Origin of the sequence: Rhizobium sp. AQ_MP (assembly GCF_014237835.1) — a bacterium.
GTDB lineage: Bacteria > Pseudomonadota > Alphaproteobacteria > Rhizobiales > Rhizobiaceae > Allorhizobium.
In genome coordinates this window covers 396,375-451,838 of record NZ_JACJVI010000003.1, presented here as the reverse complement: position 1 = coordinate 451,838, position 55,464 = coordinate 396,375, and the positions used below count along the sequence as shown (strand labels likewise).

Genomic DNA, 55,464 nt, shown 5'->3' with positions numbered 1-55,464 from the left:
GTCGACGATCTCGATCTTCTGCTCGGTCTTGGCCTTCTCGATGATCGCGAGATACTTGTCGCGCATCACGAGCTGGCGAACCTGCTGCTCGACGGCCTCGAATGCCGGCGGCGGGGCATCACGCTTGTCTTCGAGACGAATGACGTGGAAACCGAACTGGGTCTTGACCGGGGTCTTTGTGTAGGCGCCCTTTTCGAGCGCGAAGGCTGCTTCTTCGAACTCCGGAACCATGCGGCCCTTGGTGAAGTAGCCGAGATCGCCGCCTTCCGTCTTGTTCGGGTCGGTCGACTTTTCCTTGGCGATTTCGATGAAGTCCTTGCCCGCATCGAGATCGGCGATGATCTGCTTGGCCTCTTCCTCGGTCTTTACCAGGATGTGACGGGCACGCACTTCTTCCTGCTTCGGAAGCGCTGCGATTTCCTTGTCGTAGCGCGCCTTGACCTCTTCGGGGGTCACGGCGTCGACGACATTCTTCTTGAAGAAGGTGTTGTGCAGCTCGCGCTCGGCGATGAAGGCCATGCGACGCTTGTATTCCGGATCGTCCTGCAGGCCGGCAGCCGTCGCGTTGGCGGCCAGCAGCTTCACATCGATCGCGCCTGACAGGGCAGCAACCTTCTTCTGCTCGTCCGGCAGCTGCGCCAGCTGCGGGTCGAGATTGGCGATCGCGAGATCCAGTTCGGACTGAGTGATCTCAAGGTTACCAACCTTGGCGACCACTGTGGCATCCTGAGCAAAAGCTGCGCCGGTCAGGGCCGAGAGGGAGACACAGGCAGCAAGCACGATTTTATTGAGGCGAAGCATGAAAGACCTTTCGGATGGTGAACCGTTTGAAGACCGTTCGAATCGGGCAAAAAATTGTCAGATGCCCGGCGACCGAGGGGATTTGGCACCAGCCTGCGCCGTTGACATCATTCGACCCCCCTCTTATCTGTCACGCAACCTCGCGTCCAGAGTAGTTTCAGGACGCATTGTGCCTATTCGACTGCTCTAATGGTGGTCCGAAGGGTACGTCAACGATATGACGAAGGTCAGAAAGGACCATCGATATGGTCAGTCTTGGTGGACTTGCGCGCAAAATCTTCGGCTCGTCGAATGATCGCCGTGTGCGCTCCTATCAGCCGCGCGTAGCGGCCATCGGCGCGCTCGAAGAGAAGATGAAGGCGCTCTCGGATGCCGAGCTCGCCGCCAAGACGGATGAGTTCAAGGCACAGCTCGCCGCCGGCAAGACGCTCGATGACATCCTCGTTCCGGCCTTTGCCGTGGCACGGGAAGGTGCGCGCCGTGCGCTCGGCATGCGTCCTTTTGACGTACAGTTGATCGGCGGGATGATCCTCAACGACAATGCCATTGCCGAGATGAAGACCGGTGAAGGCAAGACGCTGGTCGCGACGCTCGCCGTTTATCTGAACGCGCTCGCCGGCAAGGGCGTGCATGTCGTCACCGTCAACGACTATCTCGCCCGCCGCGACGCTGCGACCATGTCGAAGATGTACGGTTTCCTCGGTCTGACCACCGGCGTCATCGTCCACGGCCTGTCCGACGACGAACGCCGCGCCGCCTATGCCTGCGACATCACCTACGCGACGAACAACGAACTTGGCTTCGACTACCTGCGCGACAACATGAAGTATGAGCGCGGCCAGATGGTCCAGCGCGGCCATAACTTCGCGATCGTCGACGAAGTGGACTCGATCCTGGTCGACGAAGCCCGCACGCCGCTGATCATCTCCGGCCCGCTGGACGATCGCTCCGATCTCTACAACACGATTGACGCCTTCATCCCGCTGCTGACGCCGGAAGACTACGAAATCGACGAGAAGCAGCGCTCGGCCAACTTCTCGGAAGTCGGCACCGAAAAGCTCGAGAACCTGCTGCGTGAGGCCGGCCTCCTGAAGGGCGAAAGTCTCTACGACGTCGAGAACGTCGCGATCGTTCACCACATCAACAACGCGCTCAAAGCCCACAAGCTCTTCACGCGCGACAAGGACTACATCGTCCGCAACGGCGAGATCGTCATCATCGACGAGTTCACCGGCCGCATGATGCCGGGCCGCCGTTATTCGGAAGGCCAGCACCAGGCGCTCGAAGCCAAGGAAAAGGTACAGATCCAGCCCGAGAACCAGACGCTCGCCTCGATCACCTTCCAGAACTATTTCCGCATGTACAAGAAGCTTGCCGGCATGACCGGTACGGCGGCGACCGAAGCGGAAGAATTCGCCAACATCTATGGCCTCGACGTGCTCGAAGTCCCCACCAATCTGCCGATCAAGCGTATCGATGAGGACGACGAGGTCTACCGGACGGTCGAGGAAAAATTCAAGGCGATCATCGAGGAAATCAAGGCGGCCAGCGAGCGTAGCCAGCCGGTTCTCGTGGGCACGACCTCGATCGAAAAGTCCGAACTGCTCGCCAATCTGCTGAGCCAGTCCGGCTTCAAGGATTTCAAGGTTCTGAATGCCCGCTACCACGAGCAGGAAGCCTATATCGTCTCCCAGGCAGGCGTCCCCGGCGCCGTCACGATCGCCACCAACATGGCCGGTCGCGGTACCGACATCCAGCTCGGCGGCAACCTCGAAATGCGGCTCGAGCACGAACTGGCCGAGATGGAGCCTGGTCCGGAGCGCGATGCCAAGGCCGAAGCCATCAAGGCCGAAGTCGCGGCCCTCAAGCAGAAGGCGCTGGAAGCCGGCGGCCTCTACGTCATCGCCACCGAACGCCACGAAAGCCGCCGCATCGACAACCAGCTGCGCGGACGTTCCGGCCGTCAGGGCGACCCTGGCCGCTCGAAATTCTACCTGTCGCTTCAGGACGATCTGATGCGCATCTTCGGCTCCGACCGCATGGACAGCATGCTGCAGAAGCTGGGTCTCAAGGAAGGCGAGGCCATTGTCCATCCCTGGATCAACAAGGCTCTCGAGCGCGCCCAGAAGAAGGTCGAAGCCCGCAATTTTGACATCCGCAAGAACCTTTTGAAGTATGACGACGTCATCAACGACCAGCGCAAGGTGATCTTCGAACAGCGCATCGAGCTAATGGATGCTAAGGACGTGTCATCGACCGTCACCGACATGCGCCACGAAGTCATCGAGACGATGGTCGGCATCCATATCCCGGAAACGGCTTACGTCGAGCAATGGGATGTCGCGGGTCTCAAGCAGAAGGTCGCCACGACCCTCAACCTCAACCTGCCGGTCGAAGCCTGGGCAGCCGAAGAGGGCATCGCCGAGGACGACATCTACAACCGGATCATGGAAGCGGCCGACAAGGCCTATGCCGACAAGGCAGAGCGTTTTGGCCCCGAGCTGATGGCCTATGTGGAGCGCTCCGTCGTCCTGCAGACGATCGACAACCTGTGGCGCGAGCACATCGTCAACCTCGACCACCTGCGTTCGGTCGTCGGCTTCCGCGGCTACGCCCAGCGCGACCCGCTGCAGGAATACAAGGCCGAAGCCTTCGAACTCTTCCAGGCGCTGCTGGCAAACCTGCGCGATGCAGTGACCACCCAGATGTCGCGCGTCGAACTCGTGCGCGAAGCCCCGCCGGCTCCGACGCCGCCACCGATGCAGGCCCACCATATCGACGCCACCACCGGCGAAGACGATGTCGGCGAAGGCTCGGTCATGCAGGCCAGCGATCGCGATCCTCAGGATCCGAAGTCCTGGGGAGCTGTCGGTCGCAACGAGCCCTGCCCCTGCGGCTCCGGCAAGAAGTACAAGCACTGCCACGGCGCACTGGAAGCGTAATCGTGAGCGCTTGAAGCTTTTTCAACCTTTCGCGACTAGCCTCCGACCCATGAGGGGGAACCGAGCCAACCGGCCCGGTTCCCCCTTTCCTTTGGAGGGCATCATGTCAGCTGGGCCGGCACGGGAACATCACTGGGATTCGCTGCGCGCGTTCCTGATGATCCTCGGCATCCCCTATCACGCCGCCATGGTCTACAATGCAAGGGTTCTCTGGGACATCCGATCACCGGACCAGAGCGAGGCTTTGACGTTTCTGAGCGGGCTACTGGTAACCTTCCGCATGCCGGCTTTCTTCATCGTCGCCGGCTATTTCGCCGCCCTGATGCTCGAACGGCGAACGCCGGGCGACTGGCTCAGGGGACGCTTCACACGCCTTGGCATCCCCTTCCTGACTGCCCTTGTGCTCGTCGCTCCGGTCCAGGTCGCCCTGATCGACCTCAATGCAGGCTTCTCCAGTGCGGTTGCGATGACGACAGCCTTGCATCATGCGGGCCAGGACGTCACCCACCCCAACTTCAGCTGGATCGCCCACCTCTGGTTTCTGCCGGCCCTGCTCGCCTACAGCCTCCTGCTCGTGCTCCTGTTGCGGCAGGCGCGGACGCTCCACTTTGCTGCGTTCCTGACGCGCGCGCATGCATTCTGCCTTGCGAATGCGCGCCTGGCACTTCTGCTCCTCGTTCTGCTGATCAGCGCCTGGGAAGTAGTCGTCTACCTCTCCCACAAGGGTCTGCTGGGGAGCGAAGGCTTCCTCCCCTATCTCATCGGCCATGGCGTCGATCCCTATCTGCGCTACCTGCCCTTCTTCTTCGTCGGCGTAGCCTTGAGGTCCGCTCCGGGCATCCGCGGCACCCTTGTCTGGCAAAGAGGCTGGGCGTTACCTGCGTTTGGCCTCGCAGCCGCCGTGCTGGCATCGCTGCTGCGCGGCCGGGAAACGGCGGCTCTCGCCATCGCCCACAATGCCGTGGACGCCGCAGCAGCCCTTGTTCTCAGCCTGGTGCTGATCGGCATCGCCGAGCGCTTCTGGAACCGTCCGGATCCGCGTGTCGAGCGTATCGTCGACGCCTCGTTCAGCATCTATCTGTTGCACCATCCGCTGATCATCGGACTGTCGGCCCCGTTCTTTCTGGTCGACTGGCCCCCGATACTCGAATTCCTTCTCGTCTGCCTCGCCACCTTCTTGCTCTCCTACGGGATCCACCGCCTGATCCGCCGCTCGCCGCTGGCACTCTTCCTTTTCAACGGCGTGTCCATGCACAGAAAACCCCGGGATATCGGCCAGCCGCAGAGCCCGGCCACCACACTTCGTTAACCCTGATCTGTCATCACTGATAACGACATCCGACCCAGCGAAAGTATTGCGTCCGTACCGATGACTGTTCTGGAAGCAGCGGAGAAATGGTTACCCGCGGGCCCGCGTCTGCTGCGTGCGCTCCGCGCGGAAGATGACACGGCCCGTGCCCAGCGCATGGCCGCGATCGCCTTTGCCATCCGCATCGTCAGCGCCGGCATCGCCTTCGTTTCCCAGATCATCCAGGCCCGCCTGATGGGCGAGTTCGAATACGGCATCTTCGTTTTCGTGTGGGTACTCGTGGTGCTCGCCGGCAATTTCTCCTGCCTCGGCTTCCACACCGCCGTCATCCGCTTCCTGCCGCAATACGATCTCGATCATGCCCAGGCCGAGATCCGCGGCCTCACGTCGACGGCTCGCCTCTTTGCCATGACCAGCGCCAGCATTCTCGCGCTGACGGGCATCTTGTTCCTGCATGTCCTCGGCGACAGCATCGAGCAATACTATCTCGTGCCGCTGTTTCTGGCGGTGTTCGCCCTGCCGATGATCGCGCTCGGCGACGTGCTCGATGGAACCGCCCGGGCCAATCGCTGGGCAATTCTCGGCCTCAGCCCGACCTATATCATCCGCCCGACCCTGATCCTGGTCTTCATGCTGCTGGCCACCGCCAGCGGCCGCCCGGCAACCGCCGTGACCGCCATGCAGGCAGCCCTCGCCGCGACCTATTTGACCACGCTCGGCCAGTTCCTGCTCGTCGATCGCCGTCTGCAGCGCCGTTACGACAGGGGCGCCCGCAAGATCGACTTCACCGCCTGGATAAAGGTTGCCCTTCCGATCTTCTTCATCGAAGGCTTCGGCTTCCTGCTCACCAATTCCGACGTCATCGTCGTCGGCCTTTATCTCCGGCCGGATCAGGTCGGCGTCTATTTCGCCGCCGCCAAGACCATGGCGCTGGTGCAGTTCGTCTTCTTCGCGGTGAAGGCCGGCGCGACACCCCGCTTTTCCGGCCTGATGGCCGAAGGTGACCGCCACGGTCTCGCAGCCTTTGCCGGAACTGCCGCCCGCTGGAGCTTCTGGCCGTCGCTCGCCGTCGGTGCCATCGTTCTGATGCTGGGCGAATTGCTGCTCGGCCTCTTCGGCCCGGCCTTCACAGCCGGCTATCTGCTGATGGTCATTCTCTTTGCCGGCAATATGGCGAAGGCCCTGGTCGGACCTGCAGAAATGCTTCTGACCATGGCAGGCCGCCAGCAGCTTTGCGTCGCCGTCTATGCTGTGGCGCTCGCCTTTAATATCGCACTGAACATCATCCTGATCCCGGCCTGGGGTCTTGCAGGCGCTGCAACCGCGACCGCGACCGCCATGGCAGTCGAGGCACTGCTCCTGCACATCGCCGTTCGCCGTGCGCTTGGCATCGTTGTCTTCGCCTTCGCTGATCCCCATGCCCTGACGCCCCGCACGGAGGCCGTCCGCCTATGACCGAACGCATCTACAACGAGAGCATGAACAGCGACGCCAACCGGCTGGTCGGCAGTCTTGCAGGTTCGCGCACGAAGCTCTTGGCAGAGACGGAAATTGCGGTCGGCCGTCCCGGGCGAAGACTGAGCGTCTATCCGAGCCAGATGGGCTACGAGCTGCAGGACGAGCTTGAATATCTGACCTACCGGGTCATGGAGGCGAATGTTTTCTTCGCCCCACGCTTCCTCGCCCCGGCAATGCCCCGGCTCGAAGAACGCCAGGTCCGTTTCGCCGTCATCCGCGACGAAGACGAGCGGCGCTCGCGCCTTCGCCTGCTTTTTCCCTATTCGATCGAAAAGCCGGGCTTCTCCATCGGACCATCGATTATCAGGGTCTGGGCCAATCCCTTCGGCCCCCTGGGCACGCCCCTGGTCGATGCAGAAGAAGCCGCCGAAACGATCGACAACCTGCTTGAGGCACTCGCTCGCCCCGATGCGCGGCTGCCAAGCCTGCTCGTCATACCGGACCTGCGGCTCGAAGGCCGCTTCGCCCAGCTCGCCCGTGCCGTGGCGCTCGCCCGCGACCTGCCGCTGACGGTGACCAACGAATATCAGCGTCCCATGCTGCAGAGCTATGAGGATGGCCCTTCCTATCTGCAATCGACGCTGAGCAAGGGCCATCTGCGCGAGATGCGCCGCCAATTCCGGCTGCTCTCGGAAATCGGCCAGGTCACCTATAACGTTGCCCGCCAGCCGGAAGAGATCCGGAGCCGCATGGAGGAATTCCTGGCGCTGGAGGCCAGCGGCTGGAAGGGCCGCAAGCGCTCCGCCATGGTCAACGACCGCCTGCGCGCCGCCTTCGCCCGAGAGGCGATCACCAATCTCGCGGAGGCCGACGCCGTGCGTATCCACACGCTGGATCTCGACGGCCGCGCCATCGCCTCGATGGTCGTCTTCATCATGGCCGGCGAGGCCTATACCTGGAAGACCGCCTATGACGAGACCTATGCCCGCTTCTCGCCGGGCAAGCTGTTGATGGCCGATCTCACCGAGTGGCATCTCGATGACGCCAACATCGAGCGAACCGACAGCTGCGCCGCTCCGGATCACCCGATCATGAGCCGTTTCTGGAGGGAACGCGAGGCCATGGGCACGCTGGTCGTGGGTTTGAAGCCCAATGCCGACCGCGACGTCCGCCAGGTCGGCGCACAGCTGCACATGTATCGCAACACCCGCAACATCGCCCGCATCCTGCGCGACAAGGTTCTGAGCCGCCGCTTCGGCATGTGACTTGAAATCGGGCGCGGCAGTCTGCCGAGACGTCTCAGCTCGCCCTGGCGATTTCCTGATCCCGCAACAGCCGGCGGATCACCTTGCCGCTCGTCGTCAGCGGCAGCTCCGTGACGAATTCCACCTCGCGCGGGTATTCGTGCATCGACAGCCGGTTCTTCACCCAGTCACGGATCTCGGCCGCCAGCGCCGGATTGCCCGCAAATCCATCCTGCAAAACGACAAAGGCCTTGACGATTTCGGTCCTGAGCGGATCCGGCTTGCCGATGACGGCCGCAAGCCGCACCGCCGGATGGCCGATCAGGCAATCCTCGATCTCGGCCGGACCGATCCGGTAGCCAGACGAGGTGATAACGTCATCGTCGCGGCCGAAGAACTGCACATAGCCCTCTTCGTCCTGCCGTCCGAGATCGCCCGACTTCATCCAGTCACCGACGAATTTGTCTGCCGTGGCCTTCTCGTTATTCCAGTAGCCGAGGAACATCACCGGGTCCGGCCTGCGGATTGCCACCTGCCCCGTCTCGCCGGACGGCACGATGTGACCCTCGGCATCGATGATCGCGACCTCGTGACCCGGCACAGCCTTGCCGATGAAGCCACCCTTGCTCACCCCGAGATGCGCCGCAGACGACAGCACGAAATTGCATTCCGTCTGGCCATAGAACTCGTTCGGCACGATGCCGAGCGCCGACTTCACCCATTCATAGGTTTCGCGTCCGAGCGATTCCCCCGCCGATCCGATGCTGCGCAGCACGAGATCATAGGTCTGGCGCGGGTTCTCGACGGCTTTCAGGAGCCGAAGTGCCGTTGGCGGAATGAAGGCATTGCGCACCTTCATCTCGGCCATGATCCGGAAGGCCATATGCGGATCGAATTTCTGCGCCGGCGACGACACGACCGGAACGCCGAGCATCAGCGCCGGCAGGAGCGCATTCAACAGCCCGCCCGCCCAGGCCCAGTCAGAGGGCGTCCAGACCTTGTCCTGTGGCTGCGGCAGATAGTCATGCGCCAGCTGGAAACCCGGAATATGTCCCGCAAGCACCCTGTGACCATGCAGCGCGCCCTTGGGCGGCCCCGTCGTGCCCGACGTGTAGATCATCAGCGCCGGCGTATCCGGCCCGCTCTCGGCAATCTCGAAGACCGATGGCCGCCCCTCGATCAGGCCAGCGAAACTGGTGACATCCGGTCCGGAACCATCGATCGAGATCACAGTCTCCAGCGCCGGCAGGCGTACCTTGATCGCCTTCAGCCGCTGCAGCCCGAAGGCATTGGTAACGATCACTTTGGTCCCGGCATCCCGCAGCCGGTATTCCAGTGCCTCTTCCCCGAAGAGCAGCGCGAGCGGCAACGCAATCGCACCCATCTTGTAGATGGCCACATGGGCAATGACCGTCTCGAAACATTGCGGCAGCAAAAGCGCCACCCGATCGCCCGCGACGACACCGAGATCTGTCAGCCCATGGGCGAAGGCGGAGGCCTGCGCCGAAAGTTCGCCATAGGTCATCGAAAGATGCCGGCTGTCGGGTGAGAAATGCTCCAGGCACACGCGCCCGGGCGCCTTCGCCGCCCAGTCGTCGGCCACAACGCGCCCGATGTTGAAATCGGCAGGTATGGTCCAGGTGAAGTCGCGGCGCAGCGCCTCGAAGGTCTCGCGCGGCTCAAGCAGCATGACTGAGTGTCCGGATTGTCATGCTGTCTGTGCTAACACTCATCTCGCAGGCGCACAATAACCGGCTTCCATGACCGTAAACGAGCAGCAAACGGGCGAGGGATCGACATCGGTACAGCAGATAAACCGGGAGGCAGCCAAAGACATCACCAGCCGCCACGTGAACTCCTCCAGCAACGCGACGCTGCCGGATCGCCTCAAAGGTCAGCCCTTGGCTGGGGCGCCCTCGGCGCGCATCAAGGCAACCAGTGCCTTCAGTTCCCCTGCGCGCACCATCTGCGCCGGGGTGCGTCCTGCGAAGGCGTCGAGCTTCTGGCTGCGATACCACTTCTCCGCCACATCCTTCGTCCCAAGCCGCTTGATCGCAAGCGTCAGGACCAGCGTCTTGGCATCGGCAGAGGAAACCGTCCCGGCCTCGATTGCCGCATCGATACGCTCGACCTGCGACCGGATCGACTGCTGCCGGAGCTTCTGGCGCATGGCCGCAACTTCAGGCGCAACGGGTGCCACGATGTTGATCTTCTGCTTGCCGTCAACAGCAGCCATGGGAGCGCCAGCGGGCTTTGGCTTGCCTTTGCCCTTGGCGGCAACGGGCTGCGCCGGCGCCTTCGGCAAAAGGTCGGCATCCACCACCACCTGCTGCACAGGTTGCGCGATACGTATCTTCTTGCCGCTATTGCTCATGCCTTTTGCCTTTTTGAGAGTGTGGTGCCCCATGCCGGAATCGAACCAGCACTCCTTTCGGAACTCGATTTTGAGTCGAGCGCGTCTACCAGTTCCGCCAATGGGGCACATGAGCGTCGGATGGACAGCGCCGGACTATACGAGCCGGGGTGCAGCGGTCAACGCCTTTTTCGAGCATCACTTCACGCAATCGTTCACAGCGGAGGTTCAAGGGAGCCTCCGCACCATTTACACACAGCCGAGGGGCCCCTAGAACGCCCTGAACCTTAGAAACGGAAGTCTCAATGCTGCGTCGTATGTATGATTGGACGATGTCTCTTGCCGGTACGCGGCACGCCGACCGCGCACTCGCCGGGGTCTCGTTCATCGAAAGCTCTTTCTTTCCGATCCCGCCGGATGTCCTGCTCATTCCGATGGTCATCAGGCGCCGGGACCACTGGTTCAGGCTGGCGCTCCTCTGCACGCTCGCATCCGTCCTTGGTGCATTCCTCGGTTATGCCATCGGCATGTTCCTGTTCGAGGCCATCGGACGCCCCATCCTTGCCTTCTACGGCAAGGAGGACGCCTTCGAACAGGTCGCGGGCTGGTACAACACCTGGGGCGGGTGGGGTGTCCTCTTCGCGGCGATCACACCTTTCCCTTACAAGGTCCTGACGATCTTCTCGGGGGCCACCGGGTTGAACTTCCTTGTCTTCACGGTTGTCAGCATCATTGGCCGCGCGTTCCGCTTCTTCCTGGTTGCCTTCCTGCTGAAGCTTTATGGCGAACCCGTTCGCCTCTTCATCGAGAAGTATCTCGGCCTTCTTTTCACCCTCTTCATGGTGCTGCTGATCGGCGGCTTCTACCTCGTCAAATTCGTGTTCTGAGAGTGCGCAGATGAATACAATTCTGTCTCCCCTGAAGTCCGATAGCGCACTTGCGGCCCTGCTCACCTTCGGCATGGCGCTTGTCGTCGGTTCCGCGCTCGGTTTCGAGCATATCGGCGGTTACATCCCCTGCGCGCTCTGCCTGATGCAGCGCAATCCCTATTACATCGGCATTGGCGTCGGCCTATTGGCCACACTGTCCGCCGTCTTCCGCCTGCCGCCCGTCGTTACCAGGGTCTTGCTGCTCGCGATCGCGCTCTTGATGATCACCGGCATGGGTCTCGGCATCTACCACTCCGGCGTCGAATGGGGCTTCTGGGAAGGCCCGGCAAGCTGCACCATCGGTGCCACCGGCGGTGATACGCCGGTCAACGTGCTGGAAGCCTTGAACGCCACGAAGGCGCCCTCCTGCACCGAAGCGACACTGCGCGTGCTGGGCCTGTCCTTTGCCGGCTGGAATGTGCTGACGAGTGCTGCGCTTGCCGCGCTCGCACTTTGGGGCTCGCTGCGCAAGCCAAGCATCTGAAGCAGAGGCGGAAGGCGGGGCGCAGGGTCCCGCCAAGAGGGTAAAGGCTGCTGCCTTAGGGCTGCAGTTCGGTATCCCAGTAAAGATAGTCCATCCAGCTTTCATGCAGGTAGTTCGGCGGGAAGAGCCTGCCGTTGTTGTGCAGGTCCTGCACCGTCGGCCGGTAGGGAGCCTGGTGCGGATGCATGCCCGCCTGCTTCGGGAGCTTCGATCCCTTGCGCAGGTTGCACGGCGAGCAGGCGGCCACGACATTTTCCCAGGTCGTCTCGCCGCCATGGGCGCGAGGAATGACGTGGTCGAAGGTCAGGTCTTCGGGCGAACCGCAATACTGGCATTCGAACTTGTCGCGCAGGAAGACATTGAAGCGGGTGAAGGCCGGGTTCCGGGTCGGCTGAACATAGGTCTTGAGGCTGACGACACTCGGCAGCCGCATCGTAAAACTCGGCGAGCAGACGGAGTGTTCGTACTCGGCGATGATGTTCACACGGTCGAGGAAAACTGCCTTGATCGCGTCCTGCCAGGACCAGAGCGACAAGGGATAATAACTCAGTGGCCGGTAGTCGGCATTCAGGACGAGCGCCGGCAGGGCCTGGGGAGAAACTGCAATCGTCAAGGGGTACTCCTGATCGATTCGGCATCTGCCCTTCTATATTAGGTCCGTTGTTACAGCATTGTGAAGCCTGAATCTTTGAGCCGCCTTGCGACGTCTCGGCGCGCCCTCAGCGGGGCAAGGCCGTGCGGCCTGTGATGCGGGCATAATGTGCCCAGAAAAGCCGGGCAGCGACCGATCGGGCCGGCGCCCAGGCTTCAGCCAACTCCGCCACAAGTTCGGGAGCGGGTCGTTCTCCGGCAAAGAAAACATCGCCCACGGAGATTCGGAGCGCCACGTCGCCGACCGGGAAGATGTCCGGATGCCCGCCGCAGAACATCAGGTACACCTCGGCGGTCCAGGGCCCGATACCCTTAAGGCCGGTGAGCGCCGCAATTGCCGCGCCGGTCGGCATCTCCGCGAGTTCGTCGAGTCGGAAGGGCCCGCCGAGATCGGCCTTGGCAGCCTCTTCAAGCGCCTGGGCCTTGCCGCGTGACAGGCCGAATGTGCCGATCAGTTCCGGGCCAAGCGCCAGATAATCCTCCGCCAGTGGCCGGTTGCCCAGCACCGCCGTCATGCGCCGCCAGATGGCCTCGGCACTGGCCCGCGACACCATCTGCGAGACGATGATCGAGGCAAGTCCGGCAAAACCGGGCGCCGACAGCCTGAGCGGCAACTGACCGCAGGCATCGGCGATGGGACAGAGCCGGGGATCTCGGTCGAGCAAAAGGGAAAGCCCCGCAGCGAGATCGGCCTCGCATCGGATCGTCGTCAAACCCATGCCCTTTTCCTCATTCCACTCTCATGCGAAGGAAAAGCATGACCGAGCGCGATCGTCAAACCACCACACGGGATGCCCCCGTCTTTCGTTTTGCACCGAGCCCCAACGGCCGGCTGCATCTCGGTCACGCGCTTTCGGCTCTGTTGAATGCCGAGATGGCCGAAAGCCTGGGAGGCCGTCTTCTGCTGCGAATCGAGGACATCGATCTCACCCGGTGCACGCCGGAACTTGAACGGGCCGTGCTCGACGATCTGACCTGGCTCGGCATCCCCTTCGAACAGCCGGTCCGCCGCCAGTCCGAACATTTTGCGCTTTACCGGGAAGCCCTCGAGCGATTGTTGGCCATGGGCCTCGTCTACCCCGCCTTCCTCACCCGTGGCGAGGTGAAGGCGCGTGTCTCCGCCTTCGAGCGGGAGGGCGGACTTTGGCCCCGCGATCCGGATGGAGCGCCGCTTTATCCGACGGAAGAGCGGTCGCTTGGCGAGGGTGAACGGGCGGAGAAGCTTTCAACGGCAGAGCGCCATGCCTGGCGGCTCGATATCGACAAGGCGCTGAGCCTCGTTGCAAAACCTCTCACCTGGCGGGAAACCGGCGACGGGCCGACAGGCGAAATGGCAGCCGATCCGGCTGCCTGGGGCGATGTCGTGCTGTGGCGCTCCGATGCGCCCTCAAGCTATCACCTGGCCGTCACCGTGGACGACGCGGCGCAGGGCGTGACCCATGTCGTGCGTGGCCTCGACCTGTTCCACGCCACATCGGTGCACCGCCTGCTGCAGGAATTGCTCGGCCTGCCGGAACCTGTCTACCACCACCACCGGCTGATCCTTGGCCCCGACGGCCGAAAGCTGTCGAAAAGCCTTTGCGACACGGCGCTGTCAGTGCTGAGAGCCGAGGGAAAAACGCCCTCAGATATTCGCGCCATGGTCGCGGTTTGAAATCCCGCCGGCTGGCATGTCCTTCACCGGCACCACCCGGAACTTCATCAGCGCCGCATTGAATTCCGCGCCGATGATGAAGATCGCGCCGACCATGTAGAGGAAGACCAGCACGATCATGATCGAGGCGAGACCGGCATAGGTCGCGGCATAATTGGCGAAGGATGCGAGGTAGTAACCAAAGAGCAACGCGCCGATCAGCCACAGCACCAGCGTCAGAAGCACGCCGGGCAGCACGTCGATCAGCCGCCGACGCCCGGCCGGGAGCCCGAGGTGGAAGACCACCAGCGCCACGATCAGAAAGGCCACCGTGCCGTAAATGCGCCAGTTGGCGACGGTGGCCAGAAAGTTCTTGAGGAAGGGGAAAAGCTTTTCGGCATAGGCGAGAGCCACGGGGACGGCGACCAGAAGCGCGCTGATCGCTGCAAGCACGACGACCGCCGCCAGCACGAAACCAAGGCTCAGGAGTCGGGTAATGTACCAGGGCCGCGTTTCGGGCACCCTATAGGCGCGGTTGAGCGAGACCCTGAGCGCCTCCACCCCATTGGAGGCGAAGTAGGCAGCCGCCAGCACCGAGATGGTGAGCAATCCGCCGCGCGGGATGGTCAGCACCTGGACGACCTGGTCCGACAAGGGCTTGGCGATCGTCTCCGGCCAGGTGTCGAAGATCAGATGCACCGCCGTCGCGGCAAACTGGTCCGCCCCGAGGAAACTCGCGAGGGCCGTGCCGAAGATGAGAAACGGGAAGAGAGCAAGGATGGCCGATAGCGCCACATGGCTTGCCATGGCCCAGCCGTCGTCCTCTGTGAAATGCCAGAACGCGTCATAGCCGACCTTGATGAGCATACGCAGGAAAGTCGGCATCCAGTCTCCTTGAGAACGCGCGGTACGATTGCAGGCTGCGGCCGAATATGGGAAACCGATCGCGGTTTGCAAAGGAAGAGCGAGGTTTTCCCCGTGAAGAGCATCATCGTCACCGGTTGTTCCTCCGGCATCGGCGCCCATTGCGCCGAGGCGCTCAAACGCGACGGCTGGCGGGTCTTTGCAACGGTTCGCAAGTCCGAGGATCTGGCGCCGCTTGAGGCCAAGGGCATCGAGACCCTGGTCATGGATTATACCGATCCCGCCAGCATCGAGGCGCTTGTGGCGACCGTCTTCGAACGCACCGGAGGCAGGCTCGATGCGCTCTTCAACAACGGCGCCTATGGCCAGCCCGGCGCCGTCGAGGACCTCCCGACCGAGGCGCTCCGCGCCCAGTTCGAGACCAATCTCTTCGGCTGGCACGACCTGACCCGCCGCGTGATCCCGGCCATGCGGGCCCAAGGGGAGGGCCGCATCGTGCAATGCTCCTCGATCCTCGGCATTGTGCCCTATCGCTGGCGCGGCGCCTATACGGCCTCGAAATTTGCGCTCGAAGGCCTGTCGCTGACGCTCAGGATGGAGCTCGAAGGCTCCGGCGTGCAGGTGAGCCTGATCGAGCCGGGGCCGATCGAAAGCCGCTTCACCGCCAATGCGCTCACCCATATCCGCCAGGCGATCGATCTGGAAAACTCCGTGCATGCCGAGGACTATCGCCGCCAACTGGCGCGCCTCGATGGCTCGGGCCCGATCAACCGCCACAAGCTCGGTCCGGATGCGGTCTACAAAGTCCTCATCCATGCCTTGACCGCCAAGCGCGCCCGCCCACATTATCTCGTGACCAAGCCGGCCAAGCAGGGGGCCCTCATCAAGCGCTGGCTGCCGACCGACCTCTTCTATCGACTGATGCGCTCGCTGGACTGACCGGCGACGAACAAAGGCTCATCCCACGTTATGTCCACATTCACCTATGTCCTCGCCATCATCGTCATGGGGCTTGTCGCCCTTGTCCTCATCCGAGGCCTCTTCAACATGATGAAGGGCGGCGACGGAAACACCTCGAACAAGTTGATGCAGGCCCGTATCGTGCTTCAGGCGATCGCGATCGCCCTGATCATGCTCACACTCTGGCTGACCGGCGGGGGACGCTGATCGATGGTCAAGCTCAACAAGATCTACACCCGCACCGGCGACGACGGCACCACGGCACTCGTGACCGGCCCGCGCCGCCTGAAGCATGACCTGCGCGTCGATGCCTATGGCACGATCGACGAAACCAATTCGGCGATCGGCATTGCCCGGCTGCATACGGCCGAGATGCCCGAGCTCGACGCCATGCTGATGCGCATCCAGAACGATCTCTTCGACCTCGGCGCCGATCTGGCCGCACCCGAAACCGGCGAGGTTCTCTCCTACGAACCGCTGCGCGTGATCGAGGCGCAGGTGGACCGGATCGAAAACGAGATCGACCAGCTGAACGCCGATCTCGACCCGCTCAAATCCTTCATCCTGCCCGGCGGCACACCGGCCGCCGCCTATCTGCACCTCGCCCGCACCACCGCGCGGCGTGCCGAACGCATCATGGTCGAACTCTCCCGTTTCGACGGCGAGGAAGTCGGCGAACCGGCGCTGAAATACGTGAACCGTCTGTCGGATTTTCTGTTCATCGCAGCGCGGCACGCGAATGATGGTGGTCGGGCGGATATTCTGTGGGTGCCGGGGAAGAATAGGTAGGCAGTAGCATTTCTCCCCCCCTTGCGGGGGAGAACGGAAAATCGAAGGCTTAGGCGAGCGCAAGCCGCCTAAACTTCAGATTTTCCTGGAGAGGGGCAACGTTGCGTTGGTGCTCATCTTACCGAGCCCCCCTCTTGCGAAATCTGAGGTTTGGCCCTGATCGGGCCAATTTCTCGATTTCGCTTTCTCCCCCGCAAGGGGGGAGATAGGCCGCCGCGAGCACTTCGGCTCCCTCATGCTGAGGTGCCCGCGTGAAGCGCGGGCCTCGAAGCATCCTTCCGCTTTGATCCACCTCTGGCCTCGCCCTTCGAGGCCCGACGCGGTCGGGCGCCTCAGGGTGAGGGTGATCTGTCGATGTCAAAAAGCCCAAGCTTCGCCCCCGGTCGGGATCATCTCCCTCCGGGTGGCTGGAAACTTGTCCTCGGGCTTGACCCGAGGGATCGGACGAGGCGCCAGAAGCAACCTGTCTAAGTATGTATGTGGCTCCTTCCGGCGCCCCGTTCGGCGTCTATTCCCGCTGCATGCGTCTCTCTGGCAAGGCGGCGACGGGCGTTGAAACGTGAGTCCCAACGTCGACCGGGCGCGGGTCCGGCTGTGGCAGAGTCCTCCCGTGGGAATGTCTGCCAGAGCCTGGCCGGTGGCCCGGGAGGTTCCCGCCGGATGGTGCACCATTCCGACCGGGACCCTCGCCCGGGGGATGGGGCCTTGGTCATTTGCGACCTCGGTCCTCATCCCCGCCGTTTGTTTCGCCCCGCTGTCTGGATGTTCGCGACAGCGCGGGCGCCTTGTCTGTGTGCCTCTGAGGCACGTCCTTCCGATCAGGGTATCCAGGTTCTGGGCGCATCCGACCCCGTTACCTTCGTATCCAGCCCCTCGTCCGGAGGGAGACCGTTGCAGCGGGCCGGGGTTTTAGGTCTGCGACAACCCTCCACCCCGGCGCCGGCCCGCCTCGCCTGACATCGCATCGTCAGGTGTATCCGAGGGCGGGACAGCGATGATTCTAAGGGGGTGGAAATGGGCGGGGACGGAAAAAAGATTTTTTGTTGATTTTGTTGGGGGATTTTTGAAAGTCGTCCCCCCTTTTTTCGGGAGAGGGCGCCGAATTCGCGGCTTTGCCCCTCACCCTGCCCTCTCCCCGCGGGCGGGGAGAGGGGGGCGCAAGCATCGGCCGTCTCGGCCTTCTCCCCGCTTGCGGGGAGAAGGTGCCGGCAGGCGGATGAGGGGCGGAGGCGACGGGTAATGAGGGGCGGTTGCGTCTTGCGCGACGCCCATCTCCTCCTTGGTGGGGGAGACTTCGGAGCGGTGGCCGAAGCCTCTCCCACAAGGGGGAGAGGGGAACCGCTCGCCTCTTCCCCCTGTCCCCATCCCAAAACCTGCGCTAGCATCGCCCACCCGACCACCGGCGAACCCGACGAGGCGCGATGTTTATACCCCTGCATGACCGAAACGCGCTGAAGTACATTCGCAAGCAATATGTGACGCTGGGGCTGATCCTCGCGAATGTCTTGTCCTATGCGCTGGCGAGTCTCGTGCCGGATGCGGCTTATGAACTCAGCGTCTACGGGCTCGGCTTCATCCCCGCAATTCCGCTGGGGGGCGCGACGCTCGATCCGTCGCTGGTCTTGGTCCCGGAGGGCGCGACCTACATCACCTATTCCTTCCTACATGGAAGCTGGCTTCATCTGGGGTCCAACATGCTCTTCCTCTGGGTCTTCGGCGACAATGTCGAGGATGCCATGGGCCACTTGAAGTTCCTGTTCTTCTACCTTGCCTGTGCTGCAGCCGGAGCGCTCGCCCATGGCCTTCTGATGCCAACGAGCGAGGCCCCGCTGATCGGGGCATCGGGAGCGGTGTCGGGCGTGGTGGCGGCCTATCTGATGCTGCACCCGAAGGTGCGCGTCTGGGTGCTGGTCTTCATGCGCTTTCCCCTGCCGCTGCCCGCCTTCATTCCGCTTCTCTTCTGGGTGGGCCAGCAATTCGTCATGCTGGTGATCGACGGTGACAGCAATGTCTCCTGGGGTGCCCATGTCGGCGGCATCATCGCCGGTGCGATCCTGGTGCTCTTTTTGCGACGTCCCGGTGTACCCCTCTTCGATCGCGCGATTGTGACGCCGCGCGCCGTGCAGCATGAGGCGGTCTCGGTCGACGTGGCACCACTCGGTCCCTGGGGACAAAGGCCGACTGGAAACTCGGACAAGGAGCTGATCGATGACAGGGAGTTATCGACGCAAGCCCCGGCGCAGCAGCCGATCCGCAAGGTCACCCACTGGGGACGATGACAACAGGTCGCGGGTCCAGCGTATTGACGTGAACGTCAACGTAACTTATTGCTGCCAACCAAACAGCATCGATCGTTGTGTTTGGGGAAAAAATGCGTATCGATGTCGCCAATCGACAACCGGCGGAGCGCATCAGGGCGCATTTTCCGGCGGAAGATTTGAAGAGAGGAACCCATGAAGATACTCGTCCCAGTCAAGCGGGTTGTGGATTACAACGTCAAGATCCGCGTCAAGCCTGATGGTTCCGGCGTAGAGCTCGCCAACGTCAAGATGTCCATGAACCCCTTCGACGAGATCTCCGTCGAAGAAGCCCTGCGGCTGAAGGAAGCCGGCAAGGCCGAGGAAGTGGTTGTCGTTTCGATCGGCCCGGCCAAGGCCGAGGAAACTCTGCGCACCGCACTCGCCATGGGCGCCGACCGCGGCATCCTCATCGAGACCGAGGAAACCGTCGAGCCGCTTGCCGTCGCCAAGCTCCTGAAGGGCGTGGTCGAGGCTGAGGCTCCGGGCCTCGTCATTGTCGGCAAGCAGGCGATCGACGACGATTCGAACCAGACCGGCCAGATGCTGGCGGCTCTGCTCGGCTGGGGCCAGGCGACGTTTGCCTCCAAGCTCGAGCTCGGCGCCGACAAGGCGACCGTGACCCGCGAAGTTGACGGCGGCCTGCAGACCATCGACGTGAAGCTCCCTGCGATCGTCACCACCGACCTGCGCCTGAACGAGCCGCGTTATGCCTCGCTGCCGAACATCATGAAGGCCAAGAAGAAGCCGCTCGACAAGAAGTCGCCTGCCGACTTCGGCGTCGACGTCGCCCCGCGCCTGAAGGTTCTGAAGACCGAGGAGCCGGGTGGCCGCAAGGCGGGCATCAAGGTGAAGAGCGTCGCCGAACTGGTCGACAAGCTTAAGAACGAAGCCGGCGTATTGTAATGAAATCCGTGAGGCCCGCCTGCAAAGGGCGGGTCGCTGCGCTTCCGGTGCTCACGTACGCTCCGCTCCGGTTCTCGCACCCCACCCTTTTCGGCTGGGCCTGACGGATTTCCACGAAACTCAAATTCGAGGATTGAAAATGGCTATTCTTCTTCTCGCAGAACACGACAACGCGACCGTCTCCGAACAGACCGCGAAGGCCCTGACGGCCGCGACCAAGATCGGTGGCGACGTGCATGTGCTGGTCGCCGGCTCGGGTGCCAAGGCTGCCGCCGATGCCGCTGCCAAGCTCTCGGGCGTCTCCAAGGTGCTGCTCGCCGACGATGCTTCGCTCGCCAACAATCTGGCCGAGCCGCTGGCGGCCCTCATCGTTTCGCTCGCTGGCTCCTATGACACGATCATTGCGTCTGCGACCTCCGTCGGCAAAAATGTCATGCCGCGCGTGGCTGCCCTGCTCGACGTGATGCAGGTGTCTGAAATCATCGAGGTCGTCTCGGCAGATACCTTCAAGCGTCCGATCTATGCCGGCAACGCCATCCAGACCGTGCAGTCGACCGATGCCAAGAAGGTGATCACCGTCCGCACCGCCTCCTTCGCCGCTGCCGGTGAAGGTGGTTCGGCCTCCGTGGAGACCATCGCAGCGGCTGCAAACCCGGGCGTTTCCAGCCACGTCTCTGACGCGCTGTCCTCGTCCGACCGTCCGGAACTGGCCTCGGCCAAGATCATCATTTCCGGTGGCCGCGCACTCGGTTCCTCGGAAAAGTTCCAGGAAGTCATCCTGCCCGTGGCCGACAAGCTCGGTGCCGCCGTCGGTGCCTCCCGCGCGGCCGTCGATGCCGGCTACGCGCCGAACGACTGGCAGGTCGGCCAGACCGGCAAGGTCGTCGCCCCGCAGCTCTATATCGCCTGCGGCATCTCGGGCGCGATCCAGCATCTCGCCGGCATGAAGGACAGTAAGGTCATCGTCGCGATCAACAAGGATGAGGAAGCCCCGATCTTCCAGGTCGCCGACTACGGCCTCGTCGCCGACATCTTCGAAGCCCTGCCGGAGCTCGAGAAGGCGCTCTGATCGGCATTTCGCAGCTGCGAAAGCACTGGTCAAAGGACCCTTGGCGGTCTATCAATCAGCCGGGTCCGCGCAAGCGGGTCCGGCATTTTCTTGGGTGCCATTTCGTGCGTGAAGACTGGAACGGGTGAGGAGCAAGGCGATGACGGACAAGATCAGCAATGTGGGTGTCGTGGGTGCCGGCCAAATGGGTTGCGGCATTGCCCAGGTTTCCGCCGCCGCCGGCTACAAGGTCACGATCTACGACCTGTCCAAGGAGCGGATCGAGGCGGGTCTCGCTACGATCAACGGTAATCTCGCCCGCCAGGTCACCAACGGCAAGATCACCGACGAACAGCGCAAACAGGCGCTCGCCCTGATTTCCGGCTCCGCCGACATCAATGACCTCGCCCCGTCGGATCTCGTGATCGAGGCGGCGACCGAGGACGAGCAGGTCAAGCGCAAGATCTTCGCGACGCTCTGCCCGGTGCTGAAGCCCGAGGCGCTGCTGGCGACCAACACCTCCTCGCTCTCGATTACCCGCCTGGCCTCCGCCACCGACCGGCCGGAGCGTTTCATGGGCATCCATTTCATGAATCCGGTCCCGGTGATGAAGCTGGTCGAACTCGTGCGCGGCATAGCAACCGAGGAAACGACCTTCACCACGGCCAAGGAATTCGTTTCCTCGCTCGACAAGACGATCACGGTGGCCGAGGACTTCCCGGCCTTCATCGTCAACCGCATCCTGCTTCCGATGATCAACGAGGCGATCTACACGCTTTATGAAGGCGTCGGCTCGGTCGAGGCGATCGACACGGCGATGAAGCTCGGCGCCAACCATCCCATGGGCCCGCTGCAGCTCGCCGATTTCATCGGTCTCGACACCTGCCTCTCGATCATGCAGGTGCTGCATGACGGACTGGCGGATTCGAAATACCGCCCCTGCCCGCTTCTGGTGAAATATGTCGAGGCCGGCTGGCTGGGTCGCAAGTCCGGCCGCGGCTTCTACGACTATCGCGGCGAAGTGCCGGTCCCGACCCGCTGACGGGGCATTTCGATCCGGGACCATCCAGCGAAAAGATATTCGCCCCTCCGGGTGATGATTGGTCGGCCATTCCTCGGAAGAGACGGGCCGACCCTCTAATTTGCGGGGCAATCGCAGATCCCCCCGCATCCCGGAGCACACAGTCATGAAACGTCTCCTCCTCGTCAGCGCAGCCCTTGCTGCTCTCTCCCTGCCCTTTTCGGCGAGCGCAGCCGACAAGCTGCTCAACGCCTCCTACGACATTGCCCGCGAGATCTTCGCGGCCCAGAACGAAGCCTTCATCAAGGCCAATCCGGGCGTGACGATCGATCAGTCGCATGGCGGCAGCTCGCGCCAGGCGCGCGCCATCGTCGAAGGACTGGAAGCTGACGTCGTCACCTTCAACCAGGTGTCGGACGTGGAATTCCTCGCCAAGAACGGCTTCATCAACGAGGGCTGGCAGGCAGAATTCCCCAACAATGCCTCGCCCTTCTACTCCTTCCCGTCCTTCCTGGTGCGCGCCGGCAATCCGAAGAACATCAAGGACTGGGACGATCTCGCCCGTGACGACGTTCAGGTGATCTTCCCCAACCCGAAGACCTCGGGCAATGCCCGCTACACCTATCTCGCGGCAACGGCCTATGCGATGGAGAAGTTCGCCGGCGATGAGGCCAAGGTGACGGAATTCGTCGACAAGATCTTCGACAACGTGCCGGTCTTCGACACCGGAGGCCGCGCCGCCACGACCACCTTTGTCGAGCGCGAAATCGGCGACGTCATCATCACCTTCGAGGCCGAGACCAAGGCGATCGAGAAGCAGTACGGCTCCGACAAGTTCCAGCAGGTCGTGCCCTCGGTCAGCCTGCTTGCCGAATTCCCGGTCGCCGTTGTCGACAAGGTGGCCGATGCCAAGGGCAGCCAGGATCTGGCGAAGAAGTATCTCGGTTTCCTCTATTCGCCGGAAGGGCAGAAGATCGCCGCCGAATTCGGCCACCGCGTTCATGACGAGAAGGTCGCCGCCGAGTACAAGAACCAGTTCCCGGACATCCGCCTGGTGACCGTCGAAGACGTCTTTGGTGGCTGGGACAAGGTGTCGAAGGAGCATTTCGCCGAAGGTGGCATTCTTGATGGGATCTACGGCAGCCGCTAAGTCGGCATGACGGACCGACAGGAACCGGCGGGATGGCCCGCCGGTTTTCGCGTGAAAGGACAAAAGACGTGAAACGGCGTGTCTTGCCAGGCCTGAAGCTGTCCCTCGGGATAACGCTGGTCTATGCGGCGATCATTATCCTTCTGCCGTTGATGGCCCTCATCTTCAAGGCGGCGAGCCTTGGCCCGTCCGACTACTGGCGCATCGTCTCGTCCGACCGTGCCCTGGCGAGTTATGGCGTGACCATCGGCTCGGCCTTGGTCGCCACCCTGTTCAATCTCGTCTTCGGTCTGGCGCTTGCCTGGGTTCTGGTGCGCTACCGCTTCCCCGGTCGCCGCATCGTCGATGCACTGGTCGACCTGCCCTTCGCGCTGCCCACAGCCGTTGCGGGCATCTCGCTGACGACGCTTTTTGCGACCAACGGCTGGTTTGGCGCCGTCCTCGAAGAGATCGGCATCAAGGTCGCCTATACCCCGCTCGGCATCATGGTGGCCATGGCCTTCACCAGCCTGCCCTTTATTGTCCGGACCGTTCAGCCGGTCCTCGAAGAACTCGATCCGGCGCTCGAAGAGGCCGCGCAGACGCTTGGCTCCCGCGACTGGGCGATCTTTCGCCGGGTGATCCTGCCGCTTTTGACCCCGGCCCTGCTCGCCGGCACATCGCTGGCCTTTGCCCGCAGCCTGGGTGAGTTCGGAGCGATCATCTTCATCGCCGGCAACCAGCCCTTCTCGACCGAGATCACGGCACTGCTCGCCTTCATCCGGCTCGAGGAATACGACTACCCGGCATCGGCCGCGATTGCCTCCGTCATGCTGATCGCGGCCTTCGTCATGCTGGCGGTCACCAATTACCTCCAGGCCCGCGCCCTGCGCTACACGGTGAAAGGCTAAGCCATGAGCCAGATTACGAAAGGCCGCAGGCCACCTCGCGTCGGCGAGGCCCCGATCTTCAAATGGAGCCTGATCACTGCCGTGCTGGTCATGGTGGTTCTCTTCATCGTCGCACCGCTCGCTGTGATCGCGGAACAGGCTTTCTCACGCGGCCTGCCCTTCTTCCTGGAAAGCATAACCGACCCCGACACGCGCCATGCGATCGGTCTGACGGTGATCACGGCATTGATCGCCGTGCCCCTCAACACGATTTTCGGCGTCGCGGCGGCCTGGGCGATCACCAAACACGATTTCCGCGGCAAGCGGCTGCTGACCATCCTGATCGAGATCCCCTTCTCGGTGTCGCCGATCGTGGCCGGGGTGTCCTACCTCTTCGTCTACGGGCTGCAGGGCATGTTCGGTCCCGCGCTGGACAGCATGGAACTCAAGATCATGTTCGCCCTGCCAGGCATCGTGCTGGCATCGATGTTCGTCACCGCCCCTTTCGTGGCCCGCGAGCTGATCCCGCTGATGCAGGCCCAGGGGCGCGACCTCGAAGAGGCTGCCACCTCTCTCGGCGCCAGCGGCTGGCGGACATTCTTCTCGATTACACTGCCCAACATCAAATGGGCGCTGCTGTATGGCGTGGTGCTCTGCAATGCCCGCGTCATGGGTGAGTTCGGTGCCGTTTCTGTGGTCTCCGGCAATATCCGCGGTCAGACCAACACGCTTCCGCTGCACATCGAACTGCTCTACCACGACTACAATGCCGTTGGCGCCTTTGCCGCCGCCTCGATCCTGGCGACGCTCGCGCTCGTCACGCTGGTGGCCAAGGTCCTGCTCGAGCGCCAGGGCGCCGGGCGCCGCAACCGCCCGCAGACGCTGGCCGGCACACAGAATTCCCCGGAGGTAACCTCGTGAACATTCGCCTCGACAGCGTCGTCAAGACCTTCGAAACCTTCCGCGCCGTGCATGGTGTCTCGCTCGATATTCAGAGCGGCGAGCTGGTGGCGCTGCTTGGCCCCTCAGGCTCCGGCAAGACGACCATCCTGCGCATGGTGGCAGGCCTCGAATTCGCCGATGGCGGCAATATCCACTTCGGCGACGAGGACGCGACCGATATTCCGGTGCGCGACCGCGGCGTCGGTTTCGTCTTCCAGCATTATGCGCTCTTCCCGCATATGACCGTGGCCGAAAACATTGCCTTCGGCATGAAGGTGTCCAAGGTCAAGCGCTCGGGCGCCGACATCGATCGCCGGGTCGAGGAACTGCTGTCGCTGGTGCAGCTTTCCGGTCTCGGCGAACGTTTCCCCGGCCAGATCTCCGGCGGCCAGCGCCAGCGCGTGGCGCTCGCCCGTGCGCTTGCCGTTGACCCGCGCGTGCTGCTGCTCGACGAACCCTTTGGCGCGCTTGACGCCAATGTCCGACGCGACCTGCGCCGCTGGCTGCGCTCCATTCACGACGAACTCGGCATCACCACGCTGTTCGTTACCCACGACCAGGAAGAGGCGCTTGATCTCGCCGATCGTGTGGTGATCCTCGACAAGGGCAAGATCGTCCAGCAGGGAACGCCCGAAGAGGTCTGCCGTCATCCGGTCAACGCCTTCGTCATGCGTTTCCTCGGCGACACCAACGCCCTGAAGGCAACCGTCTCGAATGGGAAGGCGACCGTCGGCAACATGACCTATGCGGCAGTCGGCCTGAAGGACGGCGCGGCGGAACTCCTGTTCCGTCCGACGGATGTCGAATGGAGCAATGATCCCGCCAAGGGCGTTGCGGCGACCATCCAGCGCATTCTCGACCGGCCCGGCTCCAAGCGGGTCCTGGCAAAGACGGGAGACGGCACCACCGTCGAATTCGACGTCGCGCCGGAATTTGCCGCAGCCAAGGGCGAAGCGGGCTTCATCGAGATCGTAAGGCCGCGGGTCTACCAGGACTGAAACCTTTGGCATCGACCTATCGGCGCAACAACGCCGGGGTTTCGATCATCGAGATTGGGCATTTGCTGGCGGCGCAACCCGTCAGCCGCCGGTCGCAGCAGCCACCACCAATGCCTTGGCGTCGGCGCCGTCCCATACGGCCGGGCCGTTCATGCTGCCGAGTAGGCAACCCTTGCCGTCAACGAGCAGGGTGACCGGCAGGCCGAAGGCAAGACCCTCGCGCTTGAGCTGGTTGAAGACGCCCATGGATGCGTCACGGTAAAGACCGAGTGCATCGACACCGGTCTCTTCCAGGAAGGTCTGCGGCTTCTCGACATCGCCGGTATCGATGTTGATCGCGAGCACCTGGAAAGCCTCACCGCCCGCGGCCTTCTGCAGGTTGTTGAGGGCCGGCATTTCCTCTCGGCAGGGCACACACCAGGTGGCCCAGAGATTGATCAGCACCGTCTTATTCGCGAAGTTGGCCATGGTCATGGCTGAGCCGGCCTTGTCCTGGAAATTGAGCCCCTGAATGGGCTTGGGCTCACTCACCGGTATCATCGCCGCCACGTCGCCCTTGAGGTAAGGCTTCAACAGCTCGGCTTTGGCGACAGAACCCTCGCATTGGGCGGCATCGGCGGTCTCCACGGCATTGCCAGACATGGTCTGTCTCACGTATACCGCAGCCGCGCCGGCGACGATGCCGGCCACCGCCGCAATTGCAACCAGCTTGGTGGGGAAGAGACCCGCGGGTTTCTTTTCTGTCATGTCATTCTCCAGGACGGGCATTCCATGGCCGAGGACATCAAGGACACCAAATCCTCCAACCAGATGTGGGGCGGTCGCTTCGCCTCGGGGCCTTCGGCCATCATGGAGGAGATAAATGCCTCCATCGGTTTCGACAAGAAGCTTTACGCCCAGGATATCCGCGGCTCAAAGGCGCATGCGACCATGCTGGCGCACCAAGGCATCATCTCGGCCGAAGATAAAGACAAGATCCTTCACGGCTTGGACACGATCCTGTCAGAGATCGAAAGCGGCCAGTTCGTCTTCTCGCGCAAGCTCGAAGATATCCATATGAACGTCGAGGCGCGCCTTGCCGAGCTGATCGGCTCCGCTGCCGGTCGTCTCCATACCGCCCGCTCGCGTAACGACCAGGTGGCGCTCGACTTCCGCCTCTGGGTAAAGGAAGAGCTGCAGAAGACGGAAGCTGCCCTTTCCGGCCTGATCGCGGCATTCCTCGACCGGGCGGAAGAGCATGCCGACACCGTCATGCCCGGCTTCACCCATCTGCAGACGGCTCAGCCGGTGACCTTCGGTCATCACTGCATGGCCTATGTCGAGATGTTCGGCCGTGACCGCCAGCGCGTGCGCCATGCGATTGAACACCTCGACGAAAGCCCGATCGGGGCAGCAGCCCTTGCCGGCACCGGCTACCCGATCGACCGCCACATGACGGCACAGGCCCTCGGCTTCCGCGAGCCGACCCGCAACTCGATCGACACCGTCTCAGACCGCGACTTTGCGCTCGAATTCCTCTCGATCGCCTCCATCGCGGCAACCCATCTGTCGCGCCTGGCCGAAGAGATCGTCATCTGGTCGACCCCGCAATTCGGCTTCATCCGCCTGTCGGACGCGTTTTCGACCGGTTCGTCGATCATGCCGCAGAAGAAGAACCCGGACGCCGCAGAGCTCGTGCGCGCCAAGACTGGCCGCATCAACGGTTCGCTGATCGCGCTTCTGACCGTGATGAAGGGCCTGCCGCTCGCCTATTCCAAGGACATGCAGGAAGACAAGGAACAGGTCTTCGACGCCGCCGAGAGCCTGGAACTGGCAATCGCCGCCATGACCGGCATGGTCACCGACATGACCATCCGCACCGACAGGATGAAGGCGGCCGCCGGCTCCGGTTACTCGACCGCGACCGACCTTGCAGACTGGCTGGTGCGCGAAGCCGGCCTCCCCTTCCGCGATGCGCATCATGTGACCGGCAATGCCGTTGCCATGGCCGAGAAGAAGGGCTGCGATCTCGCAGAGCTTTCGCTCGAGGAACTGCAGAGCATCAATTCAGCGATCACGGCTGATGTCTTCAACGTTCTCACAGTCGAGGCCTCCGTCGCCAGCCGCAAGAGCTTCGGCGGCACGGCGCCGTCTGAAGTCAGAAAGCAGATCGCCTGGTGGCGAGCCAGAAACTGAGCGGGCGACAGATCACGGCAACGCCGGCCATTCATCACGAGATCAGGGGTGCACAAGCGCCCCTTTTTTCTGTACACGCTAGCACAACGATATTTCTTTGGATCGGGTCATGGTGAATTCGCTGAAACGCACGACGCTCACGCTCTCTCTGCTGCTCGCTGCCTCGCTGGCTCTGTCTGCCTGCGGCCGCAAAGGTGACCTCGACCCGCCGAGCACGCCTGTCGACCAGCAGAACAAGCGCGACGCCCCGGTCGAAAAGACGCCGGATACTCCGTTCGTTCTCGACCCGCTTCTTTGACAGGGCTTAATCCGTGAACCACTTCGAGTATCGCGACGGCGTTCTCTACGCCGAGGGCGTGGCCATCCCCGAGATTGCGCGCACCGTCGGCACACCCTTCTACTGCTATTCGACCGCGACGCTGGAGCGGCACTACAAGGTCTTCTCCAAAGCCTTCGACGGTGTCGACGCCCTCGTCTGCTATGCGATGAAGGCGAATTCCAACCAGGCTGTCCTCAAGACGCTGGGTCGCCTCGGCGCCGGTGTCGACGTGGTCTCGGAGGGGGAGCTTCGCCGTGCACTGGCCGCTGGCATCCCGGCAGACCGCATCATGTTCTCCGGCGTCGGCAAGACGCCGAGCGAGATGGACTTAGGACTAGAAGCCGGCATCTACTGCTTCAACGTCGAGAGCGAGCCGGAGCTGGAGATCCTCAATCAGCGCGCCATCAAGGCCGGCAAGAAGGCCCATGTCTCCTTCCGCATCAATCCGGATGTCGACGCAAAGACCCACGCGAAGATCTCGACCGGCAAGAAGGAAAACAAGTTCGGCATCTCCTACGAGCGCGCGCGTGCAGTCTATGCTCGTGCCGCGACGCTGGAGGGGATCCAGGTGTCCGGCATCGACATGCATATCGGCAGCCAGATCACCGATCTGCAGCCCTTCGAGGATGCCTTCCGCCTGCTGCGCGAACTCGTCGAGACGCTGCGCAGCGATGGCCACACGATCGACCACGTCGATGTCGGCGGTGGCCTCGGCATTCCTTACAAGGACGACAACAACCCGCCGCCGGAGCCGGACGCCTATGCCCGGATCGTCAAGGATCAGCTGTCGGGCCTGAACTGCCGGATCGTCACCGAGCCTGGCCGCCTGATCGTCGGCAATGCCGGCATCCTCGTGACCGAGGTCATCTATGTGAAGGACGGCGGCGACAAGACTTTCGTCATCGTCGACGGCGCGATGAACGACCTGATCCGCCCGACCCTCTACGAGGCCTATCACGAGATCAAGCCTGTGGTGATCTCGGCGGCGAATGCCCCGCGCATCAAGGCCGATGTCGTCGGCCCCGTTTGCGAGACCGGCGACTATCTGGCGCTCGACCGCGAGATGGCCATGCCCAAGCCCGGCGACCTCATCGCCGTTGGCTCGGCCGGGGCCTATGGCGCCGTGCAGGCCGGCACCTACAACACCCGCCGGCTGGTGCCGGAGGTGTTGGTCAACGGCAACGAGTTCCACGTGATTCGCCGGCGTCCGACCTATGACGACCTGATCGCGCTCGACAGCGTGCCCGACTGGCTGGCCTGATTCATTCACAATTCGGCGATGAGGCGGGAAAAACTCCCCCCTCACGCCCGCCGCCCTCGTCTTCGCCACAAAGACTGCTATCTTCGAGTACACTCAGCCGTGTCTGACGCGCGGCGCTCTCGGAGACCAGACGGATGAGCTCTTCCCGCCCGGCCGGCCACAGGAAAGGCGCCTTCAAGGACGACCCGAAGCTCGCGCGGCGCGTGGGCATCAAACGTGTGCTCGCCCGTTCCGTGCTCTTTGCCGAGCGCCTTCTTCCGCTGTTCCTGCCCGTCCTCGGCATTGCGGCTCTGTTCGTTGCTCTGGCCTGGCTCGGCGTCTACCGCGAAGTGCCGGATCTTGTCCGCCTGGCAATCGTATTCATTCTGGTCTTCGCTTTTGTCGCCTCCTTCCTGCCCTTCCTGAAGCTCAGGCTGCCCAGTATTGCCGAAGCCGACAGGCTGCTTGAAGAGCGAAACGGCCTGCCCCATCAGCCAGTGGCGGTGCAGGACGACGAGATCGCGGCAGACACACCCTTTGCCCGGGCGCTCTGGCAGGAGCACCAGCGGCGCATGGCCGAGCGCATAGCGGCGCTGGATGCCGGCTTGCCGCAGCCGGACATCGCCCGCTACGACCGCTACGCGCTGCGCGCCGTACCGGCCCTGCTCTTCGTCACGGCGCTAGCCTATTCCGGTTCCAATGGCGCGGGGCAGATTGCCGATGCCTTCCGCCAGCATGTGCCCGAAAGCGAGGCGCCGGCGATCCGCATCGACGCCTGGATCACGCCGCCCGGCTATACCGGCCAGCCGCCGGTCTTCCTCTCGGGCCTCGGGACCCAGGATGCAGCCGGCGTGACGGTGCCGCAGAAATCCAAGGTCACCGTGCGCATCAGCGGCGGGCCCTCGGAAGAGAAGGTTCTTTTCGTCAAGCAGTCGGATGGCGCCGTCCTCGACGTTGCGGAGAAGGACGATGCGGCCCGCACGCCGACGGCCGGTTCCGAGATTGACGCACGCAGTCAGACAGCCGTCCCGACACCCCCGCCCGCCCCGGCGCCGAATGCGCCGATGGTGGCGCGCACCCATGAACTGGAGCTGGACGAGGCCGGCGAACTGCGCGTGGCCGACCGCATCTGGACGATCGGCGTCACGCCGGACAGGGCACCCGAGATTGCGTTTGACGGCACGCCGCGCCGCGCAATCAACGGTGCGCTCGAGATCGCCTTCACCGCCAAGGATGACTACGGCCTGCAGAAGGCCCATGCCGAGATCGTGCCGTTGGAAGAGCAGGCCGGCGCGACGCCGCTCTATCCGCATCCGGATTACAAGCTCGACCTGCCGCGCCACAATGCCCGCGACACGAAGGGGGTTGCCAGCCGCAACATCACCGAACATCCGCTCGCCGGCCAGATGGTGAAGATAACGCTGGTCGCGACCGACGGCGCTGGCCAGACGGGCCGCAGCGAGCCGATCGAGATGCAGCTGCCCGGCCGCAACTTCAACGATCCGCTGGCTGCCGCCGTGGCCGAGCAGCGCAAGGTTTTCGCCCTCGACACCCGCCAGATGCCGAAGGCGGTCGAGCTGAACGAGGCGCTGGTCATCCGACCCGACGAGACCATTCCCGACCTCGGTAACTTCCTCGCCATCGAGAGCGCCCGCGCCCGCATGAATGCTGCGAAAGGCGAAGAGCAGCTGAAGGACACGGCCGACTATCTCTGGGAAATCGCGCTCGGCATCGAGGACGGCGACCTGTCGCTTGCCGAACGCCGCCTGCGCGACGCCCAGCAGGCTCTGTCGGATGCTCTGGAAAACGGCGCAAGCGACGAGGAAATCCAGCGCCTCATGGCCGAGCTCCGTTCGGCGATGCAGGAATTCCTCCAGGCGCTTGCCCAGCGCATGCCCAACCAGCAGGGCGAGCAACAGCAACAGGCGCAGAACACCCTGCGCCAGCAGGATCTCGACAACCTGCTCGACCAGCTGGAAAACCTCGCGCGCTCCGGCAACCGGGACCAGGCACAGCAGCTTCTGTCTGAACTGCAGCGGATGATGAACAATCTCCAGGCCGGCCGGCCGCAGCAGGGCCAGCAGCAGCAGAACAGCGAGGCCCGTCGCCAGATCGACAAGCTCGGCGAGATCATGCAGGAGCAGCAGCGGTTGATGGACGAGACCTTCCGCCTTGACCAGGCGCTGCGCGACCGCATGCAGCGCGGTGATCCGCAGCAGGGCGAGGAGGGCGCCGAGGGCCAGCAAGGTCAGCAGGGACAGCAGGGGCAGCAAGGCCAACAGGGCCAGCAGAACCTCGACGGAATGACCGCGGAACAGCTGCGCGAGGCACTGCGCCAGTTGCGCCAGCAGCAGGAGCAACTCGGCCGGCAGCTCGGCGAACTGCAGGAAGGCTTGAAGGGCATGGGCATGGAGCCGGGTCCGGGCTTCGGAGAAGCGCAGCAGGAAATGCAGGGCGCCGGCGAAGCACTCGGTCAGGGTCAGGGTGACCGTGCCGTTCAGGGCCAGGGACGCGCGATGGAAGCACTGCGCCAGGGTGCCCGTGACATGATGAACCAGATGATGCAGGCGCAGCAGGGCCAGGACGGCCAGGGGCCGCAGATGGGCCAGGGCCAGGGCAATCAGGATGATCGTGATCCGCTTGGCAGGCCCCGCGCAACCAGCGGACCCGACTTCGGCGAGCAGGTCAAGGTTCCCGACGAGATCGACGTCCAGCGCGCCCGCGAAATCCTCGAAGCGATCCGCGAAAAGCTCGGCGAAAACTCAAGCCCAGAGATCGAGCGGCGTTACCTCGAGCGGCTGCTGGATATTCAGTGAAACCGAAAAGTGCCGAAGAAACGACGACGCCCGCATCAGCGGGCGTTAGTCTTTCCACAGATGGGATAGAGCATTCTCAGCCGGCGAGCGCCGAAGCAACGGCCTTGCGGATATCCGGAAGTGCAAAGGGCTTGGAGACGACATCGACGATCTTCGCCGAGAGGTCGTCCGCGCGCTCGCGTTGCTCGGCATAGCCGGTCATCAGCAGGATCTTCATCGCCGGAAATTCGGAATGGGCGCGGTGCGCCAGTTCGATGCCGTCCATCACGGGCATACGGATATCCGAGAGCAGCAGGTCGAACGCCTGTTCGGAGAGCTTTTCCAGGCCTTCGGCACCGTCGGCCGCCTCATGCGTCTCGTGGCCATCGAGCCTCAAGGCCCTGGCGACGAAGGAGCGCAGGGAGTCTTCGTCTTCGGTGATCAGGATTCTCGCCATGGTTGAATTCTACTCCCGCGTCCATTGACTCTTGCGAGAGGCAAATCACCAGACTTTCCTTGTCGAGTGGTAAACGCCGGACCCCTCGTCCGACGCGATGGTTAACAGCTCACTGCCTTGAAGAGGCAAGATGTTCCCCTTTGGAACGCCTCAGACATCGCCTGTGACGACACCGACGAAGGGCAGTTCGCGGAAGGCGTAAGCCACGTCCATGCCGTAACCGACGACGAAGTAGTCGGGGCATTCGAAACCGACATAATCAGCCTCAAACTGCTCTTTTCGCTTCACTTTCTTGTCGAGAAGCACGGCGATCGTGACGTTGGCGGCACCCCGCTCGTACATCAGTTCCTTGGCGAACAGCAGCGTCCGGCCGGACTCCAGGATATCATCGATGAGGAGGATATTGCGCCCCATCACGTCGCTGTCGATGTCCTTGATGATCTTGACGCCCTGGGAGACGGTGCCTGTGCCATAGCTGGACAGGGTGATGAATTCGACTTCCGGAGCAAGGCCAACATCATGCAACGCACGAATGAGGTCGGCCGCGAAGATGAAGGAGCCCTTCAGCACCGAGATCACCAGAAGGTCGTCGCAGGGACCCTTCATGATATCCTGGGCGAGCTGCAGATTGCGCTGCCGGATCTGCTCGGCGGTAAAGAGCGGTTCGATGTTCTTTCCGCGAACAACGGGCATGGGAAACTCCTTGCTGAACGACCTGAGGTCCTTGAGCCGGCAGATGCCGGAAAGGCAAGGGCCTTAGCATACCGATCGCGCCTTAGGCACCCGCCTCTTCGAAGGAAAGCCGGACTTCCGGCATTTTTCCACCAGGATGCTGGAGGCGGGTGACGATCCCGCGGCTTTCACCGCCTTCAAGGCTGTCGGCCGGCGGCTCGATATAGGTGCTGGCGATGACCTGCCCGTCGAGAACGAGATCAGCGCGGAGCTTGGGCAAGGTTACCGTGCGACCGGTCCGGTTTTCAACGATGGCGTTGAGCAGCAGCACCCGCATGCCGTTTCGGTCCTGCGGCGTCAGGTTCACATGCGTAAAGTCGAGCGGCTTGGCTGCCAGTTCCGGATGCTCGGCCTTGCCGAAGAACACCTGGCCGGCAATCGAGAAGATCGAGACGAAGGCGATCGCCACGAGCAGCGAGAAGCCGACATCGGACAGGCGCTGAAGACGGGCCTCGATACGCTCGACCAGACTGCGGAAAAACAGGGAGGGATCTGGGGTCAGAGTGGCCGCAGATGAAGCCCCTGCCGAGGGAGAGGCGGGCCGCGATGTTTCGCGCACGGTGACGAACTGGGCGTCGACAACCTCATGGCGCGCCATGCGCTGGCTGAGCGGCTCGATGCGACGGCGGGCTCGATCCGGCGGAAGGAGATCAAGGTCTGCAGCTGGAGCCTGCTTCTGGTAACGGAAAGCGCTCATGATGCGCACCTTTCGCACAGCCAAAATCGGATACCCCGAAAGTCGGCGGTTGAAACGAATCCTCACCAGACGTAAATTTAAATGGTTAATGCTTCGGAAAGACGGGCTGAAAAGCCTCGCGTCCCGGAGCATGTTTACCGGCCGTTGACGATCTTCGTTTACGAGCCCCAGACCTCGGACACGTCAGACTGGGCCCCCTTTGATCCATTTCGAAAATGTCGGCCTGCGCTATGGGATGGGACCGGAGATCCTCCGCGACCTGACCTTCGACCTGCCGAAGGGATCCTTCCAGTTCCTGACCGGCCCGTCGGGCGCCGGCAAGACGACGCTCCTGCGCCTTCTCTTCATGTCGCTGCAGCCGACGCGTGGACTGATCCGCAGCTTCGGCCGCGACATCACCAGCATCCCCCGCAGCGAGCTGCCGATGCTGCGCCGACGTGTGGGCATCGTCTTCCAGGACTTTCGCCTGCTCGACCACCTGACGACCTACGAGAACGTGGCGCTGCCGCTCCGGGTACGCGGCAAGGCGGAGCAGACCTATCGGCAGGACGTCATAGAACTCTTGAAATGGGTGGGGCTTGGCGAGCGCATCAACGTGCTCCCCCCGGTGCTATCAGGTGGCGAGAAGCAGCGCGTGGCGATTGCCCGCGCCCTGATCGACCGGCCGGAGATCCTGCTCGCCGACGAGCCGACGGGCAATGTCGACCCGCCGATGGCACGCAGACTGCTGAGCCTGTTTCTCGAATTGAACCGTCTCGGCACGGCCGTGGTCATCGCGACCCATGATCTGGCGCTGATGGACCAGGTGGATGCGCGCCGGATGATCCTCACCGACGGGCGGCTCGACATCTATGAATGAGATCCCCCAGAACGCGAACCAGAACCCCGGACAGAAGAAGCGGCGCGTCGAAATGACGGTCAGGCCGACGGGGCCGATCCTGCCGCCGTCCAACATCCAGGGCAATGCGCTGATGGTGGTGATCGCCATCATGGCCTTCCTTGCCTGCCTGACGCTCGGTGCGGTTTCGATGGTGCGCGCGACGGCCGCCGGGTGGCAGAGCCAGATCTCCCGCGAGATCACCATCCAGATCAAGCCCGAGGACGGCCTCGACATGGGCGCGGCTCTGGTCAAGGCGCGCGATCTGGCGCTGACTTTCGTCGGCACGCGCGACGGCCAGATCATGGACGACAGCGCCACCGCACGCCTGCTCGAGCCCTGGCTGGGGACGGGCCTGAACCTCGAAGACCTGCCGGTCCCACGGCTCATCGTGATCACCATCGACGAGACCAATCCGCCCGATTTCGAGGCCATGCGCGCCCTTTTGAAGGAGGAGGTGCCGCAGGCCTTCCTCGACGACCACCGCACTTGGGTCGATCGGCTGGTGCAGATGGCCCGCACCACGGTGCTGATTGGCTCCGGCATCCTGATCCTCGTCTTCAGCGCCATGGTCCTCACGGTCGTTTTCGCGACCCGGGGCGCGCTGTCCGGCAACCGCCACATCATCGAGGTGCTGCATTTCGTCGGGGCCGAGGGCACTTTTGTCGCTCAGGAATTCCAGAAGCACTTCCTGAAGATCAGCCTCAAGGGCGCAGCCGTCGGCGGCTTCCTGGCGGCATCATTCTTCGCGCTGGCCAGTTTCTGGCAGAGCCGGTCGCTGGCGACGCCTGAAAGCGATCAGGCAACCGCCTTGTTCGGCACCTTCACGATCGGCTGGGGCGGCTATCTCGGCATCTTCGCCACGATGATCGTCATTGCGCTTTTGACGACACTGACGGCGCGGCTGACCGTCATGCGCACGATCTATGAGATCGACCTCATCCGCTCCGACCCGGCCCGCACCGACGGCCTGATGGACGACTGACGAAATCTCGCATGTTGACTTGCCTTAAAGCCGCCTGTTCGCTGTGGGAAATCCCGGCTATTCACGGGCGATGAGCATGGATCGGACAACGTCAAAACAACCGTTGAGTGACGGCGGCCTGCCTCCTCCGGCCGGCGGTCTTTTCGCGCGGAAAAGCCTGATCCGCAGGGCCTTGCGCTATGGCGGCATGGTCGTGATCCTGTCGGTAGCGGTCCTCGTTGCCGGCTTCCTGATCTTCGCTGATTCGGTCACCAACATGCGCCCGCCCGAGACGGTGAAGGCAGACGCGATCGTTGTATTGACCGGCGGATACCAGCGAATCGAGCAGGCGATCGACCTGCTGAAGCGCGGTTACGGCGAGCGGCTGCTGATTTCAGGCGTCAACCCGACGACGACGGCCGGCCAGATCCGCAAGGCGACCCGTGCCTCGCCGGATGTCTTCGACTGCTGTGTCGACATCGGCTATGGCGCGATCGACACGATCGGCAATGCCAACGAGACGGCGATCTGGATCCGCGACAAGGGCTATCGCTCGGTGCTGGTCGTCACCAGCAACTATCACCTGGCCCGCAGCCTGATGGAACTGCGTCGCAGCGATCCCGACACCGATTTCATTGGCTATCCCGTGGTCAATGCCGATCTGAAGACACGGGCCTGGTATAGCGAACCCGATGCCATGCGCACCATGCTATCTGAATACGGCAAGACGGTCGTGGCCTATATCAGGGGCATGACCGGCTGGAGCCGCGATCAGGGCCTGCGCCCGGAAGGCGAAATCACCGAATCTGGCCGCAGTTCCTGACGATCCCCCGGAAGCTAGCGCTTTTGCTGGCGATACTTTTGCTCTAAGGACGACGTCGCCCGCCCTCGAGAGTTCCACGACATGATTGCCCTGCGTTCCATCCTTTTCAATATCGCCTTCTATGCCAACCTGATCCTCAGGATGATCGTGCTGTCGCCGATCTATTTCCTGCTGCCGCGCAAGAAGGCCTTCTTCGTGCCGAAGGACTGGGCCCGCTCCAATCACTGGCTGATGGAAAAGATCGTCGGTACGACCTTCACGGTCGAGGGGCTCGAGAACATTCCCGAGGGCGGCTACATCCTGGCGCCGAAGCACCAGTCCTTCTGGGACACCTATGCCCTGCTGCCCTGGCTCGACGATCCGGTCTACATCCTCAAGCGCGAGCTGATGTGGATCCCGGTCTTCGGCTGGTATGTCGCCAAGCAGCGGATGATCCCGGTCAACCGCGGTGCCAAGGGCAAGGTCATGGCGCAGGTGATCGAGCGCACCAAGATGGAAATGGCCAATGGCCGCCAGCTGATCATCTATCCCGAAGGTACCCGCCGTCCGCCGGGGGCACCGCCGGAATACAAATACGGTATCGCCCGCCTCTACCGCGACATCAACGTGCCCGTCGTGCCCGTCGCCATGCATCCCGGCCTCTTCTGGCCGCGCCGCAAGTTCCTGCGTTTTCCGGGCCATTTCACCGTTCGCATCCTGCCGCCCATCGAACCGGGCCTCGATCCCGACGTGATGCATGAGACACTGATGCAGCGCCTTGAAGCAGCCAGCGACGAGCTTCTGGTGAAGACGGCCAAGGAGAACCCGAAGCTGCCGCTGCCGCCAACCGCCATCAATCGCCTGAGGGAACTCGGAGCGCTCTGAGCGCATTCACGGAAGATGCAGGCAGGCCTAGGTCGGATCACCGGAAATGGCTGCGGCGACGCTTTCGAGCCACTGGTCGCGAATGCCGAGTTCGCGCATGTGGGAGACAGTATTGGCGACATAGACGGGGTTGGGACCGGAACGGCCGACGGCACCTTCAACGACGCGCGCGGCCTCTTCGATCGTCACCGCGCCCGCATATTGCGGGTGAGCCCGGTCTATGACGTAGGTAAGCGCCCGGACGGTCCGCCCGTCCGCAAGCGTGGTGCGGACCTGCCGTTCGAGATAGACGCTGGTGACGAGCTCGCGTTCGCGCAAATAGTCGACCGTGGACTGCCAGTTGGAGGGAAGGACGCGGAACGCAACGCCCTTACAGGATCCGCCGCGATCGAGGCCGAGCACGAGACCCGGCCGCTCCTCGGTACCACGGTGGACATAGGAGCGCACGCAGAGAGACCGCCGGTAGCCGCCAAGACGGGCAAGCACCCTTTCTTGATAGGGAAAGCCCGGGTTCCACATCAACGAACCGTAGCCAAAGACCCAATATTCGTCCATATCGCACGCCAATCCAGAACAAGAAGACCGTAACGAGGAGCACCCCATGGCCATGTCGACCGCGCCGGAGAGCACGATCAGCCGAAAGGTTGTTCGGCTGGGCGTTTTGATCGTCCTCGTCATCGCTGTCTATAGTGTCGGCTGGTATTTCGCTGCAGAATATCTGCGCAATCGCATTTTGAGCTTTTTCGGCGGCGGAAATCCGGCGGGTGTGACGGCGACATGCGAGGATGCGACAATGGGAGGATACCCGTTCCGCTTCCGCCTGAATTGCTCGCGGCTCGCCTTCGACGACCATTTCCAGGGCGTGGCGGCCTCCTTCGGCCCGGTGCGCGCGGCAGCCCAGATTTACAATCCCGGCCATATCGTTTGGGAGATGGACGGCCCGGCCGAGATCCGCTCGGCACTTGGCTTCAACACCGCGCTCGACTGGACCAACATGCAGTCGAGCTTCCGCATCGGTCTGTCCGGCCTGTCACGCAGCTCGCTGGTGATGGAGGGACTGAATGCGACGGTGACCTCGACGGTTTCCAGCCTGCAGCTCCAGGTCACGGCGCCGACCGCCCAGTCGCATGTCCGTCAGAACGATGGAAATCTGGATTACGCGACGCTGGTGCGCGATGTCGTCGTGTCGGTCGGGGGAACGAAAATCGCCCTGCCGCCCGTCTCGGCGAGCCTTGATGCCACTTTCGCCGACAAGGGTGGTCTGCTTGATCCCCGGGTGGCCCAGGAACAGAAGCTCTATGGCACCAAGGGCGAGATCCGCCGCATGGTCATCGATCTCGGCGCGGGCCGGGTTCTGACGTTGAGCGGTCCCTTCCAGGTCGGGGACGACGGCATGCTCTCCGGCCGCATGAAGGTGCAGATCGAACAGATCAATGCCTGGCGTGAGGCGGTGAAGACCGCCTATCCGGCTCAGTCCGAAATGATCGACAATGTCGCCAACATTCTGCGGGCGCTGGCCTTCGGACGCGACAACAGCGAGGCGGAGATCACCATCGAGAATGGCGTGGCGATGCTGGGCTTCATCCCGCTGGGACAGATCCCGCCGCTTTGAGAAAGGCGCTTACTTGTCGAGCGCGTGGCGGCCGAAATCCGGCACGTCGACATCCTGGCCGGCCTGGACGATCGAACGGCGGATGGTGCGGGTGCGCGAGAACAGCTCGAACAGCTTGTCGCCCTCGCCCCAGCGGATCGCCCGCTGCAGATAGGCGAGATCTTCCGAAAAACGCGCCAGCATTTCCAGGATCGCATCCTTGTTGTGCAGGCAGACATCCCGCCACATGGTCGGGTCGGAGGCGGCAAGACGCGTGAAATCGCGGAAACCCGAGGCCGAATACTTGATGACTTCCGATTCCGTCACGGTCTCCAGGTCATCGGCCGTGCCGACGATGTTGTAGGCGATGATATGCGGCAGGTGCGAGACGATGGCGAGCACCTTGTCGTGATGCTGCGGATCCATCTCGTCGCAGCGCGAGCCGAGCGCCTCCCAGAAGCCACGCAGACGGGAAAGCGCCTTGGGATCCGTCCCTTCAAGCGGCGTGAAAATGCACCAGCGCCCCTTGAACAGACCGGCAAAGCCGGCATCCGGACCGGACTTCTCCGTTCCCGCCAGCGGGTGGCCGGGGATGAAATGCACGCCTTCGGGCATATGCGGCGCCATTTGCGCGATAACCGAAGCCTTGGTCGAGCCGACATCGGTCACGATGGCGCCAGGTTTGAGGTTCGGTGCGATCTGCTTGGCGACCGCTTCCGAAGCGCCGACCGGCACGGAGACGATGACGAGGTCGGCATCCTTGACCGCGTCTGAAGCCGAGGCGACATAGGCCGTTCCGAGCTCCAGCTCTTCCGCCCGCTTCAGCGTGTCGAGACTGCGGGTCGAGACAACCACATCTTTCGCCAGCCCAAGCTTCTTGACGTCGCGGGCGATCGACGAGCCGATGAGGCCGATGCCGATCAGGGCAATGCGGTTGAACAGGATTTCAGACATCACGTGCGTTCCATGAATTCGGTGAGGGCGTCGATCACGCCGGTATTGGCGTCCTCGCTGCCGATCGTCATGCGGAGTGCATTGGGAAAACCATAGGACGCGACGGCGCGCAAGACGAAGCCGCGTTGCGTCAGGAACGCGTCGGCATCCGACGCGCGTTTTCCATCCCGGTCGGGGAAGTGGATCAGGATGAAGTTGGTGACCGACGGCGTGACCTCGAGGCCAAGCGCTGTGAGCGCATCCGAGACCCGCGTAAGCCAGATCTGATTGTGTTCGACGGCTTTCGCCACGTACGCCTGATCGCGCATGGCCGCTGCCCCGGCCAGAAGTGCCGGCGTGTTGATGTTGAACGGCCCACGCACCCGGTTCATCGCGTCGATGATCTCGGACGGGCCGTAGATCCAGCCGATGCGCAGCGCCGCAAGCCCGTAGACCTTGGCGAAGGTGCGGGTCATCACGACATTGCGGTTGGCCGAGACGAGCGCGATCCCGGCCTCGTAGTCGTTGCGACGGACATATTCGGCATAGGCCGCATCGAGCACGAGGATGACATGCGGTGGCAGGGCCTCCTGCAGGCGCGCGATCTCCGCATAGGGCACATAGGTGCCTGTCGGATTGCCAGGATTGGTCAGAAAGACGATCTTCGTCCGCTCGGTGATCGCGCCCAGGATCGCATCGACGTCGACCCGCCGATCGGTCTCGGGCACCGTGACCGGCGTGCCGCCGGCAGCCAGGATCTGGATGCGATAGAGCAGGAAGCCATGCTCGGTGATGACGGCCTCATCGCCAGGACCGAGATAGATATTGGCAAGCAGCGACAGCAGCTCGCCCGAGCCATTGCCACAGAGGATGTTGGCGGGGTTCAGCCCATGCACCTCGGCAATGGCATCACGCAGCACCCGCGCCTGTCCATCTGGATAGAGCTGAAGCCTGGCGGCCGCAGTCTGGAAGGCTTCGATGGCCCTTTGGCTCGGACCAAGCGGCGTCTCGTTGGAGGAAAGCTTGAAGACGCGCGTGACGCCACCCGCATGCTCCTTGCCCGGAACATAGGCGGCGATCTCCATGACCCCGGGTCGGGGTACCGGCTTGGTGGAGGCGTTCATGAGGCGCATTCCCGGCGGTCGGGCAGCAGGACGCCGCCCATTGGCATGGGCTTGGGATTACTGCGGAAACCTGCATTTGTCGAGCCGGACCCGCGCCGCAGCCTATCGCGGCAGCGGCCATGCCGGCAACCGGGTCAGAGTTTGGGCGGAAGACTACGTGTGGTCGGCACGCCCTGCGGGGCAAGCACGGGCGCAAAGACGCGGCGCGAGGCGCGCGAGGCAACCGGCAGGCCCTGATAGAGCCGCTTCTGCGCCTCGACGACGATGACGCCGGAAAAGGCCGGCCAAAGCACGCGGCCCAGTCGTTCGAAGCCGAGCCGCAGCCGAAGGATCGCCCGGATCTTGGAGGGCGGGAAGAACAAGGCTTCGGCCGAGGCGCCGGGGGTGAAGTTCGTCTCGCGCAACAGCGAGGTCAGCTGGCCGCGCGAGTAGGGTCGGCCGGAGCCGAAGGGTGTGTGCTCCATGCGCGCCCAGACGCCGCGACGGTTCGGCACGACAATGACCAGCCGCCCGCCCGGCGCCAGCACCCGCCAGATCTCCTTGAGAGTCTCGCGCGGGTTTTCGGCAAATTCCAGCGAATGCACCATCAGCACCCGATCGACCGAGCTGTCCGGCAGCGGCAATTCCTCGTCGAATACCAGCGCGGTGGCAGAGGGCTCGCCGACCGGCCAGTTCACCGCGCCCTGCCCGGCCGGCATGAAGGCCATGGTGCGCTCGGTATCGGCACGGAAACGCTCAAGGAAGGGAATGCAGTAGCCGAGACCGACGAGCCGCTCCTGCGGAAGGCGCGCCCAGACCGACGACAGGGCCAGAGCAATCGACTGCTCCGCCACACGACCGAGCATCGTGTAATAGAACTGCCTCAAATCGACGATATCGACATGCATGAACTTATTGTTAGCAGCCCATCCTTGGACTTCAAGCCGCGAGCGGCTACATTCGCCACAAAGAGGTGGGACACAAAAAACGGATCGACAATGAAATCACTGCAGATTGAGGTCTTCATCTGCCGGAGTGACAACTTCGGCGTGCTTCTCCATTGCCCGGAAACCGGGCAGACGGCGGCGATCGACGCGCCAGAACTCGATCCGATCGTGCAGGCTGCGGAGAAGCGCGGCTGGACGATCACCCATATCTTCACCACCCATCACCACGGCGACCATGTCGAGGCGAACCTGGCGCTGAAGGACAAATATGGCTGCGAGATCATCGGACCACGCAACGAGGCGGCCGCCATTCCAGGCATTGACCGCACAGTGGGTGACGAAGACGAGTTCACCTTCGGCAATCGGCCGGTTCGGGTGATCGAAACGCCAGGGCACACGGCGGGGCATATCTGCTACTATCTGCCCGAGGACATGCTGCTTTTTGCCGCCGACACGCTGTTTGCGCTGGGCTGCGGCCGTCTCTTCGAACGCTCGGCCATGGACATGTGGCATTCGCTGCAGAAACTTGCAGCCTTGCCCGACGAGACGATCGTCTATTTCGGCCATGAATACACGCTGTCGAATGCCCGTTTCGCGCTGACGATCGATCCGGAAAATGCACGGCTCAAATCGCGCGCCGAACTGATCGAGATGCAGCGCAAGCGCGGCGACTTCACGATCCCGACGACCATCGGGCTCGAAAAGGAGACCAATCCCTTCTTGCGCGCCGGCGATCCGGACGTGCGCCGCACGCTCGGCATGGAAGGCGCAAGCAACGAGGATGTGTTTGCCGAGATCCGCAAGCGCAAGGACAGCTTCTGATGCAGGCGAAAGAGATCATCGAAACCCTCGGCATGCAGCGCCATCCCGAGGGCGGCTGGTATGTGGAGACCTATCGCGACGACAAAGGCGGTCCCCGCGGCCACTCGACCGCAATCTATTACCTGCTTCAGGCCGGCGAGCGCTCGCATTGGCACAAGGTGAAGGATGCGGCGGAGGCCTGGCACTACTATGCCGGTGCGCCGCTTGCCCTGCATCGCTCGAAGGACGGCGTGACGCAGGAGACTGTGATCCTCGGCCTCGACCTGGCCGCAGGGCAAAGGCCGCAGGCGATCATCGATGCGGATGAATGGCAGGCAGCCGAAAGCCTCGGTGACTTCACTCTGGTTGGCTGCACCGTCGCACCGGGCTTCGACTTCTCCGCCTTCGAAATGGCACCGCCCGGTTGGGCGCCGCGGCGCTGACCGGTGGTCACACTGCGCTAAGCGTCAGGGTGAGGATCACCTGGGCAGCAAAATAGGTGATCCAGACGAAATAGGCGGCGGCTCCGTCAATGGGATGCTCCGGCCCCGTCCAGTATTTTCGGATGGTCAGCACGATATCGGAGACGATGAACAGCGTCGCCCCTAGGAAGACGAACGGGTTGTGAAGCCCGAGCGTCAGCCAGACGAGAACCATGAACAGCAGGACATAAAGGCCGATCGGCAGCGCGAGCCGCCCGGCGGGCTTCCAGATGCGAAGGAGCACGCCGAAGGTGAGCAGCGCGACAAGCGCCCCGGCGAAAAGCCGCCAGGGCTCGGCAAGGGCAAGGGCCGGATCGGCAAGAGTCAAGAGCAGTGCCACATAGGCAACATGTGCGCTGAGGAAGGCGGAGACGCCGCCCAGGAAGGCACGGTCACCCTCGAAGGCGAGCGACCAGTCACCGAGCGCACCGAGAAGCAGGGCCGCGACCAGCAGCGGATGGGCATCGACAAGCAAGGCATAAGCCGCAAGCAGCACGACCGGCAGGGTCTTCCAGACAGCGCGCGCAACCGTTTTGTCTCGCGGCAGGATCCAGAGATAGCTGGTGCCGAGTGCAACCGAGAGCCAGAAGATACCGGTCGCAACAGCCATTCAATCCCCTGTCAGCCCGTCCGATCCTTGTTACGGAAGACCATATCCCGCGCAGCGAGCACCGCGCCACCGGTGATCAGCAAACATGAAAGGCCAATTCTGACGCTAAGGTCGCCAAAGCCAAAAATGATCAAAATCAGCGTCGACAAGAGCGGCGCGGCATAGCTGGAGGCACCGAGAATCTGGATATCGCCGTTCTTCACGCCATAGTCCCAGACGTAGAACGCAAGCCCGACCGGCAGCAGACCGAGCCCGACCACGGCCGCCCACTGGGATGTATTCTCCGGCCACACGGTGGTCTCGAGCGCCAGGTGGCAGACGAGCGAGAGGATCGAGGTGGCGAGGCAGAAGCCGGTGACCACATCGGTCGAAACCTTCTCGAACTTGCGGCTGATGAGCGAATAGGCAGCCCAGGTAAAGGCGCAGAGGAAGGCGGTGAAATAGCCGAGACTATAGGCCGGATCGAAGGCGAAGCCGTTCTTGCCGACGATCAGCGCGGTTCCGGCAAGGCCGCAGACTGCGCCGACGATATGATGCCAGCCGAGCTTCTCGCCCGGGAGGAGAGCCGAACCGACCACGATGAGAAGCGGCCAGAGATAGGCAATCAGCCCGGCCTCGACGGCTGGCGCATTTCGAAGGGCTGTGAAGTAGAGGAAGTGATAGCCGAAGAGCCCGCCGACACCGGCGAGCCAGACCTTCGGCGGCTGGCGCAACTCCCTCAGCCGCGCGGGGCGGGCGATGAACAGCAGGATGCCGGGGAGACTGCCGATCGCGAATGTAATGGCAGAGAGCTGGAAGGGCGGCATGGTGCCGGAGGCCGCCGTCATCAACGCGAGGAAGGACCACATCAGGATCGCGGTGAACCCGATCAGCGTTGCCTTGGTCTTCATGAAATCCCCTGAAGCGGGGCTCGCCCGCTGGTGCTAGCCGTCGAACTTTTCTGCGGTCACATGCACCGTCCCGTAACGCGTCGGGATCTTCGCATAGACAGGAGCATATAGCTTCAGCGTCGCAGTCTTGGCAAACCAGATCTCCATGCCGGTCACCGACTTCAGATATTCGATGTCCTTGCGACCCTTTCGGTAACCGGACTTCGGCACGTAGCGCACCGAGCAGACGATGGCTTCGCCCCGCGCGCTGCCGGCGGAGAAGCTTTCCGACCGGTTGGGAGAGAGCACGAGATCCATGCGGCTTTCACCGTCATAGACGGGCAAGGTCTGGCCACAGACATCGGCATCACCCGGGATGAGAAGCGCGCCAATCGGGTCGAGCACGGATTTCAGATCGTCCGGTTGGACCGGAACCCAGGTGTCCGGCTTGGGTCGCTCAGGCGTGACCCTGGTTTCCACCACATTGCCGCGTGTGAAAAGTACCTCGTAGGTGTGCTGCCGCTTGCCGCTCTTGTAGTCCAGCACATAACGCAGGGGCTGCATGCGACCACCGGCGAAATTGCCTGTGACAGTGCTCTGGGCCGCAACCTCGCGCACGATGTCAACGAGGCCAGAGGAATGGAACTGGCCTGAAATGGCGTAACGATCGGCCGCCACTTCCGTCTGGAAGGTCATCCTGGCGATCGGCAGAATACCGAGGGCAACGCTATAGCTTGTGTCATATCGGTAATCGGTGGCCCCGACGGCCATGGGCATGAGGGCGACGAAGGCAAGGGCAAGGCCTGTTGAACGCAAGACGCCGTCTCCTGAATGTTGGTGCCCAAAATCTGGCACAGTCGACGATGCATAATCGCGATGGACTGTGGCAAGAAAATATCCTGGAGCCCACGGACCCTCCGGAATTTCCAAGGTTTGGCTTGACGCGCCGGTTCTCACTGACTATAGAACCGCAACTTTCCAATCAGACGCTGTTGGATTGCCTCGCCGGCATTTGGCCGGGAGCGATGCGATGGCCTAGAAAAACAATAGGTGTACCATGTCCCGCAGTTGCGAATTGACCGGCAAGGGCGTCCAGACGGGCAACAACGTCAGCCACGCGAACAACAAGACCAAGCGCCGGTTCCTGCCGAACCTCTGCGACGTCACGCTGATCTCGGATGCGCTGAACCAGCGTTTCCGCCTGCGCGTCTCGGCTGCAGCCCTGCGCTCCGTCGAGCATCGCGGTGGTCTCGACGCCTTCCTTCTGAAGGCTTCCGAAAACGAACTGAGCATGCGCGCACGTCTGCTGCGCCGCCAGATCGTCAAGAAGACCGCTGCCTGATCACGCGCAGCCGATCAGACATTCGAAAGGCTTGGCCGGATATCCGGGCAAGCCTTTTCGTTTGAGGTAAGCACGACGGCGCCCATGCCTGTCATGCGCATGCCCCTACAGTATAGTATCGTCCCTCAAACTGGTGGCATCACCCAGGATAAAAAAATGCTGAACAAGCGCTATTTCCTTATCTACAGCCTGCTGATGACGACCGTCGTGGTCGCCTCGAACTTCCTCGTCCAGTTTCCCGTCAACGGCATGCTGGCAGGCATCAATCTCGCCGACCTCCTGACCTTCGGCGCCTTCACCTACCCCATCGCCTTCCTTGTCACCGACCTGACCAACAGACAGTTTGGTCCGCAGGCGGCCCGTCGCGTGGTCCTGGTGGGCTTCATCGCCGGCGTTCTCCTGTCGATCCTGCTCGCCACCCCGCGCATCGCTGTTGCCTCGGGTACGGCCTTCCTGGTCGGACAGCTGCTTGACATCTCCGTGTTCAACCGCCTGCGCCAGCAGACCTGGTGGAAGGCGCCGCTGATCGGTTCGTTGCTGGGTTCGGCGCTCGATACGGCGATCTTCTTCTCGCTGTGCTTCGCTCCCGCCTTCGGCTTCATCGGCCCCAACGACGACTTCGCAATCGCCGCCGCCCCGATCCTCGGCGTCATGACGACCGAAGCACCCCGCTGGATCTCCTGGGCGATCGCCGACTTCAGCGTCAAGATGCTGATCGGCGTCATCATGCTTCTGCCCTATGGAGCGCTGATGAGCGTGGTGCGCCCCATGCCGGCGACTTCTCGACCGGCCTGAGAGATCAACATCCGAACGACCAGGAGCAGCCTCGGGAAACCGGGGCTGTTTCGCTTTCTATCAAGCAGCGTGTCAGGCGGGTGGCCCCGCCAGCCGGAATTCCAGCATCAGCGTCCGCTGCAGGATCGAGTGATTGTCGTCGGAGACGACGATCAGCCGGACGGAGCCGTCGGGCTCGGGGATGGCGTCGATGCCTTCCATATTGTCGATCTGGGATCGGTAATTGGCCTCGAACAGAACATCGCCGTCGACCACCGCCCCCGGCTTGAGACTTGCTCCGTCGATGCGGCGCAACCGCATGCCGACACCCCTGGCGATCGTAAATCGCCGCTCAAGCAGCAAAAGATCACCGCCTGGCAGGACGGTTGCATCGGTGATGTCGAAGTCGTCGCGCGGACGCACGCTGAAGGCACCCGCCAGCGGCCCACCGACGATTGCCGCATAGATATTGCCGTTCTCGTCGAAGCTCTTCTCTGCAATCGCCACAAGCGCCCCTTGGAGCGGGCTGTCGGCGGGTGCGACCACCAGCGACTCGAAACCGCCATTGCTGCGCAGCACATCGAGATCGAAGGGAAAGGCGAGCGGTTGCGACGGCACCGCCTTGCCGAGGTCGCTGAGGGGCGAATAAATCACCACCCGATGGATTTGTTCGAAGCCGACAAAGGCGCTGTCGCCATCGATCGCAAGGCTTTCGGCATCAACGAAGAATTTGCTCGGGCTCTCTTGCCCGGATGCGTTAAGCAGCGGCGCAAGTTTGACGGCATCGACACCAGCAAGCCGCCCCTCGGCGTCGCGCGAAATCCGCCCCTCGATCCAGTAGCCCGTATCGAACACGCCGATGAAGCGCTGGCCATCGAGGAAACGGATCGAGGAGAAGGCCCCGAACAGCGGCTCGGATGAAGAGAGCTCGATACCGCCGAGGAAAGTGAGGCCCGGTGCCAGCGTCGGGTCACCGCCAAGCTCCGCAATCACATGGCTTTCAACCGGAATGGACAGCGTCTGTCCGGGCGGGATGGTCGTGGGCGCGCAGGACGAAAGAACCAGCAAGCCGGCGAATGCGCAGCTTAGGCCAAGGCGGCGACGATAGATCGAGCGCTCAGGCACGCAGGCGAGCCCGACCCGAGCCGCCGGAGGGCTGTTCCTCGAACAGCGAGGCAAGCTGCTCGGTCATGGCGCCCGCCAGTTCGTCGGCATCGACGATGGTGACGGCACGGCGATAATAGCGGGTAACGTCGTGACCGATGCCAATGGCCAGAAGTTCGACGGGCGAGCGCGTCTCGATCTGCTCGATGACGGCACGCAGATGCCGCTCGAGATAGTTGCCAGGATTGACCGACAGCGTCGAATCGTCGACCGGCGCACCGTCCGAGATCATCATCAGGATCTTGCGCTGCTCGCGGCGGCCGATCAGGCGGTTATGCGCCCACATTAGCGCCTCGCCGTCGATGTTCTCCTTGAGCAGCCCCTCGCGCATCATCAGGCCGAGATTGCGGCGCGCCCGGCGCCACGGCGCATCGGCAGACTTGTAGATGATGTGGCGCAGATCGTTGAGGCGGCCGGGTGCCGGCGGCTTCCCGCCTGCCAGCCACTTCTCGCGCGACTGCCCGCCCTTCCAGGCCTTGGTCGTGAAGCCGAGGATCTCGACCTTGACGCCGCAGCGTTCCAGCGTACGGGCGAGAATGTCGGCGCAGGAGGCGGCGACCGTGATCGGGCGACCCCGCATCGAGCCGGAATTGTCGATGACCAGCGTCACCACCGTATCGCGGAACTTCGTGTCCTTCTCCTTCTTGAAGGAGAGCGGCTGCATCGGGTCGATGATCAGGCGGGTAAGACGCGCCGGATCGAGGTAACCCTCTTCCAGATCGAATTCCCAGGAGCGGTTCTGCTGCGCCATCAGGCGGCGCTGCAGGCGGTTTGCAAGCCGGCCGACAGCGCCCTGCAGATGGGCGAGCTGCTTGTCGAGGAAGGCGCGCAACCGGTCGAGCTCGGCCTCGTCGCAGAGTTCTTCCGCAGTGATTTCCTCGTCGAATTCCTCGGTGAAGATCTTATAGTCGACCTTCTCGTTGAAATCGTCAAAAGGCGTTGCCGGACGGCGCATTTCACCGGGCGTCTCGCTGTCGTCGTCGCCCTCGTCCGACATCTCCTCTTCGGAGATTTCGGCACCGTCCATCTCGCCATCGTCGAGCTGTTCCTGCGAGGCTTCGCTTTCCTCGGCGGGCGCAGAATCCTGGCCGGCCTCTTCTTCGGAGGTCTCCTGGTCCTGCTCGCCGCTGCGCGGCTGCTCCTCGTCGGTCGACTGCTCGTCCTCGCTCTGCTCCTGGTCGTCGCCCATGTCCTCGGCCATCTCCATGGCCGACAGCATGTGGCGGATCACCCGGGAGAAGGCCTGCTGGTCTTCGATGACGTTGGACAGGTTGTCGAGGTCGGTGCCGGCCTTGTCCTCAATAAACGGGCGCCAGAGGTCGAGCACCTTGCCGGCGGTCTCCGGCGCCTTCTGGCCGGTGAGCTTTTCGCGCACCAGCATGGCAACGGCTTCGCCGATCGGCGCATCTTCCTGACGGCTGATCGTCGAGAAATTCGCTTTCGCATATTTCTCGGTATTCATCGATTGGATGTTGGAGGCGACACCCGGCATGCGCAGCGAGCCGAGGGACTCGACGCGCGCCTGCTCGACGGCATCGAAGATGGCACGCGCATCGGCGCCTTGCGGCGCCATGGCGGCATGGATCTTCTGGTCGTGGCAGGCGAGACGAAGCGCCATCGAGTCCCCGAGCCCGCGGGTCACCGCGAGTTCGTGGGCGGTCGGACGCTTGGAGATCTCCGGCAGGCGGATCCGCTCGCCGGCAAGACCGGGGCGTTCATTGGCAAAGGCGACCTCGACCTGCGGATCGCCCGCAATCGAGCGCACGCAGCCCGTAATGGCACGGCGCATCGGCTCCGTGTCTACGCCACCGCCGGCTCTCGCCTTCGAATTGTCGCCGCGCCCTGCCATGCTTGTCGGTCCTTATGCGCCGAGTACGATATTGGCCGCACTTTCCTTCAGTTCCACGCCGAAGGCGCGCTGATACTGCTCGGCCACCAGGGTGCGCTCGAGTTCGTCACACTTGTTGAGGAAGGTGACGCGGAAGGCGAAGGCAACATCGCCGAAGATCTCGGCATTTTCGGCCCAGGTGATGACGGTACGCGGGCTCATGACGGTCGACAGATCGCCGTTGACGAAGGCCGCACGCGTGAGGTCGGCAAGGCGGACCATGCGCGAAACGGTGTCGCGACCCTCGGCGGTCGAACCGAAGCTCTTGACCTTGGCCGAAACGATGTCGACTTCCTTGTCATGCGGCAGGTAGTTCAGCGTGGTGACGATCGACCAGCGGTCCATCTGCGCCTGGTTGATCTGCTGCGTGCCGTGATAGAGGCCGGTGGTGTCGCCGAGGCCAACCGTGTTGGCGGTGGCAAACAGGCGGAAGGCAGGGTGAGGACGGATGACGCGGCTCTGGTCGAGCAGCGTCAAGCGGCCCGAGCTTTCCAGCACGCGCTGGATGACGAACATCACGTCCGGACGGCCGGCATCGTATTCATCGAAGACGAGCGCGACATTGTGCTGATAGGCCCAGGGCAGGATGCCGTCCTTGAACTCGGTGATCTGCTTGCCGTCCTTCAGAACGATCGCGTCCTTGCCGACGAGGTCGATACGGCTGACATGGCTGTCGAGGTTGACGCGCACGCAGGGCCAGTTGAGGCGGGCAGCGACCTGCTCGATATGGGTCGACTTGCCGGTTCCGTGGAAGCCGGAAACCATGACGCGGCGGTTATGGGCAAAGCCGGCGAGAATGGCGAGCGTGGTTTCACGGTCGAACAGATAATCCGGGTCGAGATCCGGGACATAGGCATCGCCCTTGGAATAGGCCGGAACGCGGATGTCCGTGTCGATGCCGAAGACCTCGCGGACCGATACGGTGGTGTCGGGCAGGTTGGCGATATCCAGTTCAATTTTGCTCATCATGTCTCCCTGCCAGGCGGTGCCGTCCGGCCGTCTTTGTCGCTGCTTGTGTGTTCGGATTAACAGAAACCGGCCTGCTTTAACAATGTATAGGCGTCAATGACAGCGCGAAAACGCTCTTCGGAACCCCGGTCTCCGCCATTTGCATCCGGATGGTGTTTTTTTACAAGCTCCTTGTAGCGCGTCTTGATCTCGGCCGCCGTCGAACTGACGGTAAGGCCAAGCGTATCCAGGGCTTTTGCTTCGAGCGTCTTCAGCTTTCGTTCCGCCGGCTGGTAGCGCGACGCACCTCCGCGCCCCTGCTGAACGAAGCCGAAGGGGTCCTTGATGCGTGCCTGTGACGCAGCCGAGCCGGAACGCATGGTCGAATGCAAGGGGCTCGCCTTGGCAGCCTTGTTCACGCCGACCGTCCAGGTCGGCCGATGGCCGGTGATCGCCTCCTTCTGGTAGCGGGCGATCTCGGTGTCGGAAAGGCCTGAGAAGTAATTGTAGCCCTTGTTGTACTCCTTGACATGCTCGAAGCAGAACAGGAAGAACTGGCCCTCCGCATGCCGACCCACCGGCGCGCGATGGACCCCCGGCTTGTCGCAGCCGTCCCACTGACACACGGGCTTGGATTGCTCGGGCTCGGCCTCCCGCTTTCGCCGGGTGCGGATCCGATCGAAGTATTTCGAGTCGAGTTTCATGCCGTAATTATGGGGCGCGGAAACGGGCCGGACAAGAATTGACAAACCGGTTTGTTGCGCGCTTTGTGGGGCTTTTTTGCGAAGCAGCAGAAAGAGGCAGACAATGTCGGTGAAGAGCCGGATCGAGACCCGCCTGGCCGAGGCTTTCAGCCCCGAACGGCTCGTCGTGATCGACGAAAGCCATCACCATGCCGGCCACCAGCCTGATATCACCGGCACCGACGAAACACATATGCGTGTTCGCATCGTCGCCGCGGCCTTCGCAGGCATGACGCGCCTGGCCCGGCACCGGGCCGTGACCGACTTGCTGAAGCCGGAGCTGGACGCCGGCCTGCATGCGCTCGCCATAGAGCCCGCCGCTCCAGGCGAGCCCACACGCTGGTAAGCGCGAATCCTATCATTCCGCCGGTTCGGTCGCGTCGATCGGCCGGATGCGCAGACGCGTGATCCGGTTCTTCTCCCGCTTCAAGACGATGAAGCGCTTGCCGTAGAAGGTGAAGGCCTGGCGCTCCTCGGGGATCGACTTCGACTCGTGGATGACGAGACCCGCGATCGTCGTCGCCTCCTCGTCCGGCAACTGCCAGTCCATGGCGCGATTGAGGTCGCGGATCGGCACCCCGCCATCAACGACGATCGACCCGTCGCTGTCCTGGCGCACACCTTGGATCTCGAGATCGTGCTCGTCGGAAATATCGCCGACGATTTCTTCGAGAATGTCCTCGAGCGTCACGACGCCCTGCACTTCGCCATATTCATCGACGACGACTGCGAAATGGGTCTTGCGGCGCAGGAAGGCGTTGAGCTGGTCCTTGAGGTTCGTCGTGTCGGGCACGAACCAGGGCTTCTGGGCGATCTTGACGATGTCGATGTCCTGCGGCTCGACATTCGGCTCGGCAAGCGCCCGGATCAGGTCCTTGGCATGGATCACGCCGATGATGTTGTCGGTCGCGCCACGCCAGACCGGCATGCGGGTGTAGGGGCTTTCCAGAATGTTGCGGATCGCCACTTCCGGCGGCTCATCGGCATTGACCGCCCGCATCGCGGTGCGGTGGATCATGATGTCGGAGACTTCGAGTTCGCCGAGATCAAGAACGCCGCCCAGCCGGTCGCGGTCGGCCTTGATCACCGCGCCTTCGCGATGCAGCAGCGCCACGGCGCCGCGAAGCTCCTCATGCGCCGAAAGCATCGACGCTTCGCCGGAAATGGATACGCCGAACAGGCTGAGCAACTTGCGGACGATCCAGTTGACAAGGCTTGAAAGCGGCCCGACCACGGCCACGAAGGGACGCACCAACGGCGCGACAACGAGAGCAAAGCGCTCCGGCGCGGAAATCGCCCAGCTCTTCGGCAGGACTTCGGAGAATATGACGAGCAGGACGGTCATCAACAGCGTGGCGATCGCGACGCCGGAATCGCCGAACAGACCGAGAAACAGGCTCGTGGTGAGCGAGGACGCCAGGATATTGACGAGGTTGTTCCCGATCAGCAGCGCCCCGATCAGCCGGTCCCGGCGTTCGATCAGCGTATTCACGATGCCGGCGCGGTCGTCGCCATTGACCTCAAGCGTGTGCATCCGGGCACGCGACGTGGCGGTGAGCGCCGTTTCCGAACCCGAAAAAAAGGCGGATGCGCAGATCAGGCCGAGAATGGCGACCAGCGTCAACCAATAGTCGGCAAGACTGGCAAGGATTTGCTCGATCATGATGTCCGCATCTCCTCAATGAAGCGCTGCACCTCGGATGCCGGCACATCGTCCGCCACGAAGGACTGGCCGAGACCACGGGTGAGGATGAAGGTAAGCTTGCCGCTTTTCACCTTCTTGTCCTGGGCGATGGCATCCATCAGCACTTCGGTCGGCGGCAGCTCGCCGGGGATTTCCGCCATGCGGGTCGGCAGACCGACGGCCTTCAGATGCGCCTTAACACGATCAGCAAGATCCGGGCTCGCCAGGTTCATGCGCGCGGAGAAGCGATGTGCAAGCACCATGCCGATCGAGACCCCCTCGCCATGCACCAGGCGGCTGCTGTCATACTGGGTGGCGGCTTCCAGCGCATGGCCGAAGGTGTGGCCGAGATTGAGAAGCGCCCGGCGGCCGTTTTCGCGCTCGTCAGCCGCGACCACATCGGCCTTGGCCTGGCAGGAAACGGCAATCGCCTCGATGCGGGCCGCACCACCCGCAAACACATCGCGCCAGTTCGTCTCCAGCCATTCGAAAAAGTCTGGCTTGTCGATCAGGCCATACTTGGCGACTTCCGCATAACCGGCCCGGAATTCGCGCTCCGACAGCGTGTCGAGCACGTCGGTATCGGCCAGCACGAGATCCGGCTGGTTGAAGATGCCGACGAGGTTCTTGCCCTGCCGGGCATTGATGCCGGTCTTGCCGCCGACGGAACTGTCGACCTGCGAGAGCAGCGAGGTCGGGATCTGCACGAAGCGCACGCCACGCCGCACGATGCCGGCGGCGAAGCCGGTGAGATCGCCGATGACGCCGCCGCCGAGCGCGATCACCGTATCGTTGCGCTCGATGCGGGCCTCAAGCAGCACGTCGCAGACCTTGGTAAGATAGTCGAAGCTCTTCGTCTTTTCGCCAGCGGGCAAAGTGACCGAGACAGCCTCGATGCCGTCCGTCTGCAGACTGTCCATCAGCCCGTCGAGGTAACGCGCGCCGACATTCTCGTCGGTGACGATCGCGGCACGGCGGCCCTTGATGCGGGTCGAGATCTCACCGCCGGCGCGTGCCATCAGGCCCGGTCCGATCAGGATGTCATAGGAGCGCTCGCCCAGCGGCACATGCACCAGGCGCTCAAGGGTTTCCACATTCGTCATTGCGTCTTGTCCTTGCCGAGATACTCGATCACCGAGGTCAGCACCTCGTTGGCGATCACTTCCTTGCGCACGTCGCGCGACTGGACCGTGATGTCTGCGAGCGCATAGATCGGATAGCGCTTGTCCATCAGGTCCTTCAGCGTCTGCTTCGGATTCTCCGTCTTCAGCAGGGGGCGATTATCGCGCTTGTTGACCCGCTCCCACAGGACCTCGAGATCGGCACTGAGCCAGACAGACAGCCCGCCTCGCTCAACCTGCTTGCGGGTATTCTCGTTGATGAAGGCCCCGCCGCCCGTGGAAACAACCCGGGGACCGCCGCGCAGAAGACGTTTGACGACGCGCGTCTCCAGAGCCCGGAACTCCTCCTCGCCGTAAGCTGCGAAAAGCTCGGAGATCGTCATGCGCGACACGCGCTCGATTTCCGTGTCGGTATCGATGAAGGGCAGGCCGAGTTGCTGGGCGACAAGCCGCCCGATCGCCGACTTGCCGGCTCCCATGAGGCCGACGAGAACGAGATTGCGTTTGCCGAGCGCCGCCTTGGCGCGCTCGCCCAGACTGGGAGCAAGGTTGAGGATCGTTTCGGTCATCGGCCTGTTCACGACTGTTTCATGACCTATTGACATATAGAGGGCTAGCGTCAAGCCATGGCTGCATTTCCAGGAGCCCTCTCCCGCCCTTGGTAAACTCCATGTTTCCACCTATCTATTGCGACGACTGGCCGAGGATTGCCGATGCCCACTCTGTTCCGCTTCCTGTTCATCTGCGCAACGATCGTCGGCGTGGTCTATGCCACGATGTGGTCCTTTGCCGTTTTCGTCGAACCCCGGGAACGGGACGTCACGGTGCGCATCCCCTCCGAGCGGATCAACCCGGTCGAGCAATAACGGACAA

General features: G+C 62.9%; 57 protein-coding genes and 1 tRNA gene (1 of these 58 cut by a window edge). 33 read left to right on the top strand and 25 right to left on the bottom strand.

The window, feature by feature from the left end; translation table 11 throughout:
- Positions 1-801, bottom strand: the 5' portion of a protein-coding gene (locus H6M51_RS07870; protein WP_185809313.1) for a peptidylprolyl isomerase. Its footprint begins 51 nt before the window's first position; the window shows 801 of its 852 coding nt (coding positions 1-801); its start codon is at positions 799-801; its stop codon lies beyond the left edge, outside the window.
- Positions 802-1,046: 245 nt separating this feature from the next.
- Between H6M51_RS07870 and secA the strand changes: the two genes are divergently transcribed.
- From secA to H6M51_RS07850, 4 genes are all read left to right on the top strand, one after another.
- Positions 1,047-3,743 carry a preprotein translocase subunit SecA gene (gene secA, locus H6M51_RS07865; RefSeq protein ID WP_185809312.1) on the top strand — a complete coding sequence of 899 codons (2,697 nt, stop codon included), beginning with the start codon at positions 1,047-1,049 and terminating at the stop codon, positions 3,741-3,743.
- A 103-nt stretch (positions 3,744-3,846) separates the two neighbouring features.
- Positions 3,847-5,052, top strand: coding sequence for an acyltransferase family protein (locus H6M51_RS07860; RefSeq protein ID WP_185809311.1), 1,206 nt, complete (start codon positions 3,847-3,849; stop codon positions 5,050-5,052).
- Positions 5,053-5,112: 60 nt separating this feature from the next.
- Positions 5,113-6,507: a lipopolysaccharide biosynthesis protein gene (locus H6M51_RS07855; RefSeq protein WP_185809310.1), complete on the top strand. Its 1,395-nt coding sequence runs from the start codon at positions 5,113-5,115 to the stop codon at positions 6,505-6,507.
- A complete protein-coding gene (locus H6M51_RS07850; RefSeq protein WP_185809309.1) occupies positions 6,504-7,775 on the top strand; it encodes a GNAT family N-acetyltransferase in 1,272 nt (423 codons plus the stop codon). Before H6M51_RS07855 ends, H6M51_RS07850 begins: the two co-directional genes overlap by 4 nt.
- Before the next feature lie 34 nt (positions 7,776-7,809).
- Here the strand turns inward: H6M51_RS07850 and H6M51_RS07845 are convergent, their stop codons facing one another.
- The 3 genes from H6M51_RS07845 to H6M51_RS07835 form a co-directional block, all read right to left on the bottom strand.
- Positions 7,810-9,444, bottom strand: coding sequence for an AMP-binding protein (locus tag H6M51_RS07845; protein ID WP_185809308.1), 1,635 nt, complete (start codon positions 9,442-9,444; stop codon positions 7,810-7,812).
- 204 nt (positions 9,445-9,648) lie between these two features.
- Positions 9,649-10,128, bottom strand: coding sequence for a hypothetical protein (locus H6M51_RS07840; protein WP_185809307.1), 480 nt, complete (start codon positions 10,126-10,128; stop codon positions 9,649-9,651).
- A 22-nt stretch (positions 10,129-10,150) separates the two neighbouring features.
- A tRNA-Leu gene (locus tag H6M51_RS07835) sits at positions 10,151-10,235 on the bottom strand.
- Positions 10,236-10,412: 177 nt separating this feature from the next.
- Between H6M51_RS07835 and H6M51_RS07830 the strand changes: the two genes are divergently transcribed.
- Together H6M51_RS07830 and H6M51_RS07825 are read left to right on the top strand one after the other, a co-directional pair.
- Entirely contained in the window at positions 10,413-10,994 is a 582-nt protein-coding gene (locus H6M51_RS07830; RefSeq protein WP_185809306.1) for a YqaA family protein, read from the top strand.
- 10 nt (positions 10,995-11,004) lie between these two features.
- Positions 11,005-11,520: a disulfide bond formation protein B gene (locus H6M51_RS07825; RefSeq protein WP_185809305.1), complete on the top strand. Its 516-nt coding sequence runs from the start codon at positions 11,005-11,007 to the stop codon at positions 11,518-11,520.
- Between the two features lie 55 nt (positions 11,521-11,575).
- On the opposite strand, the gene H6M51_RS07820 is transcribed toward H6M51_RS07825, so the two are convergent.
- Together H6M51_RS07820 and H6M51_RS07815 are read right to left on the bottom strand one after the other, a co-directional pair.
- Entirely contained in the window at positions 11,576-12,133 is a 558-nt protein-coding gene (locus H6M51_RS07820; RefSeq protein ID WP_185809304.1) for an HNH endonuclease, read from the bottom strand.
- Positions 12,134-12,239: 106 nt separating this feature from the next.
- Positions 12,240-12,890, bottom strand: coding sequence for a DNA-3-methyladenine glycosylase (locus tag H6M51_RS07815; protein WP_185809303.1), 651 nt, complete (start codon positions 12,888-12,890; stop codon positions 12,240-12,242).
- A gap of 38 nt (positions 12,891-12,928) precedes the next feature.
- Between H6M51_RS07815 and gluQRS the strand changes: the two genes are divergently transcribed.
- On the top strand, positions 12,929-13,825 hold the full coding sequence (gene gluQRS, locus H6M51_RS07810; RefSeq protein ID WP_185809302.1) for a tRNA glutamyl-Q(34) synthetase GluQRS: 897 nt from the start codon (positions 12,929-12,931) through the stop codon (positions 13,823-13,825).
- Here the strand turns inward: gluQRS and H6M51_RS07805 are convergent.
- Positions 13,796-14,689 carry a YihY/virulence factor BrkB family protein gene (locus H6M51_RS07805; RefSeq protein WP_185809301.1) on the bottom strand — a complete coding sequence of 298 codons (894 nt, stop codon included), beginning with the start codon at positions 14,687-14,689 and terminating at the stop codon, positions 13,796-13,798. The genes gluQRS and H6M51_RS07805 overlap by 30 nt on opposite strands.
- Positions 14,690-14,782: 93 nt before the next feature.
- On the opposite strand from H6M51_RS07805, the gene H6M51_RS07800 reads away from it, so the two are divergent.
- From H6M51_RS07800 to H6M51_RS07750, 11 genes are all read left to right on the top strand, one after another.
- Positions 14,783-15,607 (top strand): SDR family oxidoreductase, encoded by an 825-nt coding sequence (locus H6M51_RS07800; protein WP_185809300.1) that lies wholly within the window; start codon positions 14,783-14,785, stop codon positions 15,605-15,607.
- A gap of 30 nt (positions 15,608-15,637) precedes the next feature.
- Positions 15,638-15,835, top strand: a complete 198-nt coding sequence (locus H6M51_RS07795; RefSeq protein ID WP_062282550.1) for a twin transmembrane helix small protein — start codon at positions 15,638-15,640, stop codon at positions 15,833-15,835.
- Positions 15,836-15,838: 3 nt separating this feature from the next.
- On the top strand, positions 15,839-16,417 hold the full coding sequence (locus H6M51_RS07790) for a cob(I)yrinic acid a,c-diamide adenosyltransferase (protein WP_185809299.1): 579 nt from the start codon (positions 15,839-15,841) through the stop codon (positions 16,415-16,417).
- A 1,421-nt stretch (positions 16,418-17,838) separates the two neighbouring features.
- Positions 17,839-18,696, top strand: coding sequence for a rhomboid family intramembrane serine protease (locus tag H6M51_RS07785; protein WP_185809298.1), 858 nt, complete (start codon positions 17,839-17,841; stop codon positions 18,694-18,696).
- A 174-nt stretch (positions 18,697-18,870) separates the two neighbouring features.
- Positions 18,871-19,620 (top strand): electron transfer flavoprotein subunit beta/FixA family protein, encoded by a 750-nt coding sequence (locus H6M51_RS07780; RefSeq protein ID WP_185809297.1) that lies wholly within the window; start codon positions 18,871-18,873, stop codon positions 19,618-19,620.
- Between the two features lie 139 nt (positions 19,621-19,759).
- The gene (locus H6M51_RS07775; RefSeq protein ID WP_185809296.1) at positions 19,760-20,689 is read left to right on the top strand and encodes an electron transfer flavoprotein subunit alpha/FixB family protein; all 930 of its coding nucleotides are present in this window, start codon (positions 19,760-19,762) and stop codon (positions 20,687-20,689) included.
- Positions 20,690-20,828: 139 nt separating this feature from the next.
- A complete protein-coding gene (locus H6M51_RS07770) occupies positions 20,829-21,710 on the top strand; it encodes a 3-hydroxybutyryl-CoA dehydrogenase (RefSeq protein ID WP_185809295.1) in 882 nt (293 codons plus the stop codon).
- Between the two features lie 145 nt (positions 21,711-21,855).
- Positions 21,856-22,839, top strand: a complete 984-nt coding sequence (gene cysP, locus H6M51_RS07765; protein WP_185809294.1) for a thiosulfate ABC transporter substrate-binding protein CysP — start codon at positions 21,856-21,858, stop codon at positions 22,837-22,839.
- 32 nt (positions 22,840-22,871) lie between these two features.
- Complete coding sequence (gene cysT, locus H6M51_RS07760) at positions 22,872-23,729, top strand: sulfate ABC transporter permease subunit CysT (protein ID WP_185809293.1); 858 nt, start codon at positions 22,872-22,874, stop codon at positions 23,727-23,729.
- A 3-nt stretch (positions 23,730-23,732) separates the two neighbouring features.
- A complete protein-coding gene (gene cysW / locus H6M51_RS07755) occupies positions 23,733-24,629 on the top strand; it encodes a sulfate ABC transporter permease subunit CysW (RefSeq protein ID WP_185809292.1) in 897 nt (298 codons plus the stop codon).
- Complete coding sequence (locus H6M51_RS07750) at positions 24,626-25,648, top strand: sulfate/molybdate ABC transporter ATP-binding protein (protein ID WP_185809291.1); 1,023 nt, start codon at positions 24,626-24,628, stop codon at positions 25,646-25,648. The genes cysW and H6M51_RS07750 overlap by 4 nt, the downstream gene beginning before the upstream one ends.
- Before the next feature lie 81 nt (positions 25,649-25,729).
- Here H6M51_RS07750 and tlpA read toward each other — a convergent pair whose 3' ends face one another.
- A complete protein-coding gene (gene tlpA, locus H6M51_RS07745; RefSeq protein WP_185809290.1) occupies positions 25,730-26,395 on the bottom strand; it encodes a thiol:disulfide interchange protein TlpA in 666 nt (221 codons plus the stop codon).
- Positions 26,396-26,419: 24 nt separating this feature from the next.
- On the opposite strand from tlpA, the gene argH reads away from it, so the two are divergent.
- The 4 genes from argH to H6M51_RS07725 all read left to right on the top strand — a co-directional run bounded on the left by argH (position 26,420) and on the right by H6M51_RS07725 (position 32,198).
- On the top strand, positions 26,420-27,823 hold the full coding sequence (argH, locus tag H6M51_RS07740) for an argininosuccinate lyase (RefSeq protein WP_185809289.1): 1,404 nt from the start codon (positions 26,420-26,422) through the stop codon (positions 27,821-27,823).
- A 109-nt stretch (positions 27,824-27,932) separates the two neighbouring features.
- Entirely contained in the window at positions 27,933-28,121 is a 189-nt protein-coding gene (locus tag H6M51_RS07735) for an LPS translocon maturation chaperone LptM (RefSeq protein WP_185809288.1), read from the top strand.
- 13 nt (positions 28,122-28,134) lie between these two features.
- Entirely contained in the window at positions 28,135-29,403 is a 1,269-nt protein-coding gene (gene lysA / locus H6M51_RS07730; protein WP_185809287.1) for a diaminopimelate decarboxylase, read from the top strand.
- 134 nt (positions 29,404-29,537) lie between these two features.
- The gene (locus H6M51_RS07725; RefSeq protein WP_185809286.1) at positions 29,538-32,198 is read left to right on the top strand and encodes a TIGR02302 family protein; all 2,661 of its coding nucleotides are present in this window, start codon (positions 29,538-29,540) and stop codon (positions 32,196-32,198) included.
- Between the two features lie 76 nt (positions 32,199-32,274).
- Here the strand turns inward: H6M51_RS07725 and H6M51_RS07720 are convergent, their stop codons facing one another.
- The 3 genes from H6M51_RS07720 to H6M51_RS07710 all read right to left on the bottom strand — a co-directional run bounded on the left by H6M51_RS07720 (position 32,275) and on the right by H6M51_RS07710 (position 34,063).
- Positions 32,275-32,634: a response regulator gene (locus H6M51_RS07720; protein ID WP_185809285.1), complete on the bottom strand. Its 360-nt coding sequence runs from the start codon at positions 32,632-32,634 to the stop codon at positions 32,275-32,277.
- Positions 32,635-32,784: 150 nt separating this feature from the next.
- Positions 32,785-33,327 (bottom strand): hypoxanthine phosphoribosyltransferase, encoded by a 543-nt coding sequence (gene hpt / locus H6M51_RS07715; protein WP_185809284.1) that lies wholly within the window; start codon positions 33,325-33,327, stop codon positions 32,785-32,787.
- Between the two features lie 82 nt (positions 33,328-33,409).
- Positions 33,410-34,063 carry a hypothetical protein gene (locus tag H6M51_RS07710; RefSeq protein ID WP_185809283.1) on the bottom strand — a complete coding sequence of 218 codons (654 nt, stop codon included), beginning with the start codon at positions 34,061-34,063 and terminating at the stop codon, positions 33,410-33,412.
- Between the two features lie 199 nt (positions 34,064-34,262).
- Here H6M51_RS07710 and ftsE point away from each other — a divergent pair, with 199 nt between their 5' ends.
- From ftsE to H6M51_RS07690, 4 genes are all read left to right on the top strand, one after another.
- The gene (ftsE, locus tag H6M51_RS07705; RefSeq protein WP_102020914.1) at positions 34,263-34,922 is read left to right on the top strand and encodes a cell division ATP-binding protein FtsE; all 660 of its coding nucleotides are present in this window, start codon (positions 34,263-34,265) and stop codon (positions 34,920-34,922) included.
- Positions 34,915-35,925: an ABC transporter permease gene (locus tag H6M51_RS07700; RefSeq protein WP_185809282.1), complete on the top strand. Its 1,011-nt coding sequence runs from the start codon at positions 34,915-34,917 to the stop codon at positions 35,923-35,925. The genes ftsE and H6M51_RS07700 overlap by 8 nt, the downstream gene beginning before the upstream one ends.
- Positions 35,926-36,001: 76 nt before the next feature.
- Positions 36,002-36,727, top strand: a complete 726-nt coding sequence (locus H6M51_RS07695; protein WP_185809281.1) for a YdcF family protein — start codon at positions 36,002-36,004, stop codon at positions 36,725-36,727.
- A gap of 81 nt (positions 36,728-36,808) precedes the next feature.
- Positions 36,809-37,591: a 1-acyl-sn-glycerol-3-phosphate acyltransferase gene (locus tag H6M51_RS07690; protein ID WP_185809280.1), complete on the top strand. Its 783-nt coding sequence runs from the start codon at positions 36,809-36,811 to the stop codon at positions 37,589-37,591.
- Positions 37,592-37,618: 27 nt separating this feature from the next.
- Here H6M51_RS07690 and H6M51_RS07685 read toward each other — a convergent pair whose 3' ends face one another.
- Positions 37,619-38,146, bottom strand: a complete 528-nt coding sequence (locus H6M51_RS07685; protein WP_185809279.1) for a gamma-glutamylcyclotransferase — start codon at positions 38,144-38,146, stop codon at positions 37,619-37,621.
- Positions 38,147-38,192: 46 nt separating this feature from the next.
- On the opposite strand from H6M51_RS07685, the gene H6M51_RS07680 reads away from it, so the two are divergent.
- The gene (locus H6M51_RS07680; protein ID WP_185809278.1) at positions 38,193-39,203 is read left to right on the top strand and encodes a DUF2125 domain-containing protein; all 1,011 of its coding nucleotides are present in this window, start codon (positions 38,193-38,195) and stop codon (positions 39,201-39,203) included.
- 9 nt (positions 39,204-39,212) lie between these two features.
- On the opposite strand, the gene H6M51_RS07675 is transcribed toward H6M51_RS07680, so the two are convergent.
- The 3 genes from H6M51_RS07675 to H6M51_RS07665 form a co-directional block, all read right to left on the bottom strand.
- Positions 39,213-40,136 carry a prephenate/arogenate dehydrogenase family protein gene (locus H6M51_RS07675; protein ID WP_185809277.1) on the bottom strand — a complete coding sequence of 308 codons (924 nt, stop codon included), beginning with the start codon at positions 40,134-40,136 and terminating at the stop codon, positions 39,213-39,215.
- A complete protein-coding gene (hisC, locus tag H6M51_RS07670) occupies positions 40,136-41,239 on the bottom strand; it encodes a histidinol-phosphate transaminase (RefSeq protein WP_185809276.1) in 1,104 nt (367 codons plus the stop codon). Before hisC ends, H6M51_RS07675 begins: the two co-directional genes overlap by 1 nt.
- Positions 41,240-41,373: 134 nt before the next feature.
- Positions 41,374-42,126, bottom strand: a complete 753-nt coding sequence (locus H6M51_RS07665) for a class I SAM-dependent methyltransferase (protein ID WP_185809275.1) — start codon at positions 42,124-42,126, stop codon at positions 41,374-41,376.
- A 90-nt stretch (positions 42,127-42,216) separates the two neighbouring features.
- Between H6M51_RS07665 and gloB the strand changes: the two genes are divergently transcribed.
- Positions 42,217-42,987: a hydroxyacylglutathione hydrolase gene (gene gloB / locus H6M51_RS07660; protein WP_185809274.1), complete on the top strand. Its 771-nt coding sequence runs from the start codon at positions 42,217-42,219 to the stop codon at positions 42,985-42,987.
- Complete coding sequence (locus H6M51_RS07655) at positions 42,987-43,409, top strand: cupin domain-containing protein (protein WP_185809273.1); 423 nt, start codon at positions 42,987-42,989, stop codon at positions 43,407-43,409. Before gloB ends, H6M51_RS07655 begins: the two co-directional genes overlap by 1 nt.
- Positions 43,410-43,416: 7 nt before the next feature.
- Here H6M51_RS07655 and H6M51_RS07650 read toward each other — a convergent pair whose 3' ends face one another.
- From H6M51_RS07650 to H6M51_RS07640, 3 genes are read right to left on the bottom strand one after another with little or no spacing between them, the layout of a single operon-like run.
- Positions 43,417-44,058, bottom strand: coding sequence for a lysoplasmalogenase family protein (locus H6M51_RS07650; RefSeq protein ID WP_185809272.1), 642 nt, complete (start codon positions 44,056-44,058; stop codon positions 43,417-43,419).
- Positions 44,059-44,069: 11 nt separating this feature from the next.
- The gene (locus tag H6M51_RS07645) at positions 44,070-44,948 is read right to left on the bottom strand and encodes a DMT family transporter (protein ID WP_185809271.1); all 879 of its coding nucleotides are present in this window, start codon (positions 44,946-44,948) and stop codon (positions 44,070-44,072) included.
- A gap of 33 nt (positions 44,949-44,981) precedes the next feature.
- The gene (locus H6M51_RS07640) at positions 44,982-45,743 is read right to left on the bottom strand and encodes a DUF3108 domain-containing protein (RefSeq protein ID WP_348644424.1); all 762 of its coding nucleotides are present in this window, start codon (positions 45,741-45,743) and stop codon (positions 44,982-44,984) included.
- A gap of 241 nt (positions 45,744-45,984) precedes the next feature.
- Between H6M51_RS07640 and rpmB the strand changes: the two genes are divergently transcribed.
- Both rpmB and H6M51_RS07630 read left to right on the top strand, forming a co-directional pair.
- Positions 45,985-46,269, top strand: coding sequence for a 50S ribosomal protein L28 (gene rpmB, locus H6M51_RS07635; protein WP_185809270.1), 285 nt, complete (start codon positions 45,985-45,987; stop codon positions 46,267-46,269).
- A 156-nt stretch (positions 46,270-46,425) separates the two neighbouring features.
- Positions 46,426-47,064 (top strand): queuosine precursor transporter, encoded by a 639-nt coding sequence (locus H6M51_RS07630; protein WP_185809269.1) that lies wholly within the window; start codon positions 46,426-46,428, stop codon positions 47,062-47,064.
- Positions 47,065-47,136: 72 nt separating this feature from the next.
- On the opposite strand, the gene H6M51_RS07625 is transcribed toward H6M51_RS07630, so the two are convergent.
- From H6M51_RS07625 to H6M51_RS07610, 4 genes are read right to left on the bottom strand one after another with little or no spacing between them, the layout of a single operon-like run.
- A complete protein-coding gene (locus H6M51_RS07625; RefSeq protein WP_185809268.1) occupies positions 47,137-48,168 on the bottom strand; it encodes an esterase-like activity of phytase family protein in 1,032 nt (343 codons plus the stop codon).
- Positions 48,161-50,056, bottom strand: a complete 1,896-nt coding sequence (cobT, locus tag H6M51_RS07620; protein WP_185809267.1) for a cobaltochelatase subunit CobT — start codon at positions 50,054-50,056, stop codon at positions 48,161-48,163. Before cobT ends, H6M51_RS07625 begins: the two co-directional genes overlap by 8 nt.
- A gap of 12 nt (positions 50,057-50,068) precedes the next feature.
- Entirely contained in the window at positions 50,069-51,061 is a 993-nt protein-coding gene (cobS, locus tag H6M51_RS07615; RefSeq protein WP_185809266.1) for a cobaltochelatase subunit CobS, read from the bottom strand.
- A gap of 59 nt (positions 51,062-51,120) precedes the next feature.
- Positions 51,121-51,747, bottom strand: a complete 627-nt coding sequence (locus H6M51_RS07610) for a J domain-containing protein (protein ID WP_185809265.1) — start codon at positions 51,745-51,747, stop codon at positions 51,121-51,123.
- Positions 51,748-51,850: 103 nt separating this feature from the next.
- Between H6M51_RS07610 and H6M51_RS07605 the strand changes: the two genes are divergently transcribed.
- Positions 51,851-52,132 (top strand): BolA family transcriptional regulator, encoded by a 282-nt coding sequence (locus tag H6M51_RS07605; RefSeq protein ID WP_185809264.1) that lies wholly within the window; start codon positions 51,851-51,853, stop codon positions 52,130-52,132.
- A gap of 12 nt (positions 52,133-52,144) precedes the next feature.
- On the opposite strand, the gene H6M51_RS07600 is transcribed toward H6M51_RS07605, so the two are convergent.
- From H6M51_RS07600 to H6M51_RS07590, 3 genes are read right to left on the bottom strand one after another with little or no spacing between them, the layout of a single operon-like run.
- Positions 52,145-53,449, bottom strand: coding sequence for an HlyC/CorC family transporter (locus H6M51_RS07600; protein WP_185809263.1), 1,305 nt, complete (start codon positions 53,447-53,449; stop codon positions 52,145-52,147).
- Positions 53,446-54,573, bottom strand: coding sequence for a 3-dehydroquinate synthase (gene aroB, locus H6M51_RS07595; RefSeq protein ID WP_185809262.1), 1,128 nt, complete (start codon positions 54,571-54,573; stop codon positions 53,446-53,448). Before aroB ends, H6M51_RS07600 begins: the two co-directional genes overlap by 4 nt.
- Positions 54,570-55,160 (bottom strand): shikimate kinase, encoded by a 591-nt coding sequence (locus H6M51_RS07590; RefSeq protein ID WP_185809261.1) that lies wholly within the window; start codon positions 55,158-55,160, stop codon positions 54,570-54,572. The genes aroB and H6M51_RS07590 overlap by 4 nt, the downstream gene beginning before the upstream one ends.
- A 144-nt stretch (positions 55,161-55,304) precedes the next feature.
- On the opposite strand from H6M51_RS07590, the gene H6M51_RS07585 reads away from it, so the two are divergent.
- A complete protein-coding gene (locus H6M51_RS07585) occupies positions 55,305-55,457 on the top strand; it encodes a hypothetical protein (RefSeq protein WP_185809260.1) in 153 nt (50 codons plus the stop codon).
- Positions 55,458-55,464 lie beyond the last annotated feature (7 nt).

Excerpts from the sequence above, each read along its gene's own strand:
- secA (WP_185809312.1), top strand. The coding sequence starts at position 1,047 with ATGGTCAGTCTTGGTGGACTTGCGCGCAAAATCTTCGGCTCGTCGAAT.
- H6M51_RS07860 (WP_185809311.1), top strand. The coding sequence starts at position 3,847 with ATGTCAGCTGGGCCGGCACGGGAACATCACTGGGATTCGCTGCGCGCG.
- H6M51_RS07855 (WP_185809310.1), top strand. The coding sequence starts at position 5,113 with ATGACTGTTCTGGAAGCAGCGGAGAAATGGTTACCCGCGGGCCCGCGT.
- H6M51_RS07850 (WP_185809309.1), top strand. The coding sequence starts at position 6,504 with ATGACCGAACGCATCTACAACGAGAGCATGAACAGCGACGCCAACCGG.
- H6M51_RS07845 (WP_185809308.1), bottom strand. The coding sequence starts at position 9,444 with ATGCTGCTTGAGCCGCGCGAGACCTTCGAGGCGCTGCGCCGCGACTTC.
- H6M51_RS07840 (WP_185809307.1), bottom strand. The coding sequence starts at position 10,128 with ATGAGCAATAGCGGCAAGAAGATACGTATCGCGCAACCTGTGCAGCAG.
- H6M51_RS07830 (WP_185809306.1), top strand. The coding sequence starts at position 10,413 with ATGCTGCGTCGTATGTATGATTGGACGATGTCTCTTGCCGGTACGCGG.
- H6M51_RS07825 (WP_185809305.1), top strand. The coding sequence starts at position 11,005 with ATGAATACAATTCTGTCTCCCCTGAAGTCCGATAGCGCACTTGCGGCC.
- H6M51_RS07815 (WP_185809303.1), bottom strand. The coding sequence starts at position 12,890 with ATGGGTTTGACGACGATCCGATGCGAGGCCGATCTCGCTGCGGGGCTT.
- gluQRS (WP_185809302.1), top strand. The coding sequence starts at position 12,929 with ATGACCGAGCGCGATCGTCAAACCACCACACGGGATGCCCCCGTCTTT.
- H6M51_RS07805 (WP_185809301.1), bottom strand. The coding sequence starts at position 14,689 with ATGCCGACTTTCCTGCGTATGCTCATCAAGGTCGGCTATGACGCGTTC.
- H6M51_RS07795 (WP_062282550.1), top strand. The coding sequence starts at position 15,638 with ATGTCCACATTCACCTATGTCCTCGCCATCATCGTCATGGGGCTTGTC.
- H6M51_RS07790 (WP_185809299.1), top strand. The coding sequence starts at position 15,839 with ATGGTCAAGCTCAACAAGATCTACACCCGCACCGGCGACGACGGCACC.
- H6M51_RS07785 (WP_185809298.1), top strand. The coding sequence starts at position 17,839 with ATGTTTATACCCCTGCATGACCGAAACGCGCTGAAGTACATTCGCAAG.
- H6M51_RS07780 (WP_185809297.1), top strand. The coding sequence starts at position 18,871 with ATGAAGATACTCGTCCCAGTCAAGCGGGTTGTGGATTACAACGTCAAG.
- H6M51_RS07775 (WP_185809296.1), top strand. The coding sequence starts at position 19,760 with ATGGCTATTCTTCTTCTCGCAGAACACGACAACGCGACCGTCTCCGAA.
- H6M51_RS07770 (WP_185809295.1), top strand. The coding sequence starts at position 20,829 with ATGACGGACAAGATCAGCAATGTGGGTGTCGTGGGTGCCGGCCAAATG.
- cysP (WP_185809294.1), top strand. The coding sequence starts at position 21,856 with ATGAAACGTCTCCTCCTCGTCAGCGCAGCCCTTGCTGCTCTCTCCCTG.
- cysT (WP_185809293.1), top strand. The coding sequence starts at position 22,872 with ATGGCCCGCCGGTTTTCGCGTGAAAGGACAAAAGACGTGAAACGGCGT.
- cysW (WP_185809292.1), top strand. The coding sequence starts at position 23,733 with ATGAGCCAGATTACGAAAGGCCGCAGGCCACCTCGCGTCGGCGAGGCC.
- tlpA (WP_185809290.1), bottom strand. The coding sequence starts at position 26,395 with ATGACAGAAAAGAAACCCGCGGGTCTCTTCCCCACCAAGCTGGTTGCA.
- argH (WP_185809289.1), top strand. The coding sequence starts at position 26,420 with ATGGCCGAGGACATCAAGGACACCAAATCCTCCAACCAGATGTGGGGC.
- H6M51_RS07735 (WP_185809288.1), top strand. The coding sequence starts at position 27,933 with ATGGTGAATTCGCTGAAACGCACGACGCTCACGCTCTCTCTGCTGCTC.
- H6M51_RS07725 (WP_185809286.1), top strand. The coding sequence starts at position 29,538 with ATGAGCTCTTCCCGCCCGGCCGGCCACAGGAAAGGCGCCTTCAAGGAC.
- H6M51_RS07720 (WP_185809285.1), bottom strand. The coding sequence starts at position 32,634 with ATGGCGAGAATCCTGATCACCGAAGACGAAGACTCCCTGCGCTCCTTC.
- hpt (WP_185809284.1), bottom strand. The coding sequence starts at position 33,327 with ATGCCCGTTGTTCGCGGAAAGAACATCGAACCGCTCTTTACCGCCGAG.
- H6M51_RS07710 (WP_185809283.1), bottom strand. The coding sequence starts at position 34,063 with ATGAGCGCTTTCCGTTACCAGAAGCAGGCTCCAGCTGCAGACCTTGAT.
- H6M51_RS07700 (WP_185809282.1), top strand. The coding sequence starts at position 34,915 with ATGAATGAGATCCCCCAGAACGCGAACCAGAACCCCGGACAGAAGAAG.
- H6M51_RS07695 (WP_185809281.1), top strand. The coding sequence starts at position 36,002 with ATGGATCGGACAACGTCAAAACAACCGTTGAGTGACGGCGGCCTGCCT.
- H6M51_RS07690 (WP_185809280.1), top strand. The coding sequence starts at position 36,809 with ATGATTGCCCTGCGTTCCATCCTTTTCAATATCGCCTTCTATGCCAAC.
- H6M51_RS07685 (WP_185809279.1), bottom strand. The coding sequence starts at position 38,146 with ATGGACGAATATTGGGTCTTTGGCTACGGTTCGTTGATGTGGAACCCG.
- H6M51_RS07680 (WP_185809278.1), top strand. The coding sequence starts at position 38,193 with ATGGCCATGTCGACCGCGCCGGAGAGCACGATCAGCCGAAAGGTTGTT.
- H6M51_RS07675 (WP_185809277.1), bottom strand. The coding sequence starts at position 40,136 with ATGTCTGAAATCCTGTTCAACCGCATTGCCCTGATCGGCATCGGCCTC.
- hisC (WP_185809276.1), bottom strand. The coding sequence starts at position 41,239 with ATGAACGCCTCCACCAAGCCGGTACCCCGACCCGGGGTCATGGAGATC.
- H6M51_RS07665 (WP_185809275.1), bottom strand. The coding sequence starts at position 42,126 with ATGCATGTCGATATCGTCGATTTGAGGCAGTTCTATTACACGATGCTC.
- gloB (WP_185809274.1), top strand. The coding sequence starts at position 42,217 with ATGAAATCACTGCAGATTGAGGTCTTCATCTGCCGGAGTGACAACTTC.
- H6M51_RS07655 (WP_185809273.1), top strand. The coding sequence starts at position 42,987 with ATGCAGGCGAAAGAGATCATCGAAACCCTCGGCATGCAGCGCCATCCC.
- H6M51_RS07650 (WP_185809272.1), bottom strand. The coding sequence starts at position 44,058 with ATGGCTGTTGCGACCGGTATCTTCTGGCTCTCGGTTGCACTCGGCACC.
- H6M51_RS07645 (WP_185809271.1), bottom strand. The coding sequence starts at position 44,948 with ATGAAGACCAAGGCAACGCTGATCGGGTTCACCGCGATCCTGATGTGG.
- rpmB (WP_185809270.1), top strand. The coding sequence starts at position 45,985 with ATGTCCCGCAGTTGCGAATTGACCGGCAAGGGCGTCCAGACGGGCAAC.
- H6M51_RS07630 (WP_185809269.1), top strand. The coding sequence starts at position 46,426 with ATGCTGAACAAGCGCTATTTCCTTATCTACAGCCTGCTGATGACGACC.
- cobT (WP_185809267.1), bottom strand. The coding sequence starts at position 50,056 with ATGGCAGGGCGCGGCGACAATTCGAAGGCGAGAGCCGGCGGTGGCGTA.
- cobS (WP_185809266.1), bottom strand. The coding sequence starts at position 51,061 with ATGAGCAAAATTGAACTGGATATCGCCAACCTGCCCGACACCACCGTA.
- H6M51_RS07610 (WP_185809265.1), bottom strand. The coding sequence starts at position 51,747 with ATGAAACTCGACTCGAAATACTTCGATCGGATCCGCACCCGGCGAAAG.
- H6M51_RS07605 (WP_185809264.1), top strand. The coding sequence starts at position 51,851 with ATGTCGGTGAAGAGCCGGATCGAGACCCGCCTGGCCGAGGCTTTCAGC.
- H6M51_RS07600 (WP_185809263.1), bottom strand. The coding sequence starts at position 53,449 with ATGATCGAGCAAATCCTTGCCAGTCTTGCCGACTATTGGTTGACGCTG.
- aroB (WP_185809262.1), bottom strand. The coding sequence starts at position 54,573 with ATGACGAATGTGGAAACCCTTGAGCGCCTGGTGCATGTGCCGCTGGGC.
- H6M51_RS07590 (WP_185809261.1), bottom strand. The coding sequence starts at position 55,160 with ATGACCGAAACGATCCTCAACCTTGCTCCCAGTCTGGGCGAGCGCGCC.
- H6M51_RS07585 (WP_185809260.1), top strand. The coding sequence starts at position 55,305 with ATGCCCACTCTGTTCCGCTTCCTGTTCATCTGCGCAACGATCGTCGGC.